Source organism: Streptomyces sp. SAS_272, assembly GCF_052543235.1.
This window is the reverse complement of record NZ_JBMNDR010000052.1, coordinates 1-57,142: the sequence shown is the minus strand read 5'-3', so window position 1 is coordinate 57,142 and position 57,142 is coordinate 1. Positions and strand designations below refer to the sequence as shown.

Sequence of the window (57,142 nt, the reverse complement as noted above, 5' to 3'; positions counted from 1 at the left end):
AACGCTGTCGCGCCGCGCGGTGAACGCGCCGGCAAGGGCCCCGCTCATGAGCCAGATCGACGGGGCCATCCACACGGCCAGGGGCCAGCCCAGCGGGTGGCGGGTCCAGTTGCTGTCGGACCAGTAGTACGTGTCGAACGCCATGCCGATGGAGAGTTCCAGGACGAGTCCGGCCAGGCCGTACGCAGCTGAGCGGACGCGGGGGGCGTCCCGGAAGAGTTGCGGCCACAGGATCTCACCGACGCGGCCGCCCGCTGCGCCGACTGTCGGCCGGCCGCTTCCGATCACGGCGTTCACGGCGCCCCCTCCATAAGTCCGGTCATCAGGCTGGACAGACGCCAACCGGCACCGTTCCGGTTCCGCGTGGGGCCTTGCGCTCGCTCACGGCGACCAGCCCGGCACGCCCACGGCCCCCGACCGGCCGGGATAACGTCGAAAGCGAGCCCGACCGGCTTGGGGGCGCCCCTGTCGGGGCGGGCGGCGGCGAACGCGGCGGCGGCTGTGCCGTATACCTCGTCGCCCGGCGCGAACCCGGTGACGCCGGAGCCGACCTCCTCGACGACACCGGCAACAGTGCGTCCCGCGTTGGGGAGTTTCGGCCCGCGCAGGCCGCTCGCGGCGCGGACCGCATACGGCAGGCCGGCCGTCATGTGCCAGGTGCCGCGGTCCACGCTGGACGCCCGTACGCGCCGCCCGCGCCGAAGAGGAACCGGGCCTGCTGGAGCCGTCTTTTGGCGGCCGCAGCCATCGAGGCCTGCCGGAAGATGCGGGGTGGCAAGCTCCCCGGCCAGTTCGTCGTCGACGTGATCCGGTGCGGCGCCGGAGCCTCCCCCGGCGTCCCGCGGCGGTGCTCTATGGAGCCAGGAACCGTTCGACCTTCTGTTGCAGGTCAGGCGGCAGGTCGGTCGACTTCGAGATGATCACGCGGAGTTCTCGGCCGAGTTCGGGGAACTCGGTCCAGGCCGACGGGCTCCTGGTGAGGACCGCGGCCAGCAGATCGCCTTCGTACAGGTGCCCCTCTGCCATCGGGTTGTCCCGCAGCAACTCCAGGGCCAGTGGCAGGAGGTACGGCAGTCCCACGTCCTGCCCGATCAACAAGCGCAAGTCCTCGACGGCCAGCTCGCCGATCGGCCGACGCCGCAGGACGTGGGCAGTGGCGACAAGGCGGCCGGCGTCGGCTGACGAGGCCGGCCAGCGGTCGTGTTCAAGCTCTTCGAGGGAGCGGTCACGATTCAAGGGTCGCGTCACCGCCCGATTGTCCTACGACGCGATCTCGAACGCGGCCTGAAGGCGGTCTCACTCCTTTCGCTGCGTCTTCGCCGTGCGCAGGTACTCCAGGCCGACGCGATCTGTCTCATCGGAGTCACCGCTCAGACGATGGACCACGGTCCAGCGCCCGTCCGGGACGGCGCCGGCGAAGACGGACGCCGTGCCCGTCGCTCCGTTGTGCCAGATCACGGGCAGGGGTCCGGTGCGCTGCCAGCCGAGCGCGGGATCCCCGAGTGAACGCTCGAGTACCAGACCCGTCAGCACGCGTGCCAGTGTGCGGGGAGTCGCCCACAGGCCGCCGGCGGGCAGGATTGCGCCGGTCATCGTCCACGGTTTCACCGTGCGTCCGAACCATCGGGTCGGCAGCAGCCGACTTTTCTTCGGCGGTGTGGCGCTCATGGCGTGCGGCGGCAGTCCAAGAGGTGCCGACACGAGTTCGGCGACGAGCTCCTCGTACTTCTGCCCGGCCGCCGCCACGAGCGCCGCGCCGAGCACGGCATAGCCGAGGTTGGAGTACTCCTCGCGTTGTCCCGCGGCGTCCACGGTGAGCAGGTCGAGGCGGGCGACCAGGTCGCGCAGCCGGTCGTCGGTGAACGACCGGTACGGGTCGCGCCGTGACGTGCCAGGGGGAAGCCGGGGCAGACCTGAGGTGTGCTCCGCCAGATGACGCAGGGTGACCCCGGTTCCCGGCGGAGCGCCGAGCCATCGCTCGACGGGGTCGTCAGGCGTCAGCACGCCCCGCTCGGCCAGTTGCTGGAGGACGGTTCCGGTGATGACCTTGGTGAAAGACCCGATCTCCACGTATGTGTCGGGGTCGTGTGCGCCGGTGACGATCGGAGTCTCGTCGGCGCTGCCGAGGATGCAGGCAGGGACGGTGCGCATGGCTGTCAGCTCGCTGTCTGGGGTACGGGGGCATCGACTGTGCGATCGTTTTCCGGCGGGCCCTCCTCGCCGACGGTCCGGACGTCTCCGGGGGTGCTTCTGCCCCCAGCGCGTGCCGATGCCGCGCAGCGTCTCACGAGCGCGGTCCAGCGCCGACGAGAGCAAGATCGGGTCGCAGGCGATCATCGGCGCCTTCCCAGTCGGACGAAGGTCCCAGGACCAACCAGAACGCGAGACCCATCCCCGCCGTCACCACCGTCACGCCAACCGACCGACGCACCCCACGATCCCTTCTTTCAAGCACCTTCAGACAACCGTTTTACTCTACGCACCGGTAACTGGGCTTTGACGCAGTGCAGTTACGCAACTGGCCGAATCACGCGGGATGCAGACGCGGCGCCACCCTGGTGAGGTCCGTGTGGAACAGGCGGAGTCTCTCGGCGCGCGGGCAGACGGCGCCGTACATCCGCCCGCCCCGCACCGATCGAGAGACGCAGTGCCCGCCGGAGTCGGCCGAACCTCGTTCACCATGCCGGCAGACGACCCAGAGGCCGTTCTCCCGTCATGTCACCCGCGCATGCGGCTTCGGTGGAGCCGCCGGCGACCCGGACTCTGCGCAGGCCCAGCTGGTCGGCGGCGGACTGGTCCCGTGCCCGTTCGCGATGCCGACTGCGCTGTGTCGTCGCCGACTTCAACGGTCGGTGCGTGCGGCAAAGAGGACGGCGCGGGAGTTGGTCAGGGCGACGGCCAGCCCGGCACGCGCCCCTTCACCGCCGAAGAGCAGTGCCGCCCGCGACTTCGAGGACGAGCTCCCGGAACTCGGCGGGCTCCCGCGCCACCACCGACCAAGGCCCGATCCAGAGGCGTTGACTGTGCCTCTTTCCCGGACTTGTCCAACCTGGTCGCGACGACTTCCTCAAGCGCTCCCCACGCTCAGGCGGCCGACTGCCCACGGTAGGAGCTCCTTGGCCACCGCAAGGCTGAAAGGTCTGACCAACGAGCTCAGTTCGGCGCAGGCCGTAGGGCCGAGGGTGAGGTAGGGGAGGGCGGCCAGCCTGTCGGTGGTGTGCTCGATCTCCGCCCTGCGCCGCGCACCGTCCTCGGACAGCGCCAGGTGAGGCCCGTCGGCGAGCCATCCGCGCTCACGCAGGTTCTGCACGGCCTCGTCCCACTGCTGGGGCGTCCACGCCCGCGAGTCGCGCAGCACCCCTGCGTCGACGTCGCCTGCGGCGGCATGCGTGACGAGAGCTTCGATCCCGCTCAGTCCGGCGGTCAGCAGTGCCCCCACGTGACCGTCGCCACGGAACTCCCTCAGCAGAGTCTGCGCGTGCCACAGCACGAGGTGGGGCGCGCTCGGCCACGGCAGTGCGGCGTGCGCGGCGAAGAGGGGGCGGCCCTGCGGGTGACCCACAGTTGCTTCAGCCATGGCACGGGCGAGTTCCGCCGCGCGGGCCATCTCCGGTGACGAGACGTCGGGGCCGAGGATGCGGCGGAGCGTGGCATCGATCCCCGTGAGCCGGGCAGCGGCGAATTGCTCCGGCGTGGCGGCCTCCCATGCCGCGGGTATGGCCCGGCGCACCAGTTGCGGATTGAAGTTGTAGAACGTGGCGATCACCAGGTCCGCCGAGGCGGCGCCGAGCGCGGCCGAGCGGGACGCGAAGTACCCCGTCTTGGCGTCCACGCCCAACTCGGCGTAGCGGGTGGCGGCTTCGGGCGAGAAGTAGACGGCCCCGTGGTAGGGCTCGAGAGTTCTCCAGGTCTCGCGCGCGAGGGCTGGGCTGTCGCGGTCCGTGTCATGCGTCATGAGCGGCCTCTCCGTCCTGCGGCGGATGAAACGATGGTGGTCGTCGAGCACATGACGGTGCGTCGGACACGTCAACCGACCGAACCGTCCAGTCGGTACGCTACCGGAGTGCGGCTCCCGGGACTACGGCCCTGCGACCGGCACTCCGCGCGCCCCGAAGGCTGGTTTTTCTGCGACGACCACACCCACAAGGTCCCGTGCCGCTCAGGCGCCGCGTGGAACAGGCGCACTACTTCTGGTCCCAGCAGCGAGCAGTGCGAAGCCGAGTGCGAAGCCGACCATTGTCCATACGCCGCGAGGCCAGAAGATGTGGCTGTCCATGAAGGACCACCCGGCCACCAGAAGAACCACCGTGCCGGGCGCGACGCGCACGCCGTGTTCGGGGAAGAGTGCGACGGCTGTGGCCACGACAGCGACGAGGAGGGCGTAGGCGCCGACCCGCCCGAGCGACTCACCCGTGTGGTACAGCGGGTACTTGATCGCCCCTGTGTTCGCCGTCTCGGCGGCGTGCTCGACCGCGGTTCCCGCCGCTATGCCGGCCACCGCGTCGAGGCCGGTGTAGAAGGTCGCGTACGTGAACGCACTCGCCCAGGCCACCACCGTGGCGAAGCCTGCGAGGTCTGGTCGGGGGCGGTGCCACAGAGGGAGGAGGAGGCCGAGCGTGAGCAAGGGAAAGACTGGCAGCAGCGCGATGTGCAACTGGGCCCAGTCCGCCGCTGTCGCCCTGGACAGGCCATGCGGGTGCGCGGTGCCCGCCGCAGCCAGCATGAGTGGCGCGGCAGTGACGAGGAGGATGTTCCGGATGGTCGACACGCTGCGAGCGTAGGCGGATTTGTCACTTCAGGCGGCTGCGTAAGGACTTCGTAAGATGTTCTGTGGTGCCGTGGAACCCTGGAACGCGCCTGTCGGTGTGTGATCCCCTCCGACGCGGCACTGGTCTCGCCGCCCTTGCGGCGAGACCGGAACAGAGGACCTTCGTGAGCCAGGTGGACGGATGGCGGCTGATGAAGTCGTTGCGCCATGCCGCACGCAGGGGCGGCCCGGGCATGACGATGCTCCGTGTGCCGGTGCGGAGGCCGCGCCGGCACACGGGGCTTGTTCCGGAGGTCGCGCCCCGGATTGCTCGTCAGCTGACGGAGAACTGGCCGAAGGTCGCGGTGCCGGTACTGCCGGCGTGGGCCGTGGAGAACATGCCCGCGTCCAGGGTGCTGTTCGCTCCGGTCGGTGTCGCGGTGCCGACAGTGGTCCAGGTGGTGCCGTTGGCGGAGTAGGAGCCGGTGACCGACGTGCCGTTCCTGACCAGGCGGAGCCAGACAGGTGCGACTGTGGCGCTTCCGGTCTTGATGGTGTTGGTGTCGAGGTAGCCGTCACCGTTGGAGTCCGATGACAGGGCGATTCCTTGGCCGGGGGTGGTGGCGAGGACGAGGTAGCCGGTGGACGAGCCGGCTGAGGTGATGTCGTTCCGCAGCATCAGTCCCGCTTTGGCCCAGCTGTTGGTCTTGTCCTGACCGGTGACGCGGACGGTGATGGTCGAGGACGTTGCGGCGGCGCCCGTCTGGTAAGCGGCGCAGTACTCGTCGTCGTATGCCGCGCCGGAGCGCCATACGTCGATGCCCGCGCTGGTCAGGGAGGTCACTCCGCCGCTTTGGCTGACGGCGGCCGGAATGGAACTGTATGCCTTGTAGGGAGAGGTGACGATGCGCAGGTTGCTGAATGTGGCGCTGCCGGCCGTGGTGCTGTGCGCGGTGTGGATGAGGCCGGCGTCCTGGGTGGTCGCCATGGACGGCAGGGTCACCGTCGAGCCGACCTGGGTGAAGGTGGAACCGTCGGTGGAGTAGTAGGCGGACACCTGGGTGGCAGTGCGGGTGAGCCGCAACCAGACCGGCGCCTTGACGGTGGCAGCCGTGGACGTGAGCTGGTCGAGGTAGCCATCGGCGTTGGAGTCCCGCTGGAAGCTGACGCCGTTGCTCGGGGTCACCACCACTGTCGCGTATCCGGGGGAGGAGCCGTCGCCTGTGAGGTCGTTGCGCAGGACGACGCCGGCCTTGGCCCAGCCGTTGGTGTTGTCCAGGTTGTCGACCCGGGCGGTCACCGAGGCGCCGTTGGCGGCCGCCCCCTTTCGGAAGACGGTGCCATAGGCGTCGTCGTGCTGCCCGCCGGCGCCCCAGACGTCCTTGCCCGCGTCGGTGATCGTGAAGTGGCCGCCGCTCTGGCCGGTGGCGGCGGGGGTGGAGGAGTGGGCGCTGTAGGGCGAGTTGACGGGGTCGGTGGTCAGCGGACGGTACTGGGGCTGGATACCGGAGTTGTCCATGACCGTCTTTGCGGCCGGCGGCCAGTTGCCGTCGCTGACGACGACGGTGCCGCTGACCGCGTCACCGCGGCCGTTGGTGTTGGTGATGTTCGCTGAACTGTTGTTCGTCCAGTTGTCGGTCAGGGTCAGTGCGCCGGTGTTGTTGTTCGCGCTGCTGTTCTCATGGCCCCAGCTGCCGGTGTTGCGGAACACGTTGTTGGTGTCCGTGAAGTTCCGGGAGCCCTCGTCATGGTAGAAGCCGAACCAACCGCTGTTGCTGTGGCAGTAGTTGCGTTCGTCGGTGCTGCCCGGTGACGCCGACAGGGTGTATATGCAGCCGCCGTCGGTCATCTGCTGCATGAGGTCGTGGATGTAGTTGTCGGTGACGTGGTTGTTCGCGGCGGTGGTCGCGGTCGTGTAGGTGGGCTGATAGCTGTACAGGCCCCGGTTGACGTAGTCCTGGCTGCCTCCGATGTCGTTGACGCCCCAGCCGTAGCCGATGGTGAGGCCGGAGTAGGGCAGGTTGTACACCTCGTTGTGCGAGACGGCCGCGCCGTTCACGTAGGTGACGAGGATGGCCGACATGTCGCGGTACTCCGAGGCCACGTCGTGGACGAGGTTGTTGCTCAGTGTGATGTTCCGGTTGGTCATCCGGCTGTCACCGGGGTGGTGCGCGTCCGCCTGGAGGCCGCCGACGACGATGCCGCCGCCCGCGTCCTGGGTGAAGACGTTGCCTGTCGCGGTGATGGTGTCGGCGCCGAGTCCCACGCCGGTGGTGTGGGCGTTGGCGTCGTTGCCGATGCCGAGGCCGCTCTGCCCCAGCTGGGTGAACCGGTTACCGGTGAACGTGATGTGGTCGGCTGCCGAGACCTGGACGGCGGAAGGCATCTGGTCCCAGTGAGGGCGTGTCGCCTCGAAGAGCGGGCAGCCGCTCTGGCACGAGGTCAGCGCGTCCGACGGACGGTCCCAGGTACCGGAGACGTACGCGCCGGTCTGCTGGCTGGCGTAGCCGTGGGCGGTGGGGTCCAGCCAGCTGGTGCCCGAGAACTGCAGCCCCGAGAAGGCGATGTGGGTGGCGGGGGAGGAGTATGTTCCTCCGACCCCGATGAGCGACTGCAGCCTCGGCACCTCGACGTCGGCCGTACTCATGTCCTGCCCGGTGAGCGGCTTGTAGTACAGGGTGCCGGTAGCGGTGTCGCAGTACCACTCCCCGGCCGTGTCGAGGAGTTCGTAGGCGTTCTCGATGTAGAGGGGGCCGGCCCGGAAGGGACTCGTCAGAGTGTCGTAACCGAAGGTGTTGTTGTCCCACGAGGGCTGGGCCATGGTGATGACGCCGCTGCTGATGCCGGTCACGGGGGCATAGCGGTCGGTGAAGGATCCGATGCCGTGGATCTCGGTCCGGCCGGGCTGCGCGAGGCTGTTGAGGTAGCTCAGCGAGCCGTTGGCGAACGTGTAGCCGCCGGCTGTCGCGGTCAGGTCGGAGCGGTTGATCGAAGCGCGGGCCCTGGTGGCCAGGACGCCGTCGACGTACAGCTGGCGCGGGTCGAGGCCGGCGCCGACGTCGGCCTTCCAGATGTTCTTGGCCGGGTCCTGCACGGTCCAGCCGGTGGCCTTCTGTGCTCCGGTGATGACGGGACGGGCGCCCAGCGCGGCCTTCCAGGTCACCGTGTAGCCGCCTGTGCCGGAGTCCGCCGAGGTGAAGGCGAGCGGCGCGGTAAGCCGGTAGTCACCGTCGGCGAGCTCGACGGTGATGTCACCTGTCATGGAGCCGTTGATCGCCCGTACCGCGGTCTTGGCCTGGGAGACGGAGCACGGCTGGCTCACTGAGCAGGCGGTGCCGGAGCCGTTCGGCGAGACGTAGAGCGTCGTGCCGGCCGCGAAGGCCGGGCCGGCCTGGATCAGGACCGTGGTGGTCGAGGCGGTGAGGACGGCGGCTGTGGCCATCCATGATCTGAGGTGGGGAAGCGCGGGACGGATGCGGGTTGTTCGCATGGGGCGCCTTCCGGGAGGTTCAGGGGGCCCGTGGTGCTCTTTGCGGGCAGGGGAGAGCCCCGCGGCAAGAGGGGGAGGGGGAATAGGGATGCAACATTAGACGTCATATGAATTTCGTCAATAGGTCGCGCGCCGCCGGATCGGCCGGACCTGGACGTGCGAACGCCCCCGGCCTGTTCGGCTCGGGGGCGAGGTCGGTGCGAGTGCTCTCAGGAGGCGGGGGAGCCCACGTTCGGCAGGCGGCGGCGGCTCCACGCGGTTTGGATGTGTGCGGCCATGGCCTGTGCGGCCCCGTCGGGGTCCCGGGCGAGCAGCCGCTCGGCGACTGCGCGGTGCTCCGCGTTGGCCCGCTCACAGGCGGTCGCGTCCGGCGTGCCGTTGTACAGATATGTCGTCCGCGCCTGGGTGTGGAGGATGCGGATGATGGAGCGGCCGAGCCTGTTGTGCGATGCCTGCAGGATCCGGTCGTGGAAGGCCACGTCGGTCTCGATGAAGCGTGCCGGGACGGCGGTCTCCTCGTCGAGCTGTGCGAGCAGCCGCTCGATGGCCCGCAGGTCGTCGTCGGTGGCCAGCTCCGCGGCCTGGGCTGTCATCTGCGCTTCCAGCGTCGACCGGATGTCGACCAGTTGGTCGAGGACGACGAGTTGGTCGTCGTGCTGGACGGTGGCGGCGAGCACGACGGGGTCGAGGAGGTTCCATTCCTCGGGAGGGGTCACGGTGGTGCCGTAGCCCTGCCGGGCGAGGACCAGCCCCTTGGCCTCCAGGGACTTGACCGCCTCGCGGACGGTGATGCGGCTGACGCCGAACGTCTCACAGAGATCGGGTTCCACCGGCAGCGTCGATCCCGGAGGAAGGGCGCCCGACACGATCGTGTCGGTCAGGCTCTCCATGACGGCCTGCGCCAGTCGAGCCGGACGCTTGGGCCAGGGCTTGAGGACGGGAGGCTCTCCTGCTCTGCCGACGCTGTCCTTGACCATGCGTGCCCCCTTGCTGGTGCGGATGACGGCGAGTCTACTGCGCGCAACTTCTTGACAGCATTCGTATGACGACTTACGTTACACGAAAATTTCGCAGCACTATCTCCCGTTGCAAGGGGTGCACGCCGTGCGCATCACCGAAGTCGAGTGCCATCCCGTCCGGGTGCCAGGAGCCAGTCCGCCCTTCGTCTGGCGGGACGGACTCCTGGGCAGCCCGTCCGCGGGCGAGGCCGCGGTGCTGCGCATCTGTACGGAGGAAGGAGTCGAAGGGGTGGCGATGTCCCCCCGGCGTGGCAGCGGTGTCATCCTGGCGGACCTGCTGGACCGCGTACTGCGCAGGGAGCTGTTGGGGCAGGATCCCCTGCAGCGGGAATGGCTCTGGCATCGCATGTGGGAGCTGGACCGTACCGAGGAGCTCCCGCTCTACCTGCTGGGGCTGGTGGACACCGCGCTGTGGGACCTGGCCGGACGGCTCGCCGACCGGCCCACCTGGCAGATGCTCGGCGGATACCGGACCTCGATACCCGCGTACGCCTCCACGGTCACCTACTCCTCGGTCGAGGAGTACCTGGACATCGCCGGCCAAGCCCTGGAACTCGGCTACCCGGCCATCAAGCTCCACGCCTGGGGCGACGCCCGGCGCGACGCCCGCCTGTCGGTGGCTCTGCGTGAACATGTGGGGGACGACATCCCGCTGATGTTCGACGGGTCGGCGGGCTTCGACCTCCCCGACGCGATCCATCTCGGGCACGCCCTCTCGGACGCCGGCTACCTCTGGTACGAGGAGCCGATGAGGGAGTTCAGCGTCACCGCGTACAAGCGCCTCGCCGATGCGGTGGCCGTGCCCCTCCTCGTGGCCGAGACCTCCGACGGGGCGCACATGAACTCGGCAGATTTCATCCAGGCCGGCGCCGCCACCTTCGGAGTCCGCGCCTCCACTCAACTGCGCGGCGGCTTCACCGGCGCGATGCGCACCGCACACCTCGCCGACGCCTACCGGCTGCGCGCAGAGGTGCACGGGCCAGAGATCCCCAACCGACACCTGTGCATGGCCATTTCGAACACCACGTACTACGAGTCGCTGGTCATGGGCAACCCCATCAGTCGCGAGAGCGGCATCGACGCGCACGGCATCGTCCATGCCCCCACCGGTCCGGGCGTCGCCCTTCCGGCGGGCCTGGACTACCCGCCCGCCCTTCAGGCCTTCGTCGACGAGGCAACCGTCACCCCGCCCCGGGCCTGATGACCGGAGCACCAGGCCCGACCGCCTGTCTCGAACACCCCGAACGCGGCGCCTCCCACTGCACCGCGCCGTTTCCCAAGAGCTGAGGTCAGTCATGAACGACGACGTTCCGGTTACCTCCCGCCGCCCGCTCAGGCGCACGGCCGGCGCCGTCCTGGGCGCCGTCTCCCTGCTCGCGCTCGCTGCCTGCGGCAGCGCGGACCCCACACCCCCGTCGACTTCGTCCCCTGCGGCGTTCAAACCCGTGGCTCAGCAGCAGGGCAGTGAGATCACGGTCTGGGCGGACGCCGCCCGCGTGCCCGGCGTGCAGGCGTACCAGAAGGCGCACCCGGACGTGAAGCTCAAGATCGTCACGTACAGCGGGGACGCGAACGGCGCCAACGACCTGCAGACCAAGGTGCAGCTGTTCGACCGGACCGGCAGTGGGTGGCCCGACGTCGCGTTCAGTGCCAATGTGAACGACGGCACCTGGGCATCCCAGGGCAAGACGCCCTATGCCGCTCCCGTCGACCAGGGCGTGGTCTCCCCGTCCACGCTCAACGGCTTCGCCGACGGTGCGCTGGGCCCCTGCACCTTCGGCGGCAACACCTACTGCCTGCGCAACGACCTGGCGCAGAACGTGCTCTGGTACGACAAGAAGCTCATGGACGAGTTCGGGTACTCCGTCCCGACCACCTGGGAGGGGTACCAGGCCCTCGGCGAGAAGGCCGCCAAGGAGCACCCCGGCTACCTGGTCGGAACCGCCGGAGACGCCTGGACTCCCGAGGTGTACTTCTGGGCGAGCCAGTGCCCTGCCAGCACCGCGACCGGCGCCAAGAAGGTCAAGGTCGACCTGCAGGATTCGAGGTGCACCCGGATGGCCAAGCTGCTCGACGGCCTGATCGCCAAGGGCTCGGTCTCCAAGGACACCGTCTTCAGCGCCGGCTTCATCAAGAACCAGGCGAGCAAGGTCCTCATGCTCCCCGGCCCTTCCTGGTACGGCCAGGTGCTCTTCAACTCCACCTTCAAGATCCCCAAGGGGCAGATCGCCGCCGCCTCGCCGCTGAAGTTCGAAGGCGACGCCAAGAACTACACCGGCAACGTCGGCGGTGGTCTCTGGTTCGTCTCCTCCCACAGCAAGAACCTCAAGGCGGCCTCCGACCTGGTCACCTGGATGACGACCTCGGACGACTACCAGGCCACGGCGGCCACCTACCCCGCGTACAAGCCGGCGGCCACCGCCTGGCTCGCCGGCCAGCGAAGCACCGGCTTCTTCGCCGATGACATCAGCCCCGTCTTCGAGGAGGCCGCGGAACTGATCTGGCCCGGCTGGTCCGCCACCCAGTACAGCCAGGAAGCCATCTACTCCTCCACCGTCATACCGGCCCTGAACTCCGGCACGACGCTCACCGACGCCCTGGACACCTGGCAGACGGCCATCACCGACAAGGCCAAGTCCCTCGGATACACCGTCAACTAGCGAAGCGGACCGATGACCACCCACCTCGCAACGGAGCGGAGTGGCCGCCGCGGCCGCCGCTCGGCCCGCAACCCGGTCGGACGCGCCGGCTACGTCTTCGTCTCCGGCTACGTCCTCCTCCTGCTCGCCTTCGGCGTCCTGCCCACCGGGTACGCGGTCTGGCTGGCGCTGTCCAACTCCCGCCACCAACTCGTCGGAATCGGCAACTTCACCCGGACGTTCGCCGACTACCGCTTCGGACCAGCCTTCCTCCACATCGGCCTGTACCTGGTGGTCTGGCTGGCCAGTCTGATGATCCTGGTGGTGCTGCTCTCCCTGATGCTCCACGGCCGCATGCGCAGGGCCTCCACCAGCCTGCGGTTCCTGTTCTACCTGCCGGGTGCCCTCGCCGGGGTGGCGAGCGTCCTGCTCTTCCTGATCCTCCTCGACCCGGCCGCCAGTCCCGTCGGCCGGCTGCTGAAGAGCTTCGGCTGGAACACGCTCGCCCAGGTCAACGCCCCCGATCACCTGCCGGTGCTGTTCACCGTCATCGCCTTCTGGACCGGGGCAGGCGGCTGGATCGTGGTCATGTACGGCGCGCTCAACAGCATCCCCGACGAGATCCTGGAGGCCGCCCGCATCGACGGCGCCAATACGCTCCAGATCGCCCTGCGCATCCAGATCCCGATGATCACCAAGTGGATCGCGTACATGCTGATCCTGGCCTTCGCCGCCGGCACCCAGCTCTTCGTCGAGCCGCAACTGGTCTCCCTCGCCAGCTGGGGCATGATCCCCGACAGCTGGTCACCGAACCAGCTCTCCTATCAATACGCCTTCCAGGCGGGCGACTTCAACGGAGCGGCGGCGCTCTCCGTCGACCTCCTCATCCTGGGCCTCGCCTGCGCGGCGCTCGTCGTCTTCCGTACCGGCCTGTTCGACAGGGACGAAGGATGACCACAGCTACCAAGGCCACAGCCCACCGAACCCCGCCGCCCCGTACCGCCGGCGCCCGCACCAGCCCGAGGAAGCCCATGAGCCGCAAGCGCCGCCCGAGCTCACTGGCCGCCCGGCTGGCCTGGCTCATCGTCATGGGCCTGTCCGCGCTGTTCTTCTGTGTGCCGGTGGTGTGGCTCCTGCTGGCCCCGACCAAGACCGACGGCCAGATCGTGCGGGACGATCCGTTCTCCTTCGGCTCTCTCGGCGCGGTCGCCGACACCTGGCACCACCTCTACGCATTCCAGGACGGCGCCATCCTCACCTGGCTGCTGAACTCGGCGCTCTACACGTTCGGCGCGCTGGCCCTGACCCTGGTGACGTCGATCCCGGCCGGGTACGCGCTGGCTCTCACCCAGTTCATCGGGCGACGCATGCTGCTGACCATCACCATGCTCGTGATGCTCATGCCGACAGCCGCGATGGTGCTGCCCTTGTACCTGGGGATGAACGCCGTGCACCTGGACGGCACGATCTGGTCGGTCATCCTGCCCTTCTCCTTCTTCCCGTTCGGGGTCTACCTCACCTACATCTACTTCTCCTCCAACGTCCCCTCCGACCTGCTGGCCGCAGCGCGCATCGACGGCTGCTCGGAGTGGCAGGTCTTCCGTCTCGTCGCGATGCCGCTGGCCAAGCCTGTGATCGCCCTGGTCGGCTTCTTCAACTTCGTCGGCAACTGGAACAACTTCTTCCTGCCGTTCGTGATGCTGCCCGACAGCTCCCAATACCCGGCACAGGTGGGGCTGAACAACCTGCTCGCCGCCTCGCCGCTGTTCAACACCGCCGGCGGCGCGGGAAACCAGATCATGCGGCCCGAACTCGCCCTGGCCACCCTGGTGACCATCGTCCCTGTTCTGATCGTGTTCCTCTTCTCCCAACGCGCTCTCGTGTCCGGCATGCTCGCCGGCGCGACGAAGGAGTGAGCGGGCAGTCGCAGCCTCGGCAGCCGCATGAACCGGCGTTCCCCGATGCCGGCGCCGTGCCCCCCCCCCACGCGGTGCGGACGGCAACGCCGGCGTGTCACCGAGCAGGCCCCTGGAGGGCCGTCCGGCAACGCCGCCCACACTCACCGGAAGTCTCGTGTGAACTCGGTGCGAGCCTGCTCGGCGTGATGGTCCGGGTCGTGCAGCCACGGGTGGTCGTCAGGGCGTACCCGGCGCTGGAACTGCTGCGCGGAGAAGGCGTCGTCGGGGTGATTCGGCATCGGAGTGAACCAGTGCGCGCTCTCGGCCCGCTTCCTGCGCGGGACCGACATCCACGTGGCACTGCCGGCCGGCCGCTGCACGAGCCCTCCCGCGACGGCCGCCGCTCGCTGGCCGGGCGTGGCTGCCGAAGTCGGGCAGCCACGGGGTGACGGTCGCCTCGGGGAGGATGACGGAGATGCGGCCGGCCGGGGGACGCCCACCGTCCCCCGGCCGAAGTCCACCTTCAGATGCCGTCGGCGGTGAAGGCCATGTCGTCCGGGTAGGCGTCTCGATTCTCCCGGTCGCGGAGTGACGCGTGGGCCGTGTTTCAGGTAGCGGGTGAGTCCTGGGCGGAGAGTTCTTCGGCCAGTTCCATACAGCGCAGGCGGGCCGGGGAGAAGTCATAGGGCATCTTGCCGGTGGCTTCGAACACGCTCATGGAGTCAGCCTCCCGCCTGCCAGAGCTGAGGTCGGCCTCGCCCTCGCCGTCATCGGCGGTGGCGGGGTGCAAAGTGTCCCAGGCGTCGAAGAGGTCATCGTCGTCCTTGCCCAGGCCGGACTCCTCGATGACGGCCTGCAGGGCGCTTTCGAAGGCGTGCCGCTCGACGGCCACTTGAGCCACCCGTGGATCATCGACGGCGACGCTGTCATCGAGTGCCTCCTCCGCGTCATCGATGCGGTCGGAATCCTCCCGCAGAGTGGGATGCGTGGCCAGGACGACGAAGCGGGTGGCCTGGACGGCCGCGCCGAGCGCGCCGAAGATCCGCTCAGTCACCAGCAGACTGTCCAGGTCCGCCTGACGCAGGGAGCCCTCGGGCAGGCTCTTGAGGCGTTCGGTGACGACGTCGGAGAGAAGGCCCATCCGGCTGCCTTCGGTGCGCATCCGCTGCACGGCGGTCCGTTGCCGCCGCAGTTCCGCCTCCTGCTCGGCGAGGGTTTCCTCCAACCGCTCCAGGATGCTCGCGATATCTTCTCCGCTGTCCGCACCGGAGGAAGCCGCGCCGGTGGTAAAGGCGTCACGGATGTCGTCCAGGGCGATCCCGGCATCGGCCGTCTTGCGAATCCACAGCAGGCGGATCATGTCCTCGTACCCGTAGCGGCGGCGGTCATCGCCGCCCCGCTCAGGCTCGGGGAGCAGCCCGATCTCGTGGTAATGGCGAATCGCCCGTGGCGTGATGCCGGCGAAGGCCGCCGCGTCACCGATCTTGACCTGGCGGGGTGGCACGAAAGACGAATGCATGAGCAGGGACCTTCCTCAAGGCGTCGGGACGTAAGTCCACCGGACCACATGCCACTACGGAAGGTGCAACCCCATACACACCGCTCCGCCCAATGCCCGAGGCCGAGGCCCCCGATCGCGTTCAGGACCAGCTCGAACTGCGGACTGTCACCGCGCTGCCCGGCGGTGATCAGCAGCGACAACGGCTTCTGCCCCTGCTTGTCGGATCTGGTCAGGCAGGGGCGTGGGAGCGTCAGGTGATGGCCGAGTCGCCGCAATTGGTGGGCTCGCTCAGTAGCTCACTCGCCGCCCGGTGGACCTTCGCCAGGGCGTTCAAGAGGGATTCGCGTTCGGTCTCGGTGAGATCCGCGGTGACCCTCTCCTCGATCAACCGCCGTTCCGCCTCGACCGGTTTTTGCAGCGCACGCCCCGTGTCGGTGAGCCAGAGCCGGACGAGGCGGTTGTCCCGGTCGTCGCGACGACGGGTGAGCAGCCTGGCCGCGGTCATCCGGTCGGCCATCTTGACGACGGTGGGCGTCGTGACGTTCAGCGCGGCGGCGACTTCGCCGGGCGTGCTGCCGTCCCGCTGCCACAGCACGGCGAGCAGGTGGTTCTGTCCGACGTGCAGCCCGTGGCGTCGCATGGCCGCGTCGGCCAGGGCCCGGAGCACCTTCGATGTTCTGCCGTGCAGGTCCAGAAACTCTGGCATCGCGGCCTTTCGGTGATGTGCGGGAGCGGATGCCTGAGCCGCACCCAAGTCGATTGACGGCTAATCATTCACCGGCTAACGTCCCCTCGAACTCGTTAGACGGCAAACGACTTTGGGGAGCCACGATGATACTGGTCACTGGAGCCACCGGGAACATCGGCCGGGAACTCACCCGCGAACTAGACGCGCAAGGCGCAAAGTTACGTCTCCTCGTCCGCGACCCCGCCCGCGCCGCACGACTGCCCGAGCGCGCCGAGCGCGCCGTCGGCGACCTGGGGGAACCCGCGACACTGGCTCCCGCCTTCGCAGGCGTCGATGAACTCTTCCTGCTCACACAGGGCATCGGCACCGACCACACCGCCGCCGCCATCGCCGCCGCCGAGGCCGCCGGGGTGCACCACGTCGTACACCTGTCCTCCTTCCACGTGACCTTCGACCCGATACCCGCCATGGGACGCTGGCACCACGAACGCGAGAAGATCGTCCGCGCCTCCGGCATACCCGTCACATTCCTGCGGCCCGGCGGCTTCATGACCAACGCCCTCGACTGGCTGACCACCATCCACGAGGGAAACTACGTCCTCGACCCGGTCGGCCCGGGCCGCTACGCGCCGATCGACCCCGCGGACATCGCCGCGGTCGCCGCCCTCGCCCTGACCGAGGCGGGTCACCAGGACAAGGAATACGCCCTCACCGGAGACGAGATGTTCACCGTCACCGAGCAGGTCCGGATCATCTCCGAGACGATCGGCCGCAACATCGAGGTCCGGGAAACGGCCACACCGGCCGAGGTCGTACGGTTCCGCTTCCCTGACGGAGCCCCTCAGGCACTCGCCGACGCCATCACGGAGGGCTTCACCCTCATGCGCGCCGACACCGTCGGGTTCCGGACGGACACCGTGGAGCGGTTGCTCGGACGCAGGCCGCGGACTTTCGCCGACTGGTGCGCGCGCAACGCCGACGCGTTCCGACGGCCCGAAAACGCCTGAGCCGACGGACGCCCACGCTCCTTCCGCTTCTGCCGATCGGTCCGACCGTCATGTCCGGCCTGCGCCGCCCCCCGGTAAGCCTGACCGCCTCCGAACCTCGACAATCGGACTCGCACGGGCGGTCTGCCAGGGGTCCTCCGTGTCCTTCGGCAAGCGGCCTGTGGGGTTGTGGGTTTGCAGAAGGTGCGGCCGCGGTGCATGGCGTTTGAGGCCAGGTGGGCGGCGCTCGGGAACGAGGTGTTGTCGCCGAGGGTGGTCCGGAGGGCTGTGGCGGTCCTGACCCCGATGCCGGGCATCGAGGTCAGGACCTTGACGGCAGGGTGGACCTCCAACAGAGCTTCGATCCGGGTCTCCAGGGCCCGGCGTTGTTCTTGGACGGCGGCCGGCGACGGCACGAGCACGTTCAAGGCGTTGGGGCGGAGCGACGACGGCCTGTTCGGCGAAGGCGTCGACCAAGTCGTCGTCGAGCCGCTGGACCGTGCGCGGGGCTTCGGCCTGTTCACCTCGACGAGCTTGCGGCGGCCGGGCGCTGCGCACAGTGGCCGGGATCCGCAGCGCTCGAGGAGCCACATGATGGCGGAGTGGTCGAGACGGGGGCCCGTTGCCGGGCCCTGCGCTAGAAGGTCAGGTTCCAGGCGTCGATCTTGCCCGTGTCGGAGGAGGCGTTGTCGTTGACACGCAGCTTCCAGGTGCCGTTCGCGACCTCCGAGGAGGCGTTGACGGTGTAGGTCTGCGCGATGTTGTCGGCGCTGCCGCCGGCGTGGTTGTGCAGCGTGTAGACGGTGCCGTCCGGCGCCACCAGATCGACCTTCAGGTCACCGATGTAGGTGTGCTTGATGTCCACACCCACCTTGAGGGTGGCCGGGGCGTTGCCCGTCACGCCGGTGACGGCGATCGGGCTCTCCACGGTCGCGTTGTCGTTGATGGCGAAGTCCGCGAGGTTCTCGAAGTACTTGCCGGGCGGCGGGGTGGCCCCGACGGCCTTGAGGGCGTCGACCTGTCCCTCGCCGAAGAACGAGTTGCTGGCCGTCGTGCCCGTGCAGCGGCTGTCCGAGGGGCAGGCGATGTCGTTGGCCTGGGCGGCCAGCTTGGCGCGGATCTGCGCCGGGGTGATGCCCGGATTGGCGCTCGCGATGAGCGCCGCCACGCCCACCACGTGCGGGGTGGCCATCGAGGTGCCGCTCTTGCTGCCGTAGCCGCCGCCGGGAACGGTGGAGTACACGCTGCTGCCCGGCGCCGCGACGTCGATGACGTCCTGCCCGTAGTTGGAGAACGAGGCCTTGGTGACGCCCGTGCCGTTGGCCGCGACCGTGACCACGCCCGGCAGCTCGGTCGGGATGTCGAGGCAGGCGTTGGTGATGGTGCGGGTGACCGGCGTCGAGTCGTTCGGGCTCGCGGAGTCGGTCGTCTTGTGGGCGAGGTCGTAGTTTTCGTTGCCCGCGGCGGCGATCTGGAGTGAGCCCTTGCCCTCGGCGTACTCCTGGGCGCGCTTGACGCCCTCGATGATGGCGGCCTGGTCGATGTTGTCCGGGCAGTTGAACTGCCACGGGTCCGTGTAGTAGCTGTTGTTGGTGACCTTGAAGCCGTGGTCACCGGCCCAGACGAAGCCGCAGATGGTGTTCTCGGCGAAGAAGAAGGAGTTGCCCGGCTCGGCGACCCGGACCGCGGAGATCTTCACCCCGGGGGCCACGCCGATGACGCCCTTGCCGTTCTTGGCCGCGGCGATGGTGCCCGCTACGTGGGTGCCGTGGGTGTCGACGTCCCGCCAGGCGCCGGCACGGGTGTCGGGCTTGCCGTAGGCGCAGGAGACCGAGTCGGCCGCGTCGAAGTTGGGTGCCAGGTCCTGGTGTTGGTCGTCCACCCCGGTGTCCAGGATGCCGACCGTGACGGAGGCGGAGCCCGGGTTCACGGCCCAGGCCTGATCGGCCTTGATCTGGCTCATGTCCGCCCGGACCGGTTCTCCGGCCGGGGTCGATGCCTGGGCCGGATTGGCAGGGAGCGCCGGGGCGTAGGCGTCGGCCGGGACGTCCGAGGTGCGCGTGGCGCCGACCTGCTGCACGCCGGTGACGCCCCGCATCGTGGCGGCGAATCCGCTGGACGCCGAGTGGGCGACGATCACGCCGATGGCGTCGAAGTTCGAGAAGACGGTGCCGCCGTTGGCCGCGATCGCTGAGCGGACCGCTGAATTGTCACCGGGGGCGGTGATCACGAGGTAGGCACGCGTGCCGGCCACCCAGGCCGCACTCTGGGAAGCCGGCACGGCGGCCGGAGCGTGGGCCTTGGCGGCCGGCGCGGTGGAGGGGGCGATGGGGAGCGTGCCCGCGAGGGCGCCGGGGGCGCCGAACGCGAGTGCGGCGCCGAGCGTGGCCGCCAGCACCAGCGTGCGTCGAGGTCGGCTGGATATGTGGGGTCTCAATGCGTCCTCCGGAGACGGCCCGGCCGTGCTGAAGGCATCGGCCGGGCCGTACGAAACGAGTGGTGGATGCAAGATGTCAGACGCGTGCTCCTGTGCGGAAGTACCTTTCCGTGCCGGGACGTTGTAGGGGGATGGCTGAAAAGAGACACACTCGGGCCATCCGGGGTCGGGATCCACCGGGAGCTCGGTGACATCGACCGCGACCTGGCGTTCGCCGCCGGTCTGGAGCACGGTGCCGCCGAGGCCGAGCCGGCCGTGCTGCCCACACCAGAGCGCCGGACCGCGCGGTGACCGACACCGCCCGACCTGCTGGCCGTCGGCGACGTGCCGGCCACGTTCCATCCAGCTGCAACTCGTGGAGCGCACCGCGCCGCAGGAGACCCGCCGCCTCTCGGCACACGCGCCGACGACCGACGACCGAGGTCACTGCGCGCCGGCCTGACCTGCCCGGCGTCACCGCCTTCGCGCTCTGCACAGCCCCGCCACCCTGACCGGCCCCTCGGCCGGATCCGGCGCGATACCCGCCCGCGATGCACCGTTGTGGCGCCGGACCGGTTACGGCACGCTCGGCACGCGGGTCCCCTCGCCCTGCACTGGCGCCGGTGGACCCGTGACGCGGTGAACCGGCGCACAGCGGGGTCGCTGGCGCGCCTGACGCCCTCGTCGAGCAGAGTCGACCCTGTCGGCCGCGGACGGGCCGTCCTCAGGCGAGCGCTGTTCCGGGGCCTGCCGTTCTTGGTGTCGGGTAGGGCAGCTGTCGCCCACGGGCTGTCCGCCCGGCGTCATCCGTGATCTCTTTCTCTCCCTTACCGATCAGCGGCCACCCGCCCCACCTCGACCGGGCTAGATTTCCGAACGGCCCGAACTCCGGGCCCTACGGAGGGGGTTGAAGCTAATCGATGAAGCGTTACGGTACCGTCCTTCCCGGCCCGCTACGGAAGGTCGCCGCAGTCGTCACGGCCACCACGGCGGCCGCCGCCATGACACTGGCGCTCGCTCCGTCCGCCGCCGCGGCCACCTATCAGTACGACTGCCGTCGCCTTGCGGGCGCCGGCACGTACAGCAACCCCCTCAGGCTGGGCAATGTGACGGGCCGGACCGTGGTGGCGGTGAACTGCCCGCCCCTGACCTCCGGCGCGGGCTACGCCAACCGCTATTTCAGCTTCAGTCTCACCAGGCCGGCTCGCGTCCCGTCGTACGCGGGTGCGTCCTTCGTCCTCAACCGTACGCAGAAGTCCGCGGTCAATCCCTCGCTCGCCCGCGGCCCCTACACCCTCCTGCACACCGGCGCGGGTCTGTGGACGTACGACCCCAGTGGTGTCTTCAACGGCCGGTACCTGCCGCTGGCCCCTCTTCCCGGCAGCGGTGTTCTCCCGGCCGGGACGTACCGGCTGAACATGCAGAAGCTCGACTCACCGTTGCGATCGCTCAGCACCCCCTGGTTCAACGTGGTCGCGGCCGCACCCTGACCCCTCCACGGTTGACCGGCCTCACCCCCGAACGGCAGGCTCCGGCGAATTCGGTGTGCAGGAGTCGATGCCCCACTGATCGCTTCCGCATCCGTCACCAGCGGGGCCCGCGGTGACCAGCCCACGCCGTCGCCGGCATCCGCCGCTGCAAGGCAAACCGCGAGAATCCGTTGGGTGCAGCTCGGATGGAGTGGTCGCTCGGGTGGGTTTCGTCAGGTCGCGGCTGAGCGCCACAGCCAGCGGAGCGCATCGGGGAGGAGGACTCCGCCGTGGTTGGGGCTGTGGCCACCGTCGCCGAGGACGAGACGGAAGTCGTAGCCTGCTTCCGCGAGAGCGGCTGCCACACGCAGATTGCCGGCGAGCCAGTTCCTGTCGGGCCCATTCCAGTTGAGGTCGCGGTGGCCTGCTTGCATGAAGATGCGCAGCGGTTTGCGGTGGGTGTTGGGGATCAGGGCAGGGTACGGATTTCCGTTCGGCATCTGCGTGAAGCTGGAGAGGTAGCAGATGACTCGCCGGAACTTGTCCGGGCGCATCCACGCAGCGGTGAAGGCGCAGTTGCCGCCGCTGCTGCCACCGCAGACGGCCCATCGGTCGGCGTCCTCGGCGATCGAGTAGCGCCGTGTGACCCGGGGGATGATCTCAGTCAGGAGAAAAGTGACGTAGCGGTCGTCGAACGCGTCGTACTCGGCGTTGCGGTTCTTCGATCGGTCGGCGTTCTCGAGGACGCCGGGGTCGACGAAGACACCGATGGTGACCGGGATCTCGCCGCGGTGGATGAGGTTGTCCAACACGATGGCGCCGCGGACCTGCCCGTCCGGGTCCAGGTACCACCATCCGTCCTGGAAAACCATCAGCGAAGCGGGTTCACCAGGGTCGTATTGTGCGGGCACATGAACCCAGTACCGCCTCGTGGTGCCGGGGTAGATAGTGCTCTCGCACCAGTCGGACTCCACGGTCGAGCCGGCTGTACCTCCGAATCCGGCCCGTGGGCGTAGCGAACGTCTTGCTGGTCGATGGGGAGCGGACGAAAGGGCAGCTCGATGGTCACGTCCGCACCCTGGAGACGCTGTCCGACCGCCTCAAAGGGATTGTGTGCGGTTTGCTCGGAGCGACGGCCGCGACGAAGAGGCGGGGGGCGGAAGTTCGCTGGTCGGGGGTGGGGGCAAAGGCGTTAGGCGGGACGCACAGCCCGTCCCTCGCTGGGTGAGACAAACAGGTCGACGACCGCTGAGCCGTGCGGGCAGCCGCACTTGCGCAACACCCGATCGGCGACGAGGCATGCGTGTTCGGGTCACTTGACGATGAAGTCGGCTGCCTCGGCGTTCAGGGTGGTGGTGCCGTTCCGCGCGGTGGCGAGCACGGCGATGTGCCAAACGCCGCGCGGGGACGACTCGGCGTCGGAAGCGGTGGCCTTGATGGTGTAAGTGCAGTTCACGGTGTGCTTCTTGAAGGGCTTGCAGACGGCTGTGTCGGCGGCGGTCATGTCCTTGGCGGTCAGCTTGTCCTTGGCGAAGGACGAGCTCTGCGGCCATGCCAGCACCTTCACGTTCTTCACGCCGGAGGACGCCGTGACGGAGGTGGTGAAGGTGAGCGAGCCGTCGCGGTTGCCGTCGGGGGCGGTGTAGCGGGCGCTGCTGTGCGTCAGTGCCGGAGGCTCCTCGCCGGCGTAGGCGAGAGCGTACGCACCGGCGCCCACGAGGACGACGGCGCCGGCGGCGACGGAAAGAGCCATACGTCGGGACACGAGATTCTCCGCAACTGTCTCAACTGGATCGGGCCGGCGCTCGTGGTCTGCGCCGTTGCACCGATACTCGCCTTGCGAAGGTCGGCCCGGCATGAGGAAGAGTACTCAGCTCGGTGTGAGTACGCCTGCTCGCTCTGCCACTCGGCGCAGTCACGGGGCCGCATCTGCCAGAGCCACCGTCGCTGCCTGCCATCCACTGCACCAACCTTGGGAGAATGTGGTGCCGGTCATGTGCCGCATCACGAAATGCCAGTCGAGTCCCAGAACGATGCGTGCGGCCCCGTCGTTCCCGCACCCCGCGAGGTGGCTACCGCACGCGGATCAGGTAACAGGTCCGAGGGCCGGCGTTTCGGCAACTGCCGTAGCCGAGCCTTGTTGTCTCACCCATGACCGGCGGACTCTCTCCTGCTCGGGGCCCCATGTCCGACCCGCGACCTACGATGCCGGGATGCAGCCACACTTCACTGGCACCGCCCTGATCACCGACGATGTTCCGGCTCTCGCCGCCTTCTACGCCGCCGTCCTGGACGCAGACGTCGAAGGAAGTGACCCCTTCGCCCGGGTGATGGTCCCCGGGGCCGTCCTGTCGTTCTTCTCCACACAGGGCATGGAGTCGATGGTGCCCGGATCGATGGCCTCCGCTGCGCGTGGAGGTTTCACCCTTGAGTTCCAAGTTTCCGACGTGGACGCACGCCACGAACGCCTGTTGGCTCGGGGCGTCGAGATCCTCAAACCGCCGACAACGCAGCCTTGGGGACGCCGCTCAGTGTGGCTGCGCGACCCAGACGGCAACATCGTCAACCTCTACCAGGAGGCGTGACGAGCGGTCCCCACACCTTTGCTGCACTCATTGCGGGACAGCCCTCAGGCGGAGACAGGGAAGTCCTTGCGCTTGATCTTGGCGCGGCGACCGTCCGGGTGGTGGAAGACGATGCCCTCGGCCAGGGTGCCGGGGGCGAAGCGGCTCTCCAGTTCGACGAGGAAGTCGCGAAGGCTGGCGTAGTCGCGCGGCACGTCCTGGTAGACCGGCACCTCCAGGTTGAACGGCACGCACCGATGGTTGTCCAACCCCAGGGGGTTGCCCTGGATGCGGGGGCCGAGCGCTTCGCAGGAGTGCTCGCCGTCCGGCCACGACGTGACGTCAGTGTTGCGGGCGGCGGCCAGGACCCACTTGTCCTCCGCGGCGCCCTCGGTGGTGTCGACGTACCAGCCGTCCTTGATCCCCTGTGCCTTCTGCAGCTTGCTCGGGTTGCGCCGCTTTTCGACCCGTACCAGCCGGCCGGCCCGGACGGTGAGGCGGACGTTGGTTCCGTCCAGCTTCTCTGTCGGGGTCCCCTCGCCGTCGAACACCCATGCACACTCTGCCTGCGGCCGGTCGACGACCCGAAAGTCGCCGTCCCGCTCGAACAGCGTGGGGATCTTCTCCATGACCTGCATGCCCCTTCTGACGTGGCTGACCAGTTCCTCGTGTGTGATGCCACCAGACGCCAGGCCGCCCGCCAGCGCGCGGACCAGGTCCGCGACCGAGACCTCAGCCTCGACGGCGACCCGCTTCAGCGCCTTCTTCTCCTCGGGCGAGATCCAGGCGACCAGTCGGGACCAGCCTTCGGGCGGCGTCCATCGCGCGAGCTGCTCCGGATTCTTCCGGGGCCTACCGCGTCCTCTGCGCTCCTCCATGGGCAGGACCCTAGGCCTGCATTTAACGATGTGTCAATTGGCATAACAGAAAATGGCAGGAGGGCCTTCGGGTGCTGCGCCCGGGTCTGCCAGGCCGGCCGGAACGACGCGACAACCACCGTGCCTTTGCCTATGTGCAGGCGGAACCGGCCGACTGCGAAGAGGCCAAGCTGATGTGCCTGTGCTACGGCGGGACCATCAGCAAGTGGAGCTTCGCCCGCTGCTGTGCCGGAAGCGACTGTCACGAAGACCCGCCCAACGACACCCTCGCCGAGGCCCCGAAGGCGCCCTTGACTGCGCCTGCCGACTCCACTTCGTCCCACACTGCATCTGACCAGGCGACACCGCCCGACACCGGCCGGGCTGTTCTGGACCGGCCGTAGCGCTCTCGCCGGGCGCCTGGCCTGCGCTGAGGAGATTTCGACCGGGCGGCGGCGGAACCTCACCTGCGAGAAGAGCTGAACCTTCTGGGCCTTCGCCGCGATCCAGGTCCTGCGCCTGACCGCCATCCGCTACGAGGAACTCCTGGAGCCGACCCACCACAGCATCACCGAACACCCGCTCCTCCGCCGGCCAACGATGAGTAGCGGGTGCTCGAAGGTTGGCGTGATCCAAGCGGCCACGCATCCATGTGCAACCGATCGGTTGCGCATGAGCTTTCGGATGTGCAACCTTTGGGTAGCGCATCCGGATGAGATGAGGTTGCAATGACCCCCGACACGATCGAACGCGCCATCCTGATCAACGCCTCCAGGGAACGGGTCTGGTCCGTGCTGAGCGAGTCCGCTTTCCTCGGCCGCTGGTTCGGGAATGGAGAGCCGGTCAAGATCGACCTGCGCCCCGGCGGTCTCCTGGTCTTCGATCACGGCATCCACGGCGTCATTCCCGCCCGTATCCAGACAGTCGAACCGCCGCGCGTCCTGTCCTGGCGGTGGTCCCAAGGCGCCGCAGGCGAGGAGCCGGACGACTCCAACGCCACTCTTGTCGAGTTCACCCTGACCGAAGACGCCTCCACTGGAGGCACCCGACTCACCATGGTCGAGAGCGGCTTCGCGAACCTCGGGCTGTCCACCGACGAGGCCACCGACCGGCACCGGGCCAACAGCCTGAACTGGCCCGGCAAGTTGGGCCAACTGTGCGCGGACTGCGAACAAACCACGGCATGACCCGCACCACCGAGGGCGAACGGGCCCCCGAGGACGTTCTGATGGCCCTGGCCGACCCGATCCGCCGAGAGGTTTTGGCCGTCCTTGCCCGTGACGGCGGTGCGACCTCGACATCCCTGGCGGCCATGCTCCCTGTCACCCGCCAGGCGGTGGCCAAACACCTGGCCGTCCTTGACCGCGCAGGGCTGGTGCGCGCCCACCGGGCCGGACGCGAGGTCCGCTACGAAGCCGACCTGCGACCACTGCGGCGCGCAACGCGGTGGATGGACACCCTCGCCGCCCAGTGGGAACGCCGCCTCAACGCGATCAAGGATCTGGCGGAGGGGGCTACCGGGCCCTGACCCCCGCAGCGCCGCCTCAAAGGCCCATCGCAGTGCGGAGTATTCCCTCGCGCAACCGTGCGCCCGGTCATCCGTCATTGCCCAGAGTGGCACGTGCCGGGCGATCGCCGGGCACGTGGGCTTGAGCCCAAGAAGATCAAGAGGCCGCTCCAGAATGCGGTCGTAGTGGAACGGCGCCTTCGAAGCCGGTCCAGTTCACGGCTTGGCCGTGCGGACACGGCGCAGGCCCTTGCGTGCACAGGCAGGACGGCCGGTTACGGCCCGCGGTAACTGCGGAAGGAGTGCCCCCCCGGCCGTGCCGGTTGCGAAAGCCAGAACGAAATCCCCTTGCGCAATGGTCAAGAAACGTTGACCATTGTTGCCATGCCTACCGATGATCTGCCCGAGACCATCCACGTCACCACGGACGAACAGCTGCGTGCCGTCTCCAATCTGACGCGTCACCGGATCATGGCCGTGCTCCGCTTCGAGCCCGCGACGATCACGCAGATCGCCGGGCGGGTGGGCCTTGCGAAGGGGAGTTCCAGCTATCACGTACGACTGCTCGAGCGGGCCGGCCTGGTGAAGGTGGTGCGAACCCGGAAGGTCCGGGGGGTGACCGAGCGGTACTACGCCATGGCCGCGCGGTCGATCGTGCTGCCGGACCCGGGCGAGGGCGGGCCGGATGTGCTGATGCGGCACGCGGTGGCGGACCTGGAGGCAGCGCCGGCGGACGGCGAGCGGCACGTACGGATGGCGCATCTGCGGCTCACCGAGGAGCAGTTCGCGGAGCTGGGGGCGCGGCTGGAGGCACTGGCGGACGAGTACCGGGAGCTGTCCGATCCGTCGTTGCCGGACGCGTCGCTCGTCTTCGCACTGTTCCACCCGGCACCGCGCGAGCAGACCGAAGGGGACGCCAAGTGATCTCAGGTGTGCGGAAGTTGCCGACCGGCTTCGGACGGCTGTGGACTGCGCAGACGGTGTCCTCGCTCGGTGACGGGGTGTCGCATGCCGCGCTGCCACTGCTCGCGTTGACGTTGACACGGGATCCGATGGCGCTCGCCGTCGTCACGGCCGCCGGAACGCTGCCATGGCTGCTGTTCGGTGTCCTCGGCGGCGCGCTGGTGGACCGTTGGGACCGTCGGCGCACGATGTGGGTCGCGGACGCGGCGCGTGCGGTGCTGCTCGCGATACCGGCGGCAGCGGCCGCGCTCGGTGTGCTGAGCATCCCACTGCTTGCGGCCGTCGCCTTCCTGCTCGGCCTCGGCGGACTCTTCTTCGACACAGCGGCCGCGGCCTATCTGCCGGATCTGCTCGGCCGCGACCCCGCGCTCCTGGAGCGTGCCAACTCCCGTCTGCGCGGCGCCCAGACTGCCGCGTCCGGCTTCGCGGGACCACCCGCGGGCAGTGCCCTGCTCGCGCTCGGGCGTGCGTTTCCGCTGCTCGCCGACGCCCTGTCGTTCGCGTTCTCCGCGCTGCTCGTAAGGTCGCTGCCTGCCGCACCCCGGCCCGTACCGCAGGCCCGTGAGTCGCTGCTGCGGCAGGCGCGGGCCGGCGCCTCGTACGTATTCCGGGATCGCTTGCTTCTCGGGCTCGCGCTGCGTCCGGCGGTGGGGAACGTCGCCTTCCTCGCCGTGGAGACCGTACTCGCCCTCTTCGCGCACGATCGTCTCGGCGTCGACACCTTCGGCTTCGGCCTGCTCCTCACGGCGGAGGCCACCGGAGGCCTGCTCGGCGCGGGCATCGCCTCCCTCCTCGGCCGACGACTCGGCACCGGCACCGCACTGACCTGCACGGCCGCAGTCGAGGGACTCGCCATTCTGGGCCTTGCCGCAGCCCCGAACCCGTACGTCGCCGGCCTCGCGCTCGCCGTCTGCGGAGCGGGCATGGGCGCCACCATGGTGCTCGGCCCCTCCCTCCGGCAGGCGATCGTCCCCGCCCCTCTGATGGGCCGGGTCGTCTCCACCTCCCGCATGCTCGCCATGTGCGCAGCCCCGTTCGGCGCCATCCTCGGCGGCTGGCTGGCCACCGCCTACGACGTACGAACCCCGCTCTACACCGCCGCCGGCCTTCTCCTCGCCATGACCGCCGTCACGGCGACCATGACCAGCAACCGCCGGGTCGAGGCGGCGCTGCGCGCCACCGCCCCGTCCAGCGGTCCAGATCACCCGGTGTCCAAGGACCCTGCCCAGGAGAGTGCACCCCGCGTGACGAGGCAGGGCGTGAGCCAGGCTGGCGCCAAGGCGTGAGGTCGAGCCCGGGATACCGCGGCGCCGCCCAGCAGTCTGCTCTGCCAGGGCGCCGAGGATTGCGTTCGGCGCGAAGGCGGGGCCCTGCCCTGAGTGTCGACCGGTCGCTGGGGAGGGGAGTCTCCAGGGCGAAGGGCTGCGGCGGCGGCTTCGTCACACCGCGGCGATGCCTTCCATGCCGGATTCGGCGAAGGGGGGCAGTCCGGTAGCCGTGGTGACCTTGGTGAGGGAGCCGTTCCGGCCGATGCGGAAGCCGTCGACGGTGCCGGAGGTCCCGTTCTGCACGTACAGGAACTTCTCGTCCTGAGTCACCGCCAGGTCGATGACGCCCTGGGACATGGCCGACGGCGGGGTGGCGATACCGCTCTCGTCCGTGAGCGCCAGCTTGCCGTGCCGGTCGGTGCGGTAGCCGGTGACGGTGGAATTGCCGGTGTTGCCGCCGTAGAAGAAGTCACCGGCGCGTTCCAGCCAGCACAGGGTGTTCTGACCGTTGGCGAGGGGTTTCTGGACGACCTTGAGGCGGCCGTCGGCGAGCACCTCGTACGTGCTGACCGTGGACTTCTCGGCCTCGGCGACCAGCATCCGGTCCTTCTTGTCGAAGGTGATCGCGAAGGGCACGCCGCCGGCCGAGGGGTTGACCTTCGCGCGATGTGCGGGACGTCCGTCGCGCCGCATCGGGAACACCTCGATGGTGTTGGCCGACTTCGTGGTGACGACCAGCTCACGGCCACCCGGAGTGAAGGCGACCTGGCCGGGCGAGCTGCTGAACAACGGCACCTTGTCGTTCTTCAGCCCCAGGGAGCGATGGGAACCGCTCAGCGGCTTCAGTCCGGCGGGTGTGATCCTGAATCCCTGGACGCTGCCCGCGCCTCCCGCGTTCATGACGTAGGCGAGGTCGCCGGACACCGCGATGGATGAAGGGAAATCCCCGCCCGAGCGCACCGTCCGACGGTGCGTCAGCTTCTGTCCCTCGACCCGGAACGACGTCACGGTGCCACTGCCCGCGTTGACGGCCAGCAGCAGATGCGAGCCACGGTCGTAGACGAGTGAGCCCTGGGACGCGAGGGAGTCGGTGGGTGCGTCGACCTGGTCGCCGCCCTTGCCACCGGTGGCGTAGGCGCCTGCGGAGGTCAGCTTGCCGTCGTCGCTGCGCTTGAAGGCGTGGATGGTGTTTCCGGCGAGCTCGTTGCCCTGTACGAAGACGGCATGGGCGGCTCCGGCCCTCGCGCTCTTCGTCGTCACGCCGTCGTGCGCGCGGGGGACTTCCCCCGCCGAGGCGATGGCCACCGTCGTCGCGACTGCCGCCGACGCGAGGATGCCGGCCCCGGCGATGGTCATGCGGACCTGCGACTTGGACCTGCGCCTGGTATGCCTGCTCACGCCTGACTCCTTGCACCTCGGCGCCACCGCCGGTCGGTGACGTGCAGAGCCAGAGTTGCCTGTGGTGCGGGTGGGATGAAGATGTTTCGGTTCCGCGTCAGCTTCTCGTAAGAACTTCCGTTCGCCCGGAGATTCGCAGGAGCAGTCCGGCCTGCGGCCCGCCTACGCCCTTGCCCCGCACACAGAGGTGAGGAGACGCGACGACGATGTCCGGCGTGGGACCGGGGCTGAGGGTCAGGTAGCGCTCGCCGGGCGGACGGTGGGTGGACAGAGGGTCGAGTGAGTCGTGTGATCCGGTCGCCCTCCTTGTCCGCAGGGGACCGTGTCACAGGCTGGACAGCGCCTGGGGCGAGAGGATCTTGATCATGGTGTTGGTCCAGCGCATCTGCCGCAGCGTCTGAGGGTGGCACGCGGAGACCACGGACAGGAGTGCGTCGTCCCTGGTGGCCTGCGCGGCTTGCCCGAGCATCTCCCAGTACAGGGAGTTCTGCGCGGCGGCCAGATGGAGATCGCGCAGGTCGCGCAGGAGGAGCAGAGCGGGTTCCGGCCGGTGCACCAGCGCCTCGGCCGCCCTCTCCCGCACCGCCGACAGCAGGCCCGGCGAGTGGTCCTTCGGCGGATCGCCGAGGTGCAGACCGCGGTCCCGGCCGACGTCGGCCACGCGCTGGGCGTTTTCGCGGGACCAGTGGGCGAGGTCGGTGGCGACATGGTGGACCTCGTGGTCGGCCCGGTGGCGTTCGGCCGCCGTCGTCAGCTCCTTGGCCAGGTGCTGCTCGCCGCGGTGGAGCGCGCGCAGGGTGAGGTCGACGCCGTTCACGCGGTGCCGTCCTTTCGGTCGTCCGGCGGATCGGCTGACTGGGAGGCCAGGGCTGCTCGGCCGCCGGCCGTGGCGGGCACGGCGTCGGCGCGCGCGGGGGCGGACGCCGTGGTCGTCGGCGCCGGGGCGGTGTGGCCGTCGGCGTGCTCCACGCGGCGCAGGGCGGCCGCTGCGGTCTTGAACAGCGGTTGTTTGGAGACGGGATCCCAGTCGGTGACGGTCGTCTCGTTCGCGGCGCGCCCGGGCATGTCACCGTCCGGCGCGTGGCCGGCCTTGGTGTCCCAGTAGCCGTAGTGGAAGGGGACGAACAGCAGACCTGGGCGGATGCCGGTGACGCGCAGCCGTCCCCGTAGGGCGCCGCGCGGTGTCGTCACCTCGACCAGGTCCCCCTCGTCCAGTCCGAGGTCTGCCGCGTCGGAGGCGGACGCCTCCACCCACACGTCGGGGGCCGCCGCGTTCAACTGCGGCGCACGCCCGGTCTTTGTGCGGGTGTGGAAGTGGTAGAGGGTGCGGCCCGTGGTCAGCTGGAAGGGGTAGGCCTCGTCGGGTGCCTCGTGGGGCGGCAGGTATCCGGCCGCCTTGATCATGGCCTTGCCGTCGGGGTTGAGGGAGCGGTACTCGACGACCTCTTGGGAGGCGCCGGTGACCAGGTCCTTGCCGTAGCTCTCGCAGACGTCCGGGTGGGCCCAGGTGATGCCGTCCGTGTAGAGGCGTTCCGTGCCGTCAGGGGCCTCGTCGTTGCACGGCCACTGGATTCCGGTCACACCGCGCAGCCGGTCGTAGGTGAGGCCGGTGTAGTCGCAGGGCCGGCCGGCGCTGCACCGCTTCCATGCCTCGAAGGCGGATTCGGGATCGTGCCAGGTGATCAGCGGGCCGCCGTCCTTGTCGCGGAAGTTCATGCGGGCCGCGTAGTCGAGGAAGATGTCCAGATCCGGCCTGGCCGCGCCGGGCGGTTCGACGGCCTTGTCGGACAGGTGGACCGTGCGGTCGGCGTTGGTGAAGGTGCCGGTCTTCTCGCCCCAGGTGGCGGCGGGCAGGACCACGTCGGCGAACTGGGCGGTCTCGGTGAGGAACAGGTCCTGGACGACGACGAAGAGGCGCTCCTGCTCCAGGATCGAGCGGATGCGGGACAGTTCCGGCAGCGAGACCGCGGGGTTGGTGCCGCTGATCCACAGCATGCGGATCGACCCCTGCTCGGCGTAGCGGAACATCTGCATGGCGTGGGTCGGCGGGGCGTAGTGCGGGATCGTCTCGGGTTCGACGTTCCACACTTTGGCCAGGTCGGCGACGTGGCTGTCGTTCTGCCAGTTGCGGAAGCCGGGCAGGTCGCCGTTGGCGCCGCACTCACGGGTGTTCTGGGCCGTGGGCTGTCCGTTCATCTGCAGCACGCCGGCGCCCGGCCGCCCCAGCATGCCGCGGATCAGGTGCAGGTTGTTGATCTGCACGGCGGCGGCGGTGGCCTGATGGGACTGGTAGACCCCTTGCAGCACCGTGGACAGCAGCCGGTTGGCGGCGCCGAGGAGCTCGGCGGCCTCGCCGATCCGGGCGGCCGGCACGTCGCAGACGCCGGCCGCCCATTCGGGGGTGCACTCCTCGACCCTGGACGCCAGTTCCTCGAAGCCGACCGTGTGGGCTGCGATGTAGTCGTGGTCGACGCGATCGGTGCGGATGATCTCGTGGAGGAGCGCGTTGAGCAGGGCGACGTTCGTGCCGACGCGGGGGGCGAGGTGGACGGCCGCCCTGCGGGCCACCTGGGTGGGGCGCGGGTCGACGCAGACCAGGCGGGGCGGCTCGCCGCCCTCCAGGCGGTCGAGGATGCGCATCCACTGCACGGGCTGCGTCTCGGCGATGTTGTGCCCGAACAGCGCGATCACGTCGGCGTCGTCGATGTCGTCGTAGCTGCCGGGCTGTCCGTCGCAGCCGAAGGACTCCTTCAGCGCCTCGCCGGCGGTGGCGGTGCACAGGCGCGTGTTGCCGTCCAGGTGGTTGGTGCCGATGCCGGCCCTCGCCAGTACCGCGAGCGTGTAGTACTCCTCCAGGAACAGCTGCCCGGTCGTGTAGAAGCCGACCGACCCCGGACCCCGTTCGTCCAGCAGTTCCCGGGTGCGGGCGACGATCCGGTTCATCGCGGTGTCCCAGTCGCACGGCACCAGACGTCCGCCCTCGCGGACGAGCGGTCTGGTGAGCCGGTCCTTCGAGGCGTTCGCCTGCCAGCCGAAGAGGTCCTTGGGACCCAGCCGGCCGTGGTTGACCCGATCCTGCGCGCGGCCCCGGACACCCACCATGCGCCCGTCCACGACCGCGATGTCCATCGCGTCCCCGTCCGAATGCAGGATCGAGGCCGCCTGCACCCACCGCTGCACCGCGGCCTGATCGACACCCTCCTCCAAGAAGGCGTCCGTCCTGGCCGGCCACGGCTCGTGTCGGCCATAGGGGGTCCGGCTTCCCCACGGCTGCGCGATCCGGTCCACCGAAGCGTCCATGTGTGCCTCCTGACGCCCCCCGGACGCCTGACGCGGCGCGTGTCACAGGTACCCCTTGTCACCGTCGCCTAACGCCGCCCTGCCCCACCATGGGCTCGGCGGCGTGGCACGGTCATGCCAGCTCCGTGCGGCCGTTCCCCTCGGCCCTCAGCCTTCGACACCGGTGGCCGAATGGGACGCCCCGACGGGCTTGGACTCCGGTGAACCTCGTTGCCTCAGGTAGATGGCGAGGATGGCCATGGAGGCCACGGCGAGCAGCTCGGACTGCCAGTTCTGCAGGGTGCGGCTCCAGATGTCCGCCGAGGAGAGGTATCCGGCCCAGGAGAGCGGGGCCTGCAGCCCGCGCAGCTGCTGTTCGTTGTAAGCGGCGACGCCCGTGATGGACTGGGCCAGCCACGACAGCAGAAAGATGACGCCCATGACCAGGCCGAGCGAGCGTGAGTAGACCACTGCGCGCCAGTCCCTGGCCGCGGCCCAGCGCGGGGAGGCGTCCGTGGCGTGCTCGCCGACCATCTGGTCCTCGTCCGACTCGGTGCCGGCCTTGCCGAGTTCCTTGGACTCCGGCGAGCCCTGTTGCAGCAGCCAGACGGTGCCGAAGATGTACAGAAAGAACTGCAGGTATTCCGACTGCCAGTTCTCGGTGACGTCGGCGGCGAAGTCCGACGTGGTCAGGTACGCGCCGAAGCTGATCGGTGCCATGCCGTCGCTGACGAGCTGGTTGTCGAAGTCCGCGTGACCGGCCACGGCCTGGCCCGCCAGCGCGAGCAGGAACGTGAACAGGAAGAACAGCCCGAGGCTGTTGTGGTGCAGAAAGCGCCGTACACGATGCCGATTCCGGGGCGGGGCTGCACTCTCACCGGACGCGGGTGCACCGTCCCAGCGGTCACGTGCACAACGGCTACCCGATCAGGGCACACTCATCCACTCCCGCCCGCAACCGGGGACGCGTACGGTCGGGCCCCGGGCCCGTGGCTCGCCGCCGCCTCCTCGTCACCCGAACGTCCTGGTCTCCGACTATGGCCGCAATGCCGCCGACCCCGCGGGGGCGCCGCAAGATGCTGGGACGGCAGCCGGGACACAGTCCGACGACGCCGACGGGACGCAGCGACGTAGGAGCCCTCTGAGGACGCCCCGCACCCCGCCCCGACCCCGTCGAACTCGTCAGGAGGAGGGACGCTCACCTACGCCCGGGACATGTTCGCATCAGGATTTCGGCGCGTCGTTGAGGTGGTAGATCTTGCTGACAATGGTCCACGTGCCATCGACTTTCAGAAGGTTGAAGTAGTCGGTGAAGCACAGGCCGGAGACATCGTTGGTATCAACACGTGCGTTGGCCGCGGTGCCGGTGACGTTGATGTAGGCGATCACGGCGCGGCCTTCCGGTGAGGGTCGGAAATCCCTGTCGATCCCCTGGTAGAGGCCGGTGATCGCACCGCCCGTGAGCTTGCCGTCCTCGACGCCGAAAATCGTCGCCTCTTCGGCGAACGCGGGCTTCATGATGGCGCTGTCGGCATTGGCGACGCCTTGGTTGTACTTTTCCAGCACTTCGGTGATGGCGATGTGGTCAGCGACATAGGTCGGTTTCGACATGTTGTGTCTCCGGTCTGAGGTTGGGGCGCGCTCTTGCGCCGGGTTGGTCGAGACGTGGGTCAGGCTGCGGCGGCGGCCACTTGGCCAAGACCCGAACCGGGCTTGTTCCGGTCGTTGAGCCACCAGCCCATGAACAGCCGGGGCACCTGCCGATTCACCGCCGGGATGCGCCGCAGGGTCCAGGCGTGGTCACGTGGCGAAGACTTGGGAGTCGTCGGCGAACGCCTTGAACTCCAGGGCGTTGCCGGCCGGGTCGAGCAGGAACATCGTCCATTGCTCGCCGGTTTCGCCTGCGAAGCGCACATGGGGATCGATGACGAATTCGGTGTCCGCGACGCGTAGTTGGTCGGCGAGCCGGTGGAAGGCGTCGATGGTCAGGATCAGCCCGAAGTGCGGTACGGGGACGTCGTGGCCGTCGACCGGGTTGTGAATCTGTTCGGTACGGGCCGGGGCGAGGTGGGTGACGAACTGGTGGCCGTGCAGGTTCCAGTCCACCCAGGTGTCGGCGCTGCGGCCCTGCTCCAGGCCGAGCGTCTCGCCGTAGAAGCGGCGGGCGGCGTCCAGGTCGTCGACCGGGACAGCGAGGTGGAAGCGGGGAATGGGGGAGGCGTGGCGGGACATGGGCCTGGGTTTCCTTCCGTGCGGCGTGGAGTGCCTGGCGCCCACCGGTTCTGGCGGGCGGGGAAATGCAGCGACGCGGTTGCGGAGGTGTCAGCGCTTGCGGCGCTCGACGACATAGGCGTACTGGTCGGGCCAGGTCGGCTCGGCGTCGAGCGCGAGGGCGGCGTGCTGCGGCCAGTAGGGGTTGCGCAGGAGTTCACGGCCGAGGAGGACCGCGTCGGCCTGCCCGCTGGTGAGGATCTCCTCGGCCTGCTGCGGCTCGGTGATGACGCCGACGGCGCCGGTGGGGATGCCGGTGGCCTGGCGGGCCTGGGCGGCGAAGGGAACCTGGTAGTTGGGTCCGGCGACGATCCTGGCGTCGGGGACCATGCCGCCGGTGGAGACGTCGAGCAGGTCGACGCCGTGGGCGTGCAGCTCCTTGGCGAGGCGGACGGTGTCGTCCCCGGTCCAGCCCTCGCGCTGGTCCTCGGGATTCTCGGTCAGCCAGTCGGTGGCCGAGGTGCGGAAGAAGACCGGCAGATCCTCGGGCCACACGGCGCGGACGGCGTCGACGACCTCCAGGGCGAAGCGGAGCCGGTTCTCGAAGCTGCCGCCGTAGGCGTCCGTTCGGTGGTTGGACGCCGGGGAGAGGAAGGAGTTGATCAGGAAGCCGTGGGCGCCGTGCACCTCGACAACCTGGAAGCCGGCGGCCAGTGCGCGCCGCGCGGAGTCCGCGAAGTCCCGGACAAGCTGCTGGATCTCCTGCACGGTCAGTTCATGAGGAACAGCCAGTCCACCGAACGCGATGGCGCTGGGGGCGACGGGCTGCCAGCCGCCCTCGGCCTCGGGCACGTACCGGTCGGAGAGCCAGGGCTTGTCCATCGACGTCTTGCGGCCGGCGTGGGCGAGCTGGACGGCCGGGACGGCGCCGTGCGCCTTGATGGCCTCGACGATGCGGGTGAACGCCTCCTGCTGGCGGTCGTTCCACAGGCCCAGGTCCCAGGGGGTGATGCGTCCGTCCGGGCGCACGCCGGTGGCCTCGGCCATGACCAGGCCCGCACCGCCGGCGGCGCGGGAGGCCAGGTGGGTGAGGTGGAAGTCGGTCGGCACGCCGGTGTCCGGGCCTTCGGCGGCGGCGGAGTACATGCACATCGGGGACATCCACACCCGGTTGGGTATCGACAGGGATCGCAGGGTCAGGGGGGTGAACAGGGAGGAACTCATGGGTGGTGCTTCTTTCGTGAGCGGTGATCGGTGTCGTCAGACGGGGCGGCTGCCGTCCGGTGTCAGGCGATGATCGTGTGGAGGCCTGCGAGGGCGGTGGCGTAGGCGGCTTCCAGTCCCGCGGCGGCCTCCTGGGCGGTGGTGCCCTCGACCGGGCCGAAGGTGGCGTGCCAGCTGAGGAAGGCGCCGCCGGTGTCGGCGACGAGCTGAACATGCAGCGTCGAGCGGTAGCCGCGGACCGGCATCGGCGCCTCGACGATCTCGTAGGTCGGTTTCCGGTCGACCTCGTCCAGGCCCGCGAGCCGTTCCCGGTAGATGCTGCCGTCCACCCCGGTGAGGAGGCGGACCGTAACGGGGGTGAGCCCGTTGCCACTTCCGATGATCTCGCTCGACCGGATGGCCGGGCGCCAGTCGGGCAGGCCGTTGAACCGCCGGACGACCGCCCAGGTCTCGTCCGCGGGGCTGGTGAAGACGGAACTCCAGTACGCCTGTGCCATCAGGCGGGAAGACGGGTGTCGAGGACGAAGCCGGTCTCGATGAGCTGGCCGGGGAAGAACAGCGAGGCCACGCCGATGGTGCTGCTGGTGGGGCGGTGGTCGCCGAAGTAGGCCAGGTTGGCAGCCGCCATCGCATTGTTGTACTTCGGCAGGTCAACGATGTACTGGGTCTCGGAGACGACCTGGTTGCGGGTGGCTCCGTAGTGGGCGAGGACCTTCTCGAAGTTGGCGAAGACCTGCTCGCTCTGGGCCTCGAAGTCGCCCGGGTAGAGAAAATTGCCCTCGTCGTCGTGGGAGAGCCGGCCCGAGACGTAGATCGTGTGGTCGACCTTGATGGCCTGGGCGAAGCCGAACTCGCGCTCGCCAGAGACGCCGTGGCTGTAGGAATCGATCGCAGTCATGATCGCTGTCCTTCTCTGGTGGGGGCTGCGGGGGTGGCTGGGGGCGCCGGGTTCAGGCGACGAGGCGGGCGACCGCGTCCGCTACGGGGGTGTCGCCGGAGGTCAGCTCGACGATGACGCGGCTGAGGGCGGGCTCGTGCAGGGCGGCGTCGATGAACGCGGCGACGTCGTCGCGGTGTACGTCGCCGTACTCGACGGCGGGCCCGGCGGTGACCCGTCCGGTACCCGGTCCGTCCAGCAGGGTGCCGGGGCGGACGATCAGCCAGTCGAGGCCGGTGCGGGCGAGATGGACGTCGGCACTCTTCTTGACCCTGACGTAGTGCTCGAAGCCTTCGGACGCCGCGGCGCCGCGCAGGGCGTCGGGGAACACAGAGACGAGGACGAAACGCGCAACCCCGGCGGTCTCGGCCGCGGCGGCCGCCTTCTCCAGGCCCTTGCCGTCGATGAGCGTGGTCTTGTCCATGCCGGTTCCGTGAGCTCCGGCGGAGAACACCACTGCGTCGTGCCCGGCGAGCTTGCCGGCGAGCTCTTCCACGGAGTCGGCGATCAGGTCGCCGGTCACCGGCGTCGCACCGGTCGAGCGGATCGTGTCGGCCTGGGCCGGGCTGCGGTGCATGCCGGTCACCTCGTCGCCGCGCTCGGACAGCAGGCGGGCGAGCCTCCTGCCGACACCTCCGGCGGCACCGATCTGGAACACCTTCATGGGAATCGCCTCTCTGCCGGCCGGATGGCCGGTCGCGCCACTTGTCCTAATGTTGACATTGGGACAACGAGGGAATGTTAACATCAGGACATGGAGAAGAGTCAACTCACAGGAGATCGATCGGTGGCCCCCGCCCGCCGCCGCGGACTGGCCGACGAGGTCGCCGACCGGATCCGGGAAGCGATCTTCAGCGGTGCATACGCCCCTGGGGCACCGCTGCGAGAGGTCGAACTCTCCGGCACACTTCAGGTCAGCAGGGGGCCGGTGCGTGAGGCTCTGCGCGTACTGGAGCGCGAGGGGCTCGTGCACTGCGCCTGGCACCGCGGCACCGTGGTCACGACCCTGTCCGCCGAGGATGTCGCCGAGCTCGACAGCCTGCGCGGCGCGCTCGAGGACCTCGCCGTCCAGCAGGTCATCGCGCATGCCTCGGACGAGGAGCTCGCCGCCGTCGAGAAGGCGGCCGGCGTGATGGACCGCATGACGGACCCGCACGCCATGGTCCGCCTGGACATCGCCTTCCACGACGCCGTCTTCGCCGCCACCGGCCACCAGCGCCTCGCCGCGGCCTGGGAGACCATCCGCTGCCAGGTTCACCTGTTCCTGCTGACCCGCATCGGCATCAGCACCGAGGGCTACCTCGGCTGCATCCCCCAGGAGCACCATGCACTGGCCGCCGCCCTGCGCGCCCGCGACCCCAAGGCCGCCCTCCCCCTCTTCGCCGCCCACCGCCGCCACGCGGTGGACGTCGTCACCGGCACGTCGAGCCACCCGGCCTGACCGCCAGCCCGCCGCCAACTGGGCATCGCCCGTCACTGGTTGAGCGTCTCTGGAACTCGGGCCTTGGCCTGGTCGAAGGGGCACCGCAGGACTTGGAGCAGGTCCGCGTCGGGCGGGCAGGGGAGGGGGCGGGCAGGGGAAGGGAATGTCGCGGGCGTACGAAAGTACTCGCGCGTCGTCCCTCAGAGCGCTCGACGAGGACCAGGAGCAGCTGTCGGGAGGCGGCTTGGTGTCCGGCAGCCTTCCGACGACGGTGCACCTGGCGTCTACCATGCCGGTCATGTCTGGCGAAATCCGAAGCAGCGGTCCGGATCGTGAAATTAAGGCGTCGAACGGCCGGCTGGCCGATCCTGGATGGTTGGTGCACGGGGACCCGGGGTTGATCCTCGCGGGCCTGGACGACGCTGTCGGGCAGGAGGAGGCGCTGGCGGCCGCTGTGTACAGGACGTCGGGGCATGTGCACCGTGACGCCGGTGCGGGGGTGCGACGGCAGGTACTGGCGCTGGACGCCGCCCGGTACGGAAACCGGGAGCTGGCGAGGAACATCGCTCAGGTTGCGGTCCGCCCGGAGCTGGATGACCCCTGGGTCGTGCAGTGGGCGACCGGCAGCGACCTGGACTCCCGGCTGCGGTACGCGTTGCCGGCGCCGGCCAAGGTGGGTGTGTTGGCGACCGTGGTCGCCGAGGGCCTGGGTCTCGCTGTCGCCGGTTGCGATGACGGCACACTGCACGCATGGGATCTGGCCACGGGCAGCCGGATCGGCAAGGCCGTGCCAGCTCACACCGGCGCCGTAGGCACGCTGGCGACGACGGTGCTGGACGGTCGTCCCGTCGCTGTCACCGGCGGCTTCGACCGAACCGTTCGGGTATGGGACTTGGCCCGGGGAGAACTGGTCGGTACCTGCTCCGCCGTCGATGACTCCTGGGTGAAATCGCTGGCCGCGGGACTGGTCGAGGGCCGGCCGGTCGTGGTCGGCGCGTGCGTCGACGACGTGGTGAGAGTGTGGGATCTGGCCACCCTCTCCCAGCACAGTGAGCCGTTGACCATCCCCACCGGCTTTGTGTCCGCTCTGGCGACGGCGGTGCTGGACGGCCGTGCTGTCGCTGTCACCAGCCACTCCGAGGAACTCGGGGCGACGGACCTGATCACAGGGGAGGAGACCGTCCGAGTATGGGACCTGATCACAGGACGGGAGTTCGGCGCCCTCGGTGATCGTCCCGACGAGCCTCCTGCGTTCGTGGACCAGAGGTACGGCCGTACGGTGGAGGACGGCGAGGACGGCGGGGACGGCGACGGAGAGGCATGGCACTGCGCCAGTCCGGACGTCAACGCCGCGGCTCACTTTCTGGTGACGGATCCCGCGTCCGAGTGCCCGACGGCTGTCAGCGCCAACGCCTACGAGGTGCACGTCTGGGATCTGGCCACGCGGGAGCAGGTCGGTGAGCCCGCGGCCATGTTCGTGGCGACGGCGGCCGTGAGGATGCTCCACGATCGCCCCGCCGCCCTCCTCGCATACGCCCATGGGCCGGTCGATGTATGGGATCTGTCGACCCGGCGGCAGTTGCGGCCGCCGCTGACGGGCCATGAGGCGACTGTGCGGGGAGTGGCGACGGCGGTGGTGAACAGCCGTCACCTCGCGGTCACCGGTGGCGACGACGGATCGGTCCGGATCTGGGACCTCGACGGTGAAAGGGAGACGGGCGGTTTGCTGACCGGCCACGCCGGCTCCGTGACTGGGGTCACCACGGCCGTCGTGGACGGCCGTTGCATCGTCGTCTCCGGCGGCTCGGACACGGGAGTGCGGATCTGGGACCTCGACGGCGAGGGACAGCTCGGTGAGCCCCTGGCCGGCTGTGCCGCCGGCGTGGATCTGCTGACGGCGGGGGCGGTGGACGGACGGTCCACCCTCCTCATGCGCGGCGACTGGCACAAGACGGTGCGGATATGGGACCTGACCACCCGGAAGGAGCTGCACGGGCGGTCGACCGGGGAGTACACCAGCCCCTCCATCGACTTCTTCGCGGCGGTCGACGGCCGCTTCGTCGGCGTGACCGGGGAAGGCCGCGTCTGGGACCTGACAGCGAGCCGATGGATCGGAGTGCAGCCGCGGCAACGAGGCGCGCTGGCCCTGGAGACGCTCGAAGGCCGCAGCGTCCTTCTCACCGGCCGCAGGGCGGAAGGAGTCCATCTCTGGGACCTGGACACCGGCGAACTGCTGGCGCCGCCGCTGACGGGACACACCAGTGAGGTGCGCACGGGGGCGACCGGTACGCTGGACGGTCGCCCTGTCGTCGTCGCCGGCGGCGACCGAACCGTGTGGGTGTGGGACGCAGGCACAGGGCAGCAGATCGGAGAGTACGTCTTCCCTTCCCGTGTCAGGGGACTGACGGTGGCGCCCGACGGGCGGCTGGTGGTCGGTTTCGGCGCGGACATAGCGGTCCTGACCCACCGGCGCTGAGAAGCTGTCGACCTTTGTTCACCCTTGCGTGTGACCGTCCGCCTCACGGCACGAGCACCGTGGCGTAACCCGTCGGCAGATCACCTGACCCCCGTCCCTGACCCCCCGTCCACCTGCATGGCGACGAATTCTGTCGCCATGCCAACCAGGACCGGGGCAACCGCCGACAGCAGCCCGCAAAGCTCGGGAGGGGCGCCCGGCTACCACGCCCCGAGTCCGTCGCGTCAGTCGTGGGTGGGATCGAGGTGCCAGACAGTGGCTTTGTCCAGTTTCACCGAGCCGTTCTCGGCGAAGACCCGGACTCCCTGGCTCGCGGGGTCGGGGAAGATCTGGTCGGTGATCGCGGCTTCGCCGCTGCCGGCGAAGACCTCGACGGACGACCAGTCGACCAGTATCCGCAGCTTGATCTTGCCGTTCGTCGCCTTGAGGGGGGCGGTCTGGATGCCGGGGAAGGTGCTGTTGAAGTCCACGGCGCCGGAGTGCGTGCGGTCGACGTACAGCTCCTGTGTCGTGGTGTCGTAGCCGATGACGGTTTCCTCGCCCGCGGCGCCGGTGCGTACCTTGAGGCCGAAGCGTTCGGCGTCCTTGAGGGAGAAGGCGGCCTCGATGTCGAGCGCCTTGCCCTCGGCGGCGCTACCGGCCAGCGCCTTCGACGTGTTCGTCACGATGCCGGCGCTCGCGATGGCCGGGGAGTCCTGCCGCAGGGATTTCACGCTGCTCACCGGCTCGCTGGTCAGCCGGACACGGCCGTCGACGGTGCGCAGCGCCATCTGGCGGGGGATGCTCTGCGCTCCGCGCCAGGGCGATGTGGGGACGGCGCCGGCGTAGTCCCAGTTGCTCATCCAGCCGATCATGTACCGCTTGCCGCCGGGGGCGCTCTCCCAGGAGACGGCCGCGTAGTAGTCCTTGCCGTAGTCGGCCCAGCCGGCGCGCTGCAGGACGGAGAGGGCGGGGGAGTCGGCCGTGGTGAACTGGTCGGCGAGGATGTGGCCCCAGCCGCCGGTGTTCATGTCCACGAGCTGGATCTGCGCCTTCTTGCCGAGGTAGGGGCGGGTGTTGAAGGAGGCCCAGTCCAGCATCTCGCTGTCGGAGCCGGTCGCGCTGCGGACGACCTGACCGTCGACGACGAGGTTGACGGCGGTCTCCTGGGCGCCGGGCCGTGCCTGGGTGTCGGACAGCACGATCTGGTCGGCGTTGATGTGGCCCCAGCCGCCGGTGTTCTCGTCGACCACCCTGATCTGCGCCTTCTTGCCGGCGAGGTCACGGACGTCCCAGGAGGCCGTCTCGAGTGCCTCGGCGTCCTTTCCTGTGGAGCTGCGCACGACCTGGCCGTCGACGAGGAGTTCGAGGGCGGTGGGGTCGGCGGATCCGGCGGGGTGGTTGCCGCCGCCGATGAGGAAGTTGACGTAGCGCTTGTCGATGGTGAACTCGGGCGAGGTAAGGGTGCCGGTGGCGCCGTCACCGTTGAGGAAGGTGTTGACCAGGCCGCTGCCCTGGAAGCCGGAGACCTGCTGCTGGCCGGGGAGGGGGCCGGTGGCCGGTGCCGTGCCGAAGGCGTCGCCGGTCGTCGTCCAGTCGCCGTAGGTGCCGCCGTCGAAGTCGGCGAGGGCCTTGCCGGGTTGATGCGGGTGTCGGCCGCCGCCGATCTTGAAGTTCAGGTACGGGCTGGTCACGGTGAAGGAGGGCGAGGTGAGGGTGCCGGTGGTGGCGTCCCCCGAGTGGAAGCTGTTGGCGAGGCCCTTGCCGTCGTAGCCTGCGACGGGCTGCTGGCCGTCGAGCGTCCCGGCTGCCGGTCCCGGGCCGAACGCGGTGCCCGTGGCCGCCCACGAACCGAAGCCGGTGCCCTCGAAGTCCTGCATGAGCGTCCCGTCGGGCGGTGTGTAGGCGCCGTTGCCCTCGGCGGTGAACTTCGTGCCGTCGAAGTCGCCGATGAAGTACTGGGCTGCCGAACCGCCCGCAATGCCGCCGGGGTTGATGTTGACGACCAGGACCCACTTGATGTTGTCGGTGTTCCCGTCGACCGGCAGGGGGAACAGGTCGGGGCACTCCCACACACCGCCCGTCGCGCCGGCGGGGCCGAACTCGCTGAGCTGCGTCCAGTCCTTGAGGTTCTTGGAGGAGTAGAACCGCACCTTGTGCTCGGCGGACAGAGAGACCGTCATCAGCCAGCTCTTGGTGGGCGCGTACCACTGGACCTTGGGGTCGCGGAAGTCTCTTGAGCCGATGTCGATGACGGGATTGCCCGCGTACTTGGTCCATGTGCGGCCGCGGTCGGTGCTGTACGCGAGTGCCTGCGACTGGACGCCGGTGGACTGGTTGTGGCTGGTGTAGATCGCCACCATGGGCGGATTCTTCTTCGTGCCGAATCCGGTGGTGTTGTTCTCGTCGACGACGGCGCTGCCGGAGAAGACCATCTCCTTGTCGTCGTGCGACAGGGCGAGCGGCAGTTGTTGCCAGTGGACGAGGTCCGTGCTTACCGCGTGGCCCCACGACATGTCGCCCCACGAGTTGCCGCTCGGGTTGTACTGGTAGAAGAGGTGATACTCGCCCTTGTAGTACACAAGACCGTTGGGGTCGTTCATCCAGTTCTTCTCCGGAGTGAAGTGGAACTGGGGACGGTAGGTCTCGGAGTACGGCGGGGTGTCGGCCGCGGCTGCGTGAGGTGCGAGCAGGGCGGCGGACAGGGCGCAGACGGCCGCCGCCGCGGCGGTCATCCGCACGCGGCCATGCCGGGATACGCGTCCAGAGTTCATGGTGTCTCCTGTGCTGCGGCCGTCGACGCAGCACAGCCTGCGGCGAGCGGCCCGAAAATATGGCGCCCTGGCCCGCGATGTCGTCCCACACCGCCGACCAGAGAGTGTCAGCGATGACATATGTCAACGCTGACATCAGGTGGCCCGATGATGAGCGCCATCCGGCCGACGCGTCAACGGTTCTCACGGGATTTCCCGGCGCGGCCCGCCTGTCCGTCGGACGTGATCGGCGGCAGCGTGCGGCGCCAACCGGTCGTACCGCGGCAGGTCGGGGCCGGCGACCGGGCAGGTCAGAGCGCTGGCCGAGCGGCGAACCGGCAGGCTTCAGCACCATCGTCAAGACGTAGGGCGGCGAGCCGGCCGCCGAGAAGTGCTGTCGGCGAATCTTGGCCACGAATGATCTCGGCGTGTGTCGCGTGGAGATCTGACAGACGAGCAATGGGCGGTACGGGAAACCCTGTTGCTGCGGGGCAGGGAAGCCGGGCCGACCGCGGATACGGACCCGCCGGGAAGCTGATCGACGGCATACGGTTGCGAGTGCGCACGGGAATCCCCTGGCGGGACATGCTGGAGCGAGGAAGGGGGGACCGCCAGAAGGAGCCGTCCGGCGGCGTCGCCACCGAGCCGCCGACCCCGGGCTCGGACGTTTGCGCGGTGGCCTGATGTCGCTCTCATGGATGACGTAGATCGCATCGGCCTTGGCCTTCCGGCAAGGGGACCTATGCAGTCGTGACCGTTTCCTTCCATGAGGAGCCGGGGTCCTGTAACGGCCTCGGCCTCACAGGCAGTCGCACCCTGTGGCGTAGAGCAGGAGGAAGAGGGCTGTCATGGCGGTCAGGGTGAAGCCGGCGGCGGTCAGGGCGGCGAGGCCCCGAGGGTGTCCCTTCGTGGGATTGCGGAAGGTCTGCCAGGCGCCGTGGGCGAGGAAGAGGCTGAGCAGCCCGGCCCCCGCAATGGTCAAGCGTGGGCTGAAGGACCAGCTCAGGCAGGCGGTCAGAACCAGGCAGCCGAGCAGCGCGCAGGCGAGCACATTGAGGATCAGGTCAGCGACGACTTCTCCTACCGTCTCGGTCAGGAATTCGCCGACGCCTTCCGCTGCCCTACGGATTCTCACGGCGCTCCCTCGTGCTCGTCTTCGATGGCCCCGAACGGGGCTTGGTGTGAGGGACCCTTGCCGACCCTGAACGGTTGCCGAGGTCCTGAGGAACGGCCGGCTACGGCACATGGCCGTATCGGCTGCGCTTGGCGCGCAGGCTCCGCTCACGGATGACTCGAGATGTCGAAGTCGAAGGCGCCTTCGAGGAGGTCGGAGCCGCCGGCTTGCTCCGGATCAAGTCGAGTACATGATCGGCAGAAGTCACGGCAGAGCGATAGCAAGAGGGGCCGGCAGTGAACCGCCGCAAGCCGATGACCACCGCCTGAGCATGCGGTGTCGCGTTCGCCGCGATCGCCGCTTCGAGGTGCGTGGCGAACCCGACGGGTGCTTCGAGCCAGTCGGGATGGCGCCGCCGCGCCCACGTTCGGGTTGCTGCTTCGCATACGCGACCGCCTCCTCTACCTTCGGCCGAGAAATGGAGGAACCGGTGACCAGGAATCGCGAGGCAGGCAACACGCAGGCTTCCGGGCAACGGAGCGGTTACGCATACGCGATCCGGCTTTCTGCCTGCACGCTCGGCGGAGAGTTCCTGCGATCCCGCTTCGACGTCATGTCCTCCGATCGACACCCGGCGCAGCCGAGGACGACATGCTGACGCTCCAGTACATCCCCTCGCCCTCCGACGCCGTTGGACAGCGGCAGCCGACAGACCTCGTCACGGAGGTCAGGCTGAAGGGCGACCTGATGGAGGTATACGGCTGACATGCGTACACCCGTTTTCGAACTCCACATCCGGCCGATGTTCAGCGCCACCGATCGCGACCACATGCGTGCCTCGTTCGACCTCTGGGACTACAACGATGTCGTCGGCCAGGCCGACGACATCCTCACCCGGCTGGAGGACGGCATGCCTCCGGTCACCCACGGCGGCCCCTGGCCAGAGGAGTGGATCGAACTCTTCAGACGGTGGAAGGACGGCGCTCGCAAGCGGCTCGAACTCGGCACAGCTACGTACACCTTCAACCAGACGGCCACCAACGTCACCATCACAGGAACCGGCACCCTTCCGCTTGCGGGCTCCAGAGGCTGGTTGCAGCTCGACAGCGAGACCGACACGGCGAAGACCTATGTCCTCTATGTGGAACAGCCGGACGCCCCGGTGACAGGTACGCCGGCCGCGTTCACCGTCAAGGAGCGCTACCGCGCCACGGACACCCGCTCCGTCTTCGTCCGTGACGCAACAGGTGTCGAGCAACTGCACTGAGGTCGGCCGTCTTCTGTGGAGACCCGGAGGGGAAGGAGTGTCCCTTGACCCAAGCTCTCGCCTATGAAAGCAAGGCGATCGTCGCCTTGATGGGCCAACCCGAGCCGCAGCGAAACGGAACGTGGTTGCAGGACGCCTTGCAACTGGCGATCATGCTGGAGCTCGCCACCATCCCTCCGTACCTGTGCGGTCTGTGGTCGATCAAGGACCCGGAGAGGGACAAAGCGGTCCACGACGCCATCCTGGCGATCGTCATGGACGAGATGTCGCACCTGGGGCTGGCGTGCAACATGCTCACCACCATCGGCGGGTCCCCGCGCATCGCGCACCCCGATCTGGTTCCGAAGTATCCCGGCCCCTTGCCCGGGGGAGTGCGGCCACAGCTTTCCGTGTTCCTCAGTGGTCTGACCCACACCTCCCTCGACATGTACTGCAAGATCGAACGGCCGGAAGACCCCGTCGCGGAATTCGAGGAACCCAGCACGTCCATCGGGGCCTTCTACAGAGCTGTCCGGCAGGCGTTCAAGCAGAACCCCGACCTGATCAAAGGCCACAGACAGGTCGAGAGGGAGATGGAGAGCGCGCACGGCCTGGGAAACAGCCTCGTCCCTCTCTCGACACCGAAGGCCGTGGACGACGCGATCCAGGTCATCATGGAACAGGGCGAGGGAAGTCACAGCTCACCGAAGAACCGCTACTTCGGCAGAGAGGGCGAACTTGCGCACTACTACGAGTTCCGCCAGATCCTGCGCGGCAAGAAGCTGGTCGAGGTGCCTACGGCTCCCGAAGGATGGGACTACCAAGGCGATCCCATCGCGATGCCTGAGGCCCATCGGATGGGGGTCGTACCCAAGGGAGGCTGGGCACAGGAGCCGACGTACCTTCCCAACGCCGAGGTTCAGGATCTCCTGACGAAATTCAACCAGCGCTACAGCGAACTGCTGCGACGGCTGGCGAAGGCGTGGCAGACGGACGATCCGCAAGCGGTGAGCGACGCTCTTGACGAGGCCGAAGCGAGAATGCGGAGCCTGGCGGGTCCTGCCCGTTCGCTGATGCACCACGAGCTGCCGGACGGGAGCGGGCAGACATACGGACCCGAGTTCTTGTTTGTTCCAGCCTGATCGAACACCGGCCGGGCCCAGGAAGACCACGTTCCCTGCGAGCCCATGGGTTCACGGCGCCGGGCATGGGTTCAGGGGGCCGGGCTGATGTCGCCGTTCTCGTCCATCTGGAACTTGCCCTGGGTCTTGCCGTCGACATCGGTGTGCTTGAGCCAGTGCTTCGACAGGTTGTGCAGGTTCTTGTGCTGACTTTCCCAGGGCATCGAGTGACCTGCGCACTTCACCGTCACGAGAAGTCTGTGAGGCCCTGTGATGGCGTCATACAGTGCGGGGACATGGAAGTCGAGTGCGGGGTTGGAGCTGGGCGGTGTGGTGTTGGCAGTCTGGTCGTGCTCACCGTGCACGATCAGCACGGGAACGCTTCCGCCGAGGACGGCTCCTTGCCCTGCGGTGGCGTTGTTCCAGCCCCATGTCACGAAGTTCCGAAATCGGCTGACGCCCGCCGGCCGTCCGGAGGAAAGGAGCTTTCCCCATTCACGGCCGATCGGATCGTTGTCCATGAGGGCGCTCCACACAACGTCGACCATTCCGGGCTCGTGCTGGTTCGCGCACTTCATGGCCAAGGCTTGTTCGATGCTCGCGCGGGTGAGCACGTGGGTGGGGAAGCCGGGTGCTGGCAGGGTCGGCGGGGTAGAGGGGCCCAGTGGAGGGAAGATCGGGCCGAGGAGGAAGAGACTGTCCACCCTCCCCGGATTCTTGATCGCGTACGGTCCCATGGCGAATGCGGCCGCCGACCAGCCGATGAAGGCGATCTTCGAAACGCCGCGCTGGTCGCAGATGTACTCGACAACGGTGCTGAGCTCGTCCTGGTCGGTCTGGGAATTGGTCAGTACGAACGGATAGCTCGCCGTTCGTGGGCCCGACAGCGGGGGAGTGACGGCAGCCTGTTGGCTGGGATTGACATTGCAGGGATCCTCCATCCGGGGGCGCGGCGACCGGCCGGAGCCCTGCAGGTCCATCATGAAGACGTCATAGCCGGCCTGTGCGAGGGCCTTGGCCCACCCGTACGAGGTGTGCTGGAGGTCGTAGCCTGCCAGCGCCGGCACACTCCTGCCGTGCAGCATGAGGACTGCCTTGCGGTCCGCAGCCGGGCCGGAGTGGCCGTCGTGTTCTCGTACGAACAGCTCCACCTTCTGGCCCTCGTTCGCGGGGACGGTCGACGTGTGGGGGACCGCGAGGTCGCTCGTGTGGATGGCCATGAAGGGTCTCCTTCTGTCGCCCCCTCGTCAGTCGCACCTTGTAGGCCAGAGTCGGTCAGGAGCGAAGCCCGCGCCACAGCAGGCCCGCCGACCGTGTGTTGCCCCAGCTCTCGTCAGGCGGCCCTCGGGCTCCTGCCCGGCGGAGGTGGGGACGCGTCAGTCGGCCTCTCCTCTCCCCACGGCCCGCGTACCGGCCCCGGCGTGCGGGGTGTACGCCGCCGCCACCGACCCGGAGGCGCGCGGGCCGGCTTGGGCGCCGCCCGGTTCTCACGCGTACGGCCTCCCACCGCGTGCGGCATATGCCAGGGACGAGGAGGCTGGTTCCGTCCATGGTGAGGCAGTTCGGAAGGCGGACGGGACATGACGACACCGCTGGCGCGGATTCCGCTGGACGGCGGAGGCTGCATCCTCGTCGAGCAGCAGGCCGGTCTGCTGGCCGGGCCGGTGAAGGCCGGACGGGTCGGCGACACGGTGCGCGAGCTGCCCGGCACCCTCGCAGGGGCCCTGGAGCCGGTCGCCGAGGCCATGCGCACCACCCTCGACGCCCTGCGCAAGGCCCGCCCCGACCAGATCACCGTCGAGTTCGGGGTGGACCTCGCGTTCGAGGCCGGAGCCGTGATCACGAAGAGCGAGGCCGGCTGCCATCTGCGGGTGACGGTGTCCTGGCAGAGCGACGGCGTCAGGTGAGCGGCGCGAGGCAGGAGGCCGGCGACGGCTTCGCCGCGAACCTGCTGCCCGCCGTCGCCCGCATCCACCGGTCGGACGGCACGGTCGCCGGCACGGGGTTCCTGGTCGCCGAGCGGACCCTGGTCACCTGTGCGCACGTCGTCGAGGCGGCCGGCGGCGGCCCCGGCACCGAGATCCGGCTGGTCTTCCCCCATCTCGACGGCCGGCCGACGACCGGATACGTTCCGGCCGACCTGTGGCGGGCCGCTGACGCCGAGGACGTGGCCTTCGTCCGCCTGCACGCCACGCCGCCAGGGGCCCGGCCGCTGCCGCTGGGCTCCGCGGAGGGCTGCCGGGGCCACCGTGTGCGCTCCTTCGGATTCCCCGCCCAGGCCCCGCCCGAGGGTCATTACGGCTACGGCACCGGCGGCGACATCCTGCCCGGCGCGGACGGCCGCTGCACCCACCTTCAGCTCACCGACGCCAATGACCTCACCACCGGCTTCAGCGGCGGACCCGTCCTCGACGACGTCACCGGTCTGGTCCTCGGCATGCTGACCGAGATCACCGCGCCCGACGCCTTCGAACGCGGCCAGGAGATCGCCTACGTCACCCCGACACAGGTGCTCCGCGAGGTCCTCCCCGAACTGACGGAACAGCAGGTGTGCCCGTACCGGGGCCTGGAACCGTTCACCGCGGAACACGCCCGATGGTTCGAGGGCCGCCAGGACGCCGTACGACAAGTCCTGACCAACCTCGCCCGGCAGCGCCGGCTCACCCTGCTGCTGGGGCCGTCGGGATCGGGCAAGTCGTCCCTCATCCAAGCGGGCGTACTGCGCGCCCTGTCCGAGGGCCTGCTGCCCGGCAGCGACCGCTGGCTGCCCGTCCTCGCCCGCCCCCGCCGGGACATGCTCACCGAGATCGAACGCGCCGGACTGCCCGGCGCGGCCGACGAGGGCATCACCGCGGCGGTCAACCGCCGACTCGCCGCAGAACCCTCGTACCAACGCGTCCTGCTGGTCATCGACCAGTTCGAAGAACTCCTCGTCCAGACGTCCGACGGCAGGCTGCGGGAGTTCCTGGCCGTCATCGACGAGGTCATCTCCGCCGCCGACGCCTACACCAAGATCACCGTCATCCTGATCATGCGGGACGACTTCTATCCCCAGCTCGCCGCGCTCGCACCCAAGTTGCTCGAGGCGGCCATGCCGGGCCTGCTCAACGTGCCCGGCACGCTGAGCAGGCAGGACCTGCACGACATCATCGCGCTGCCCGCCCACGACGTGGGGCTGCACTTCCAGCCCGGACTGCCCGAACAGATCATCATGGACGTCCTGGAGATCACCCCCGGCGCCGCCCTCACCCGCGAGGCCCCGGTCACCGTGCTCCCGCTGCTGGAGATGACGCTCAGTCAGCTGTGGGAGCGGCGCAAGGACGGCTATCTCACCCACGCGGCCTACCAGCGCATCGGCGCCGTCAGCGGCAGTGTGACCACGTGGTGCGAGAGCGCGCTGGGCGAGCTGTCCCGCGAGCAACAGGTCATCGCACGGCGCGCCCTGACGTCCCTCGTCCATCCCGCCGACCCCAGCCACAACATCACGGCCGTCCGCACCCAGGTTCCGCTCGACGAGCTGCGCGCCCTGGCCGCCGACCCCACCGACGGCGAGTCGGCCGCCGTCGACGCGGTCATCGCCTCCCTCGCCCGTCACCGCATCATCACCACCCAGACCCTGCACGGTCCGCGCGACCCTGACGACTCTCCCGGCGAGCCGGTGGCCGAACTGATCCACGAGGCGCTCATCCGCGACTGGGGCGCCCTGCGGGAGTGGGTCAATCAGGACCACCGCTTCCAGGAATGGCTCAGCCACACCCACGAACGGCAGTCCCGCTGGGCGGCCGGGGGCAAGGACCCCGGCGATCTCCTCGGCGGAACGGCCCTCGGGGAGGGGCTGGAATGGTCCCGCCGACGCCATCTCCCCTCCGACGTCTCGGAGTTCCTGAACGTCAGCCGGCAACGGCAGCGGGCCGCGATCCGTCGCGGCAGACGCCTGAGCGCGGTGCTCGGGGGGTTGCTGGTGCTGGCGTTGGTGGCAGCGGGGGGTGCGGTGTGGCAGTGGCGGTCGGTCAACGAGGCGCGGCGGGCGGCGGTGTCACGGCAGTTGGCGGCGCAGTCGAACGAGGTCAGCGGGACGAACGCGGACCTCGCGTCGTTGCTGGCTGTGCAGGCCTATCGCAGCAGCCATACGGCCGAGGCCGTGGAGGACCTACGGGCCACGGCTGCGCTCCTGCCGATGCACCGGCGGCTGTCGGGGCACGCGGGTGACGTGTACCGGGTCGCGTTCAGCCCGGACGGCCGCACCCTTGCCAGCGCCAGTGCCGACAAGACCGTACGGCTGTGGGACGTGGCCACGGGCAAGCCCGGCCCGGTTCTCCGGGGGCCCGCCGACGTGGTGTGGTCCGTGGCGTTCAGCCCCGACGGCCGCACCGTCGCCGGCGCGAGCGCCGACAGAACGGTTCGGCTGTGGGACACCCGCACCGGCACATCTCGCCGCGTCCTGCGAGGGCATACCGCCCAGGTGAACGCGGTTGCCTTCAGCCCCGACGGGCGTACGATCGCCACGGCGAGCGACGACAAGACGGCACGGCTGTGGAACGCGGGCACCGGCAGACAGCGCCGCGTCCTCAGAGAGCACACCGAACCTGTGAACGCCGTGGTCTACAGCCCCGACGGACGCACCATCGCCACGGCGAGCGACGACAAGACGGCACGGCTGTGGAACGCGAGCACCGGCAAACCCGGACAGGTCCTCAAGAAGCACACCGATGCCGTCGTCGCGCTGGCCTTCAGCCGCAGCGGCCGCACACTGGCCACCGTCGGGTGGGACTTCGTCACCCAGTTGTGGGACATGCCCAGCGCAAGACCCCGCATCGCTCTCAGCGGATATGTCGAACAGGTGGTCGGGGTGGCTTTCAGCCCCGACGACCGCACTCTGGCCACGGTCGGCCTGGAACGCCCGGTGCGACTGTGGGACGTGGCCACCGGGACGCCCCGGGACTCCCTCAACGGCGCCACCGACCTCGTCTTCGCGGTGGCGTACAGCCCCAACGGCCGCATCCTCGCCACCTCCGGACGTGACAAGGTCGTACGCCTGTGGGACACGCACGTCCCCCGGTCGCGGAAGATTCTCGCCGGGCACACGGATGCGGTGACCGCGGTGGCCTACAGCCGTGACGGCCGCACCATCGCCAGCACGAGCGCCGACAAGACCGCCCGTCTGTGGGATGCCGCCACGGGCAGGCCCGGCGCCGTCCTCAAGGGACACACCAGCAGGGTGAACGCGGTGGCTTTCAGCCCCGACGGCCGTACTCTGGCGACTGCCGGAGCCGACAAGACCGCCCGTCTGTGGGACGCCGCCACCGGCAGGTCCCGTGCCGTCCTCAAGGGACACACCGACGAGGTGGCCGCGGTGGCCTTCAGCCCCGACGGCCGGACCGTCGTCACCACCGGCAACGACAAGACCGCCCGCCTGTGGGACGCGAAGACCGGCACTCCCCGCATGTCCCTCGACGGACACACCGACACCGTGTACGGGGTGGCGTTCAGCCCCGACGGCCGCACCATCGCCACCGCCAGCGCGGACAAGACCGCCCGCCTGTGGGACGCGAAGACCGGCAAGCCGCGCTCGGTCCTCAAGGGGCACATCGACGAGGTGAACTCGGTGGCCTTCAGTCCGGACGGCGATACGGTCGCCACCGCGAGCGACGACAAGACGGCGTGGCTGTGGGACGCGGACAAGGGCACACCGCGCGCCGTCCTCAAAGGACACACCGCCGAGGTCTACGGAGTCGCCTTCAGTCCCGACGGCCACCTCGTCGCCACCGCGAGCGTCGACTTCACCGCCCGCGTGTGGGACGCGCACACCGGGAGGACCCGTACGCCGCTCAGCGGGCATGCCGCGACGGTGAACTGGGTGGCTTTCAGTCCCGACAGCCATACCCTCGCCACCGCCGACGACGACAAGACGGTGCGCCTGTGGGACGCCGTCGCCGTCGCCGAACCCTCCGAGGCCATCCAGCGGATCTGCCGAGTCGTGCACCGCGACCTCACCCCACAGGAACGCGCCGCCTATCTCCCCGACGAGTCGGTCTCACCGGTGTGCCCGTCCCGCTGAAGTGCGCTCTGCTCGGCCAGTCACACCTGGAGCCGGCCCACCGGCGGGAGGCCCGGTCCGCGAGCCCGGCGTCTTCCCCGGCGCCACCGCCCTGGAACAGGCCCGCTCCGCAGGCAAGTTCACCTCTGTCCTGAACCGAGTGCCTGCGGCGCTGTCGGCGAAAGGCGTGGAGTCGGCACGGAGAACCGACTCGGTCAACGGACCAGGGCCTGTCCGTCGGCGGGGAGGACACCGGACAGGCCCTGGTGGATTCAGGCGGTGCGCAGCCAGAGCGTGGTGTCCGGGGGCAGCAGTCCGTCGTGGTCCAGGGGACCGGAAGCGAGAAGGAGTTCGTGGGATTCGGGGAGAGCCATGGGCCGGTCGGAGAGGTTGACGGCGCACAGCAGTCCGTGGCCGCGTTCGAAGAGGAGTGTGCCGTCGGGGCTGTCGAGCCAGCGGAAGTCCTCGCCGCCCAGGGCCGGGGTGGTGCGGCGCAGGCGCAGGGCGTCGCGGTAGAGGTGGAGCATGGAGGCGGGGTCGGCCTGGTTGGCTTCGGCGGTGTATGACTTCCAGTTCTCGGGCTGGGGGAGCCAGGGGGTGGAGGCGGGCGGGCCGAAGCCGAAGGGCGGGGTGTCGCCGTTCCAGGGCAGGGGGACGCGGCAGCCGTCGCGGCCGCGGGCTGTGTGGCCGGAGCGTTCCCAGGTGGGGTCCTGGAGGACGTCGTCGGGGAGATCCTCGACTTCGGGGAGGCCGAGTTCCTCGCCCTGGTAGATGTAGGCGCCGCCGGGCAGGGCCAGCATCAGCAGGGCCGCGGCGCGGGCGCGGCGGGTGCCCAGGGCGAGGTCGGAAGGCTGGGGGCGGTCGCGCAGCGGGGTGGTCGCACCGGTGTGGGCGCGGCCGTAGCGGGTGACGTGGCGGGTTTCGTCATGGTTGGACAGGACCCAGGTGGCGGGGGCGCCGACGCCGGTGAGGTCGGTGATGCTGCGGTCGATGACGGTGCGCAACTCGTCTGCCTGCAGGGGGCATTTGAGGAAGTCGAAGTTGAAGGCCGTGTGGAGTTCGTCCGGGCGGAGGTAGCCGGCCAGGCGTCCGGGGCGGACGTGGGCCTCGGCGACGAAGACGCGGGGGTCGGGGTAGCTGTCGGCGATGGCGCGCCAGTCGCGGAAGATGTCGTGGACGCCGTCGCGGTCCCAGTGCGGGTGGTTCGGCCGGTCTTCGTGGGCGATGACGGAGAACTCGGGCAGGCCGAGGTCGGGGAGTGCGGGGTCCTTGGCCATGCCGTGGGCGACGTCGATGCGGAAGCCGTCGACGCCAAGGTCGAACCAGAAGCGCAGGATTGCCTCGAACTCGGCGCGGACCTCGGGGTTGTCCCAGTTCAGGTCGGGCTGTTCGGGGGCGAACAGGTGCAGGTACCACTGGCCGTCGTCGGTGCGGGTCCAGGTGGGGCCGCCGAAGGCCGCGTGCCAGTCGTTGGGGGGTTCGGATCCGCCTTCGCCCTTGCCGTCGCGGAAGACGTACCTGTCCCGCTCGGGGGAGCCGGGGCCGGCGGCGAGCGCCTCCTTGAACCAGATGTGCTGGTCGGAGGTGTGGTTGGGGACGATGTCCAGGATGACGCGCAGGCCGAGTGCGTGGGCCTCGGCGATGGCTTGCCGGGCCTGGTCGAGGGTGCCGTAGGCGGGGTGGATGTCGCGGTAGTCGGCGACGTCGTAGCCGCCGTCGGCCAGCGGGGAGGGGTACCAGGGGTTGATCCAGATCGCGTCGATGCCGAGGTCGGCCAGGTAGGGCAGGCGGGAGCGGAGGCCGGCGAGGTCCCCGGTGCCGTCGCCGTTCCCGTCGGCGAAGCTGCGTATGTAGACCTGGTAGATCACGGCGGAACGCCACCAGGTGTCGGGTGTTGTGCTCACGGTGTGCCGGGTTCCTGACTGTTCGTTGTGCCCATGGGGGTGGTTCCGCGGGTGGGGGCCTCGATGCCCGGGTCAGCCCTTGACGGCGCCGCTGGTCAGGCCGCGGACGAAGTACCGCTGCAGGAGCAGGAAGACGGCGAGCGGGACGAGGACGGAGAACAGGCCGGCGGCCGTGACGAGTTCCCAGCCGGTGCCCTGCTGGTTGAGCAGGTTGCTGACGGCGATGGTGACCGGCTGCTTGTCGCCGGGGCCCACGAAGACCAGGGCGACCAGGAGGTCGTTCCACACCCAGAGGAACTGGAAGATCGCGAAGGATGCCAGCGCGGGGGCCGACATCGGCAGGATCAGCCGGTAGAAGGTCTGGAAGTGGCTCGCGCCGTCGATCTTGGCGGACTCGATGACGTCCCTGGGCAGCGTCGACATGTAGTTGCGCAGCAGGTACACCGCGAGCGACATGCCGAACCCGATGTGGGCGAGCCAGGCGGCCGGGAAGGTGCCGTTGAGCTGCACGGAGGCGTACAGCTTGATGATCGGGACGAACGCGACGTAGTTCGGTACGACGAGCAGGCTCACGATGACGATGAAGAGGGTGTCGCGTCCCTTGAACGTCATGAAGGTGAAGGCGTAGGCGGCGAAGGCGGCGATGAGCAGCGGCAGGAACACCGCCGGGAGGGTGATGGCCATGCTGTTGAGGAAGGCCGCGCCCAGGTCGGCCTGTTCGATGGCCTTGGAGTAGTTGCCGGTGGTCAGGTGGGTGAAGCCGCCGGGATGGGCCAGCAGGGTCCACCAGCCGCTGGAGTTGGCGTCGTCGACACTGCGGAAGGACGTGACGACCACCCCGAGGGTGGGCACTGTCCACAGGGCGCACACCAGAAGCATGCTCAGCTTGGTGGGCAGTCTGCGCCCTGCGCTCCTGCCGCGGGGCGTCCGGGCGCTGCCCGGCCGCGCCGGGGCGGAGACCTTCTGCGTTGTCTGCGTTGTCTGGGTGCTCATGCCGACTCCTCCGCCCTGAACTGGCGAATCTGGTAGATCATGATCGGCACGATGGCGATGAGCAGCATGACGACGATCGCCGACGCGTAGCCGTAGTTGTAGTTCGTGTAGAGCTGGTTGAAGAACTCCAGGCCCACGACGTTGGTGTTGAACGACCCGTTGGTCATCACGTACACCACGTCGAAGACCTTCATCACGGTGATCAGGACCGTGACGAAGACGGTGATGATCGTTCCTCTGATCTGCGGGATGATGATCCGCCAGAAGATCCGGCCCTCGCCCGCGCCGTCCAGGCGGGCCGCCTCCAGGGTCTCCATCGGGACGCCCTTGATGGCAGCGGACAGCAGGACCATGGAGAAGCCCGCCTGCCCCCACAGCAGCATGATCATGAGCAGCATGCTGTTGGTGTGCGCGGTGCTCTGCTGGAGCCATGGGACGGGGTCATGGCCGAAGGCGGTGACGACCCCGTTCAGCAGGCCGGTCTGCTCCGTGCCCGCGGGCTGGGCGGCGTACATGAACCGCCACACCGTCGCGGAGCCGACGGCGCTGATGGCCATGGGCAGGAAGACGACGGTCTTGGCGGCGTTCTCCGCGGAGGAGGACAGGCGGTCGGCGAGCAGGGCGACGAGGAGGCCGACCACGATGCAGGCGGCGGGGACGAGGGCTATCCACAGCAGCGAGTTGAGGAGGGTCTGCCGGAAGGCCGGTGTGCCGAGGAGGCTGCTGAAGTTGTCCAGTCCGACGAAGCGGGTGCCGTCGCTGTTCTTGAGACTGTCGACGACGGTGACGACCGTGGGGTAGACGAGGTAGACGCCGATCGCCGCGACGGCCGGCGCGATGTAGAGATAGGGCTTGATCCGGTCTTCCCAGCGGCCCGGGAGGACTTCGGCGAGTTTGTTGAGCACCCAGTAGACGGCCAGGGCGGCGGCGGTGCCCGCCAGCACCGTGAGTACCGTCGAGAGTACTTGGCTGACCACGGCGGTTCCTTCCTCGAACGCGGGGGTATCGGGCGGGGCGGGGGGGGGGGGGGGAGGG

At 69.1% G+C, this 57,142-nt stretch carries 48 protein-coding genes and 2 pseudogenes (1 of these 50 cut by a window edge); 17 read left to right on the top strand and 33 right to left on the bottom strand.

What is annotated here, in order from left to right:
• The 8 genes from ACN6LD_RS26655 to ACN6LD_RS26620 all read right to left on the bottom strand — a co-directional run.
• Window positions 1-297: the beginning of a hypothetical protein gene (locus ACN6LD_RS26655; RefSeq protein WP_445044493.1), read on the bottom strand. It extends 339 nt beyond the left edge of the window; 297 of the gene's 636 nt are visible here — the first part of the coding sequence; it begins with the start codon at window positions 295-297; the stop codon falls past the left edge of the window.
• The gene (locus ACN6LD_RS26650) at window positions 294-650 is read right to left on the bottom strand and encodes an alcohol dehydrogenase catalytic domain-containing protein (RefSeq protein ID WP_445044500.1); all 357 of its coding nucleotides are present in this window, start codon (window positions 648-650) and stop codon (window positions 294-296) included. The genes ACN6LD_RS26655 and ACN6LD_RS26650 overlap by 4 nt, the downstream gene beginning before the upstream one ends.
• A 202-nt stretch (window positions 651-852) precedes the next feature.
• Window positions 853-1,248: a contact-dependent growth inhibition system immunity protein gene (locus ACN6LD_RS26645; protein WP_319191242.1), complete on the bottom strand. Its 396-nt coding sequence runs from the start codon at window positions 1,246-1,248 to the stop codon at window positions 853-855.
• Window positions 1,249-1,296: 48 nt separating this feature from the next.
• Complete coding sequence (locus tag ACN6LD_RS26640) at window positions 1,297-2,151, bottom strand: serine hydrolase domain-containing protein (protein ID WP_445044492.1); 855 nt, start codon at window positions 2,149-2,151, stop codon at window positions 1,297-1,299.
• Window positions 2,152-3,067: 916 nt separating this feature from the next.
• Window positions 3,068-3,955: an SCO6745 family protein gene (locus ACN6LD_RS26635; RefSeq protein WP_445044491.1), complete on the bottom strand. Its 888-nt coding sequence runs from the start codon at window positions 3,953-3,955 to the stop codon at window positions 3,068-3,070.
• 204 nt (window positions 3,956-4,159) lie between these two features.
• Entirely contained in the window at window positions 4,160-4,768 is a 609-nt protein-coding gene (locus tag ACN6LD_RS26630) for a hypothetical protein (RefSeq protein ID WP_319191237.1), read from the bottom strand.
• Between the two features lie 313 nt (window positions 4,769-5,081).
• Window positions 5,082-8,189 (bottom strand): DUF1349 domain-containing protein, encoded by a 3,108-nt coding sequence (locus ACN6LD_RS26625; protein ID WP_445044490.1) that lies wholly within the window; start codon window positions 8,187-8,189, stop codon window positions 5,082-5,084.
• A 257-nt stretch (window positions 8,190-8,446) separates the two neighbouring features.
• Window positions 8,447-9,214, bottom strand: coding sequence for a FadR/GntR family transcriptional regulator (locus tag ACN6LD_RS26620; protein WP_445044489.1), 768 nt, complete (start codon window positions 9,212-9,214; stop codon window positions 8,447-8,449).
• Window positions 9,215-9,341: 127 nt separating this feature from the next.
• Between ACN6LD_RS26620 and ACN6LD_RS26615 the strand changes: the two genes are divergently transcribed.
• From ACN6LD_RS26615 to ACN6LD_RS26600, 4 genes are all read left to right on the top strand, one after another.
• Window positions 9,342-10,457: an enolase C-terminal domain-like protein gene (locus ACN6LD_RS26615; RefSeq protein ID WP_445044488.1), complete on the top strand. Its 1,116-nt coding sequence runs from the start codon at window positions 9,342-9,344 to the stop codon at window positions 10,455-10,457.
• A 94-nt stretch (window positions 10,458-10,551) separates the two neighbouring features.
• Entirely contained in the window at window positions 10,552-11,916 is a 1,365-nt protein-coding gene (locus tag ACN6LD_RS26610; protein ID WP_445044487.1) for an ABC transporter substrate-binding protein, read from the top strand.
• A gap of 12 nt (window positions 11,917-11,928) precedes the next feature.
• The gene (locus ACN6LD_RS26605; RefSeq protein ID WP_445044486.1) at window positions 11,929-12,849 is read left to right on the top strand and encodes a carbohydrate ABC transporter permease; all 921 of its coding nucleotides are present in this window, start codon (window positions 11,929-11,931) and stop codon (window positions 12,847-12,849) included.
• A 77-nt stretch (window positions 12,850-12,926) separates the two neighbouring features.
• Complete coding sequence (locus tag ACN6LD_RS26600; protein ID WP_445044485.1) at window positions 12,927-13,811, top strand: carbohydrate ABC transporter permease; 885 nt, start codon at window positions 12,927-12,929, stop codon at window positions 13,809-13,811.
• 143 nt (window positions 13,812-13,954) lie between these two features.
• On the opposite strand, the gene ACN6LD_RS26595 is transcribed toward ACN6LD_RS26600, so the two are convergent.
• The 4 genes and pseudogenes from ACN6LD_RS26595 to ACN6LD_RS26580 all read right to left on the bottom strand — a co-directional run bounded on the left by ACN6LD_RS26595 (window position 13,955) and on the right by ACN6LD_RS26580 (window position 16,000).
• Window positions 13,955-14,092, bottom strand: a complete 138-nt coding sequence (locus tag ACN6LD_RS26595; protein ID WP_445044484.1) for a hypothetical protein — start codon at window positions 14,090-14,092, stop codon at window positions 13,955-13,957.
• A 308-nt stretch (window positions 14,093-14,400) separates the two neighbouring features.
• Complete coding sequence (locus tag ACN6LD_RS26590; RefSeq protein WP_445044483.1) at window positions 14,401-15,312, bottom strand: MerR family transcriptional regulator; 912 nt, start codon at window positions 15,310-15,312, stop codon at window positions 14,401-14,403.
• Window positions 15,313-15,425: 113 nt separating this feature from the next.
• A pseudogene (locus tag ACN6LD_RS26585) lies at window positions 15,426-15,512 on the bottom strand (IS5 family transposase); the annotation flags it as partial.
• 32 nt (window positions 15,513-15,544) lie between these two features.
• On the bottom strand, window positions 15,545-16,000 hold the full coding sequence (locus ACN6LD_RS26580) for a MarR family winged helix-turn-helix transcriptional regulator (RefSeq protein ID WP_445044482.1): 456 nt from the start codon (window positions 15,998-16,000) through the stop codon (window positions 15,545-15,547).
• Between the two features lie 125 nt (window positions 16,001-16,125).
• On the opposite strand from ACN6LD_RS26580, the gene ACN6LD_RS26575 reads away from it, so the two are divergent.
• Window positions 16,126-16,989, top strand: a complete 864-nt coding sequence (locus ACN6LD_RS26575) for an NAD(P)H-binding protein (RefSeq protein WP_319191224.1) — start codon at window positions 16,126-16,128, stop codon at window positions 16,987-16,989.
• A 200-nt stretch (window positions 16,990-17,189) separates the two neighbouring features.
• Here ACN6LD_RS26575 and ACN6LD_RS26570 read toward each other — a convergent pair.
• Both ACN6LD_RS26570 and ACN6LD_RS26565 read right to left on the bottom strand, forming a co-directional pair.
• Window positions 17,190-17,588: pseudogene (locus tag ACN6LD_RS26570) on the bottom strand (transposase); the annotation flags it as partial.
• A gap of 17 nt (window positions 17,589-17,605) precedes the next feature.
• Window positions 17,606-19,366 carry a S8 family peptidase gene (locus ACN6LD_RS26565; protein WP_445044499.1) on the bottom strand — a complete coding sequence of 587 codons (1,761 nt, stop codon included), beginning with the start codon at window positions 19,364-19,366 and terminating at the stop codon, window positions 17,606-17,608.
• 938 nt (window positions 19,367-20,304) lie between these two features.
• Between ACN6LD_RS26565 and ACN6LD_RS26560 the strand changes: the two genes are divergently transcribed.
• Window positions 20,305-20,874: a hypothetical protein gene (locus ACN6LD_RS26560; RefSeq protein WP_445044481.1), complete on the top strand. Its 570-nt coding sequence runs from the start codon at window positions 20,305-20,307 to the stop codon at window positions 20,872-20,874.
• Window positions 20,875-21,086: 212 nt separating this feature from the next.
• Here ACN6LD_RS26560 and ACN6LD_RS26555 read toward each other — a convergent pair whose 3' ends face one another.
• Window positions 21,087-21,764: an alpha/beta hydrolase gene (locus ACN6LD_RS26555; RefSeq protein WP_445044480.1), complete on the bottom strand. Its 678-nt coding sequence runs from the start codon at window positions 21,762-21,764 to the stop codon at window positions 21,087-21,089.
• A gap of 401 nt (window positions 21,765-22,165) precedes the next feature.
• A complete protein-coding gene (locus ACN6LD_RS26550) occupies window positions 22,166-22,618 on the bottom strand; it encodes a DUF5707 domain-containing protein (protein WP_319195971.1) in 453 nt (150 codons plus the stop codon).
• A 448-nt stretch (window positions 22,619-23,066) separates the two neighbouring features.
• Between ACN6LD_RS26550 and ACN6LD_RS26545 the strand changes: the two genes are divergently transcribed.
• Window positions 23,067-23,438 (top strand): VOC family protein, encoded by a 372-nt coding sequence (locus ACN6LD_RS26545; protein WP_445044479.1) that lies wholly within the window; start codon window positions 23,067-23,069, stop codon window positions 23,436-23,438.
• A 44-nt stretch (window positions 23,439-23,482) separates the two neighbouring features.
• Here the strand turns inward: ACN6LD_RS26545 and ACN6LD_RS26540 are convergent, their stop codons facing one another.
• Window positions 23,483-24,295: a hypothetical protein gene (locus tag ACN6LD_RS26540; protein ID WP_319195975.1), complete on the bottom strand. Its 813-nt coding sequence runs from the start codon at window positions 24,293-24,295 to the stop codon at window positions 23,483-23,485.
• A gap of 707 nt (window positions 24,296-25,002) precedes the next feature.
• On the opposite strand from ACN6LD_RS26540, the gene ACN6LD_RS26535 reads away from it, so the two are divergent.
• The 4 genes from ACN6LD_RS26535 to ACN6LD_RS26520 all read left to right on the top strand — a co-directional run bounded on the left by ACN6LD_RS26535 (window position 25,003) and on the right by ACN6LD_RS26520 (window position 28,030).
• Window positions 25,003-25,461 carry an SRPBCC domain-containing protein gene (locus ACN6LD_RS26535; protein WP_319195977.1) on the top strand — a complete coding sequence of 153 codons (459 nt, stop codon included), beginning with the start codon at window positions 25,003-25,005 and terminating at the stop codon, window positions 25,459-25,461.
• Window positions 25,458-25,802 (top strand): ArsR/SmtB family transcription factor, encoded by a 345-nt coding sequence (locus ACN6LD_RS26530; protein WP_445044478.1) that lies wholly within the window; start codon window positions 25,458-25,460, stop codon window positions 25,800-25,802. The genes ACN6LD_RS26535 and ACN6LD_RS26530 overlap by 4 nt, the downstream gene beginning before the upstream one ends.
• A gap of 363 nt (window positions 25,803-26,165) precedes the next feature.
• Window positions 26,166-26,705, top strand: a complete 540-nt coding sequence (locus ACN6LD_RS26525) for an ArsR/SmtB family transcription factor (protein ID WP_445044477.1) — start codon at window positions 26,166-26,168, stop codon at window positions 26,703-26,705.
• Window positions 26,702-28,030 carry an MFS transporter gene (locus ACN6LD_RS26520; RefSeq protein ID WP_319195982.1) on the top strand — a complete coding sequence of 443 codons (1,329 nt, stop codon included), beginning with the start codon at window positions 26,702-26,704 and terminating at the stop codon, window positions 28,028-28,030. The genes ACN6LD_RS26525 and ACN6LD_RS26520 overlap by 4 nt, the downstream gene beginning before the upstream one ends.
• Window positions 28,031-28,183: 153 nt before the next feature.
• On the opposite strand, the gene ACN6LD_RS26515 is transcribed toward ACN6LD_RS26520, so the two are convergent.
• The 10 genes from ACN6LD_RS26515 to ACN6LD_RS26470 form a co-directional block, all read right to left on the bottom strand.
• Window positions 28,184-29,410 (bottom strand): lactonase family protein, encoded by a 1,227-nt coding sequence (locus ACN6LD_RS26515; protein ID WP_319195984.1) that lies wholly within the window; start codon window positions 29,408-29,410, stop codon window positions 28,184-28,186.
• 325 nt (window positions 29,411-29,735) lie between these two features.
• Window positions 29,736-30,227, bottom strand: coding sequence for a hypothetical protein (locus ACN6LD_RS26510; RefSeq protein WP_445044476.1), 492 nt, complete (start codon window positions 30,225-30,227; stop codon window positions 29,736-29,738).
• Window positions 30,224-32,710 carry a molybdopterin oxidoreductase family protein gene (locus tag ACN6LD_RS26505; protein ID WP_445044475.1) on the bottom strand — a complete coding sequence of 829 codons (2,487 nt, stop codon included), beginning with the start codon at window positions 32,708-32,710 and terminating at the stop codon, window positions 30,224-30,226. Before ACN6LD_RS26505 ends, ACN6LD_RS26510 begins: the two co-directional genes overlap by 4 nt.
• A 147-nt stretch (window positions 32,711-32,857) precedes the next feature.
• The gene (locus ACN6LD_RS26500; protein WP_445044498.1) at window positions 32,858-33,520 is read right to left on the bottom strand and encodes a DUF6766 family protein; all 663 of its coding nucleotides are present in this window, start codon (window positions 33,518-33,520) and stop codon (window positions 32,858-32,860) included.
• A 393-nt stretch (window positions 33,521-33,913) separates the two neighbouring features.
• A complete protein-coding gene (locus ACN6LD_RS26495) occupies window positions 33,914-34,300 on the bottom strand; it encodes a nuclear transport factor 2 family protein (protein ID WP_319197901.1) in 387 nt (128 codons plus the stop codon).
• A 189-nt stretch (window positions 34,301-34,489) separates the two neighbouring features.
• Window positions 34,490-34,921, bottom strand: coding sequence for a VOC family protein (locus tag ACN6LD_RS26490; protein ID WP_319197903.1), 432 nt, complete (start codon window positions 34,919-34,921; stop codon window positions 34,490-34,492).
• Between the two features lie 90 nt (window positions 34,922-35,011).
• The gene (locus ACN6LD_RS26485; RefSeq protein WP_319197905.1) at window positions 35,012-36,124 is read right to left on the bottom strand and encodes an NADH:flavin oxidoreductase/NADH oxidase; all 1,113 of its coding nucleotides are present in this window, start codon (window positions 36,122-36,124) and stop codon (window positions 35,012-35,014) included.
• A 62-nt stretch (window positions 36,125-36,186) separates the two neighbouring features.
• Window positions 36,187-36,621: an SRPBCC family protein gene (locus tag ACN6LD_RS26480; RefSeq protein ID WP_445044474.1), complete on the bottom strand. Its 435-nt coding sequence runs from the start codon at window positions 36,619-36,621 to the stop codon at window positions 36,187-36,189.
• Window positions 36,621-37,022, bottom strand: a complete 402-nt coding sequence (locus ACN6LD_RS26475; protein WP_445044473.1) for a RidA family protein — start codon at window positions 37,020-37,022, stop codon at window positions 36,621-36,623. Before ACN6LD_RS26475 ends, ACN6LD_RS26480 begins: the two co-directional genes overlap by 1 nt.
• Window positions 37,023-37,074: 52 nt before the next feature.
• Window positions 37,075-37,725: an NAD(P)H-binding protein gene (locus tag ACN6LD_RS26470; protein ID WP_445044472.1), complete on the bottom strand. Its 651-nt coding sequence runs from the start codon at window positions 37,723-37,725 to the stop codon at window positions 37,075-37,077.
• 90 nt (window positions 37,726-37,815) lie between these two features.
• On the opposite strand from ACN6LD_RS26470, the gene ACN6LD_RS26465 reads away from it, so the two are divergent.
• Both ACN6LD_RS26465 and ACN6LD_RS26460 read left to right on the top strand, forming a co-directional pair.
• On the top strand, window positions 37,816-38,502 hold the full coding sequence (locus tag ACN6LD_RS26465; RefSeq protein WP_445044471.1) for a GntR family transcriptional regulator: 687 nt from the start codon (window positions 37,816-37,818) through the stop codon (window positions 38,500-38,502).
• A 280-nt stretch (window positions 38,503-38,782) separates the two neighbouring features.
• Entirely contained in the window at window positions 38,783-40,960 is a 2,178-nt protein-coding gene (locus tag ACN6LD_RS26460) for a WD40 repeat domain-containing protein (RefSeq protein WP_445044470.1), read from the top strand.
• Between the two features lie 224 nt (window positions 40,961-41,184).
• Here ACN6LD_RS26460 and ACN6LD_RS26455 read toward each other — a convergent pair whose 3' ends face one another.
• Both ACN6LD_RS26455 and ACN6LD_RS26450 read right to left on the bottom strand, forming a co-directional pair.
• Window positions 41,185-43,713 carry a GH32 C-terminal domain-containing protein gene (locus tag ACN6LD_RS26455; RefSeq protein ID WP_445044469.1) on the bottom strand — a complete coding sequence of 843 codons (2,529 nt, stop codon included), beginning with the start codon at window positions 43,711-43,713 and terminating at the stop codon, window positions 41,185-41,187.
• 778 nt (window positions 43,714-44,491) lie between these two features.
• Complete coding sequence (locus tag ACN6LD_RS26450; protein ID WP_319192145.1) at window positions 44,492-44,827, bottom strand: lysine transporter LysE; 336 nt, start codon at window positions 44,825-44,827, stop codon at window positions 44,492-44,494.
• A 745-nt stretch (window positions 44,828-45,572) separates the two neighbouring features.
• On the opposite strand from ACN6LD_RS26450, the gene ACN6LD_RS26445 reads away from it, so the two are divergent.
• Window positions 45,573-46,073: a hypothetical protein gene (locus tag ACN6LD_RS26445; RefSeq protein ID WP_319192146.1), complete on the top strand. Its 501-nt coding sequence runs from the start codon at window positions 45,573-45,575 to the stop codon at window positions 46,071-46,073.
• Between the two features lie 44 nt (window positions 46,074-46,117).
• Complete coding sequence (locus tag ACN6LD_RS26440; RefSeq protein ID WP_319192147.1) at window positions 46,118-47,194, top strand: ferritin-like domain-containing protein; 1,077 nt, start codon at window positions 46,118-46,120, stop codon at window positions 47,192-47,194.
• A gap of 71 nt (window positions 47,195-47,265) precedes the next feature.
• Here ACN6LD_RS26440 and ACN6LD_RS26435 read toward each other — a convergent pair whose 3' ends face one another.
• Window positions 47,266-48,393, bottom strand: a complete 1,128-nt coding sequence (locus ACN6LD_RS26435) for an alpha/beta fold hydrolase (protein ID WP_319192148.1) — start codon at window positions 48,391-48,393, stop codon at window positions 47,266-47,268.
• Between the two features lie 360 nt (window positions 48,394-48,753).
• Here ACN6LD_RS26435 and ACN6LD_RS26430 point away from each other — a divergent pair, with 360 nt between their 5' ends.
• The gene (locus ACN6LD_RS26430) at window positions 48,754-49,080 is read left to right on the top strand and encodes a CU044_2847 family protein (RefSeq protein WP_319192150.1); all 327 of its coding nucleotides are present in this window, start codon (window positions 48,754-48,756) and stop codon (window positions 49,078-49,080) included.
• Window positions 49,077-53,231: an nSTAND1 domain-containing NTPase gene (locus ACN6LD_RS26425; RefSeq protein ID WP_319192152.1), complete on the top strand. Its 4,155-nt coding sequence runs from the start codon at window positions 49,077-49,079 to the stop codon at window positions 53,229-53,231. The genes ACN6LD_RS26430 and ACN6LD_RS26425 overlap by 4 nt, the downstream gene beginning before the upstream one ends.
• Window positions 53,232-53,482: 251 nt before the next feature.
• Here ACN6LD_RS26425 and ACN6LD_RS26420 read toward each other — a convergent pair whose 3' ends face one another.
• The 3 genes from ACN6LD_RS26420 to ACN6LD_RS26410 all read right to left on the bottom strand — a co-directional run bounded on the left by ACN6LD_RS26420 (window position 53,483) and on the right by ACN6LD_RS26410 (window position 57,084).
• Complete coding sequence (locus ACN6LD_RS26420) at window positions 53,483-55,114, bottom strand: glycoside hydrolase family 13 protein (protein WP_445044468.1); 1,632 nt, start codon at window positions 55,112-55,114, stop codon at window positions 53,483-53,485.
• A gap of 72 nt (window positions 55,115-55,186) precedes the next feature.
• Window positions 55,187-56,107 carry a carbohydrate ABC transporter permease gene (locus tag ACN6LD_RS26415; protein WP_445044467.1) on the bottom strand — a complete coding sequence of 307 codons (921 nt, stop codon included), beginning with the start codon at window positions 56,105-56,107 and terminating at the stop codon, window positions 55,187-55,189.
• A complete protein-coding gene (locus ACN6LD_RS26410) occupies window positions 56,104-57,084 on the bottom strand; it encodes a carbohydrate ABC transporter permease (RefSeq protein ID WP_445044466.1) in 981 nt (326 codons plus the stop codon). Before ACN6LD_RS26410 ends, ACN6LD_RS26415 begins: the two co-directional genes overlap by 4 nt.
• Window positions 57,085-57,142: the final 58 nt, after the last annotated feature.

Bases quoted from the DNA above. Each gene is read 5' to 3' on its own strand.
- ACN6LD_RS26445 (WP_319192146.1), top strand. From the start codon at position 45,573: ATGCGTACACCCGTTTTCGAACTCCACATCCGGCCGATGTTCAGCGCC.
- ACN6LD_RS26635 (WP_445044491.1), bottom strand. From the start codon at position 3,955: ATGACGCATGACACGGACCGCGACAGCCCAGCCCTCGCGCGCGAGACC.
- ACN6LD_RS26650 (WP_445044500.1), bottom strand. From the start codon at position 650: ATGACGGCCGGCCTGCCGTATGCGGTCCGCGCCGCGAGCGGCCTGCGC.
- ACN6LD_RS26495 (WP_319197901.1), bottom strand. From the start codon at position 34,300: ATGTCGAAACCGACCTATGTCGCTGACCACATCGCCATCACCGAAGTG.
- ACN6LD_RS26590 (WP_445044483.1), bottom strand. From the start codon at position 15,312: ATGCATTCGTCTTTCGTGCCACCCCGCCAGGTCAAGATCGGTGACGCG.
- ACN6LD_RS26435 (WP_319192148.1), bottom strand. From the start codon at position 48,393: ATGGCCATCCACACGAGCGACCTCGCGGTCCCCCACACGTCGACCGTC.
- ACN6LD_RS26540 (WP_319195975.1), bottom strand. From the start codon at position 24,295: ATGGAGGAGCGCAGAGGACGCGGTAGGCCCCGGAAGAATCCGGAGCAG.
- ACN6LD_RS26600 (WP_445044485.1), top strand. From the start codon at position 12,927: ATGAGCCGCAAGCGCCGCCCGAGCTCACTGGCCGCCCGGCTGGCCTGG.
- ACN6LD_RS26640 (WP_445044492.1), bottom strand. From the start codon at position 2,151: ATGCGCACCGTCCCTGCCTGCATCCTCGGCAGCGCCGACGAGACTCCG.
- ACN6LD_RS26475 (WP_445044473.1), bottom strand. From the start codon at position 37,022: ATGACTGCGATCGATTCCTACAGCCACGGCGTCTCTGGCGAGCGCGAG.
- ACN6LD_RS26525 (WP_445044477.1), top strand. From the start codon at position 26,166: ATGCCTACCGATGATCTGCCCGAGACCATCCACGTCACCACGGACGAA.
- ACN6LD_RS26530 (WP_445044478.1), top strand. From the start codon at position 25,458: ATGACCCGCACCACCGAGGGCGAACGGGCCCCCGAGGACGTTCTGATG.
- ACN6LD_RS26455 (WP_445044469.1), bottom strand. From the start codon at position 43,713: ATGAACTCTGGACGCGTATCCCGGCATGGCCGCGTGCGGATGACCGCC.
- ACN6LD_RS26535 (WP_319195977.1), top strand. From the start codon at position 25,003: ATGACCCCCGACACGATCGAACGCGCCATCCTGATCAACGCCTCCAGG.
- ACN6LD_RS26575 (WP_319191224.1), top strand. From the start codon at position 16,126: ATGATACTGGTCACTGGAGCCACCGGGAACATCGGCCGGGAACTCACC.
- ACN6LD_RS26415 (WP_445044467.1), bottom strand. From the start codon at position 56,107: ATGAGCACCCAGACAACGCAGACAACGCAGAAGGTCTCCGCCCCGGCG.
- ACN6LD_RS26560 (WP_445044481.1), top strand. From the start codon at position 20,305: ATGAAGCGTTACGGTACCGTCCTTCCCGGCCCGCTACGGAAGGTCGCC.
- ACN6LD_RS26485 (WP_319197905.1), bottom strand. From the start codon at position 36,124: ATGAGTTCCTCCCTGTTCACCCCCCTGACCCTGCGATCCCTGTCGATA.
- ACN6LD_RS26545 (WP_445044479.1), top strand. From the start codon at position 23,067: ATGCAGCCACACTTCACTGGCACCGCCCTGATCACCGACGATGTTCCG.
- ACN6LD_RS26465 (WP_445044471.1), top strand. From the start codon at position 37,816: ATGGAGAAGAGTCAACTCACAGGAGATCGATCGGTGGCCCCCGCCCGC.
- ACN6LD_RS26430 (WP_319192150.1), top strand. From the start codon at position 48,754: ATGACGACACCGCTGGCGCGGATTCCGCTGGACGGCGGAGGCTGCATC.
- ACN6LD_RS26605 (WP_445044486.1), top strand. From the start codon at position 11,929: ATGACCACCCACCTCGCAACGGAGCGGAGTGGCCGCCGCGGCCGCCGC.
- ACN6LD_RS26625 (WP_445044490.1), bottom strand. From the start codon at position 8,189: ATGGCCACAGCCGCCGTCCTCACCGCCTCGACCACCACGGTCCTGATC.
- ACN6LD_RS26480 (WP_445044474.1), bottom strand. From the start codon at position 36,621: ATGGCACAGGCGTACTGGAGTTCCGTCTTCACCAGCCCCGCGGACGAG.
- ACN6LD_RS26620 (WP_445044489.1), bottom strand. From the start codon at position 9,214: ATGGTCAAGGACAGCGTCGGCAGAGCAGGAGAGCCTCCCGTCCTCAAG.
- ACN6LD_RS26610 (WP_445044487.1), top strand. From the start codon at position 10,552: ATGAACGACGACGTTCCGGTTACCTCCCGCCGCCCGCTCAGGCGCACG.
- ACN6LD_RS26490 (WP_319197903.1), bottom strand. From the start codon at position 34,921: ATGTCCCGCCACGCCTCCCCCATTCCCCGCTTCCACCTCGCTGTCCCG.
- ACN6LD_RS26595 (WP_445044484.1), bottom strand. From the start codon at position 14,092: ATGCCGAATCACCCCGACGACGCCTTCTCCGCGCAGCAGTTCCAGCGC.
- ACN6LD_RS26505 (WP_445044475.1), bottom strand. From the start codon at position 32,710: ATGGACGCTTCGGTGGACCGGATCGCGCAGCCGTGGGGAAGCCGGACC.
- ACN6LD_RS26460 (WP_445044470.1), top strand. From the start codon at position 38,783: ATGTCTGGCGAAATCCGAAGCAGCGGTCCGGATCGTGAAATTAAGGCG.
- ACN6LD_RS26580 (WP_445044482.1), bottom strand. From the start codon at position 16,000: ATGCCAGAGTTTCTGGACCTGCACGGCAGAACATCGAAGGTGCTCCGG.
- ACN6LD_RS26470 (WP_445044472.1), bottom strand. From the start codon at position 37,725: ATGAAGGTGTTCCAGATCGGTGCCGCCGGAGGTGTCGGCAGGAGGCTC.